This window comes from Mycoplasmopsis agassizii, from assembly GCF_002272945.1.
GTDB classification, from domain to species: Bacteria; Bacillota_I; Bacilli_A; order Mycoplasmatales; family Metamycoplasmataceae; genus Mycoplasmopsis_B; species Mycoplasmopsis_B agassizii.
The window spans coordinates 540,301-597,971 of sequence record NZ_NQMN01000001.1 but is presented as its reverse complement, the minus strand read 5'-3'; the positions used below and the strand labels follow the sequence as shown (position 1 = coordinate 597,971).

43 protein-coding genes and 1 pseudogene (1 of these 44 running past the window's edge) are annotated in these 57,671 nt (G+C 26.4%); 14 read left to right on the top strand and 30 right to left on the bottom strand.

The genetic code is table 4. The features are described from left to right. The 10 genes and pseudogenes from CJF60_RS02430 to ftsY all read right to left on the bottom strand — a co-directional run. Nucleotides 1-1,620: the 5' portion of an ABC transporter ATP-binding protein gene (locus tag CJF60_RS02430; protein ID WP_084232348.1), read on the bottom strand. Its footprint begins 21 nt before the window's first position; only the first 1,620 of its 1,641 coding nucleotides appear in the window; its start codon is at nt 1,618-1,620; its stop codon lies beyond the left edge, outside the window. Next, the gene (locus tag CJF60_RS02425; RefSeq protein ID WP_084232349.1) at nt 1,598-3,166 is read right to left on the bottom strand and encodes an ATP-binding cassette domain-containing protein; all 1,569 of its coding nucleotides are present in this window, start codon (nt 3,164-3,166) and stop codon (nt 1,598-1,600) included. Before CJF60_RS02425 ends, CJF60_RS02430 begins: the two co-directional genes overlap by 23 nt. A 145-nt stretch (nt 3,167-3,311) precedes the next feature. After that, nucleotides 3,312-4,952, bottom strand: a complete 1,641-nt coding sequence (locus CJF60_RS02420) for an ATP-binding cassette domain-containing protein (RefSeq protein WP_084232350.1) — start codon at nt 4,950-4,952, stop codon at nt 3,312-3,314. Continuing rightward, entirely contained in the window at nt 4,930-6,498 is a 1,569-nt protein-coding gene (locus CJF60_RS02415) for an ATP-binding cassette domain-containing protein (RefSeq protein ID WP_084232351.1), read from the bottom strand. Before CJF60_RS02415 ends, CJF60_RS02420 begins: the two co-directional genes overlap by 23 nt. Before the next feature lie 37 nt (nt 6,499-6,535). Further along, nucleotides 6,536-8,545, bottom strand: coding sequence for a class III lanthionine synthetase LanKC N-terminal domain-containing protein (locus tag CJF60_RS02410; RefSeq protein ID WP_084232352.1), 2,010 nt, complete (start codon nt 8,543-8,545; stop codon nt 6,536-6,538). A gap of 428 nt (nt 8,546-8,973) precedes the next feature. Further along, entirely contained in the window at nt 8,974-10,803 is a 1,830-nt protein-coding gene (gene pepF, locus CJF60_RS02405; protein WP_084232353.1) for an oligoendopeptidase F, read from the bottom strand. Nucleotides 10,804-10,958: 155 nt separating this feature from the next. After that, the gene (locus CJF60_RS02400; protein ID WP_095279126.1) at nt 10,959-11,516 is read right to left on the bottom strand and encodes a ribosome-recycling factor; all 558 of its coding nucleotides are present in this window, start codon (nt 11,514-11,516) and stop codon (nt 10,959-10,961) included. Nucleotide 11,517: 1 nt separating this feature from the next. Continuing rightward, nucleotides 11,518-12,240 (bottom strand): UMP kinase, encoded by a 723-nt coding sequence (pyrH, locus tag CJF60_RS02395; RefSeq protein WP_095279134.1) that lies wholly within the window; start codon nt 12,238-12,240, stop codon nt 11,518-11,520. A 99-nt stretch (nt 12,241-12,339) separates the two neighbouring features. Beyond that, nucleotides 12,340-12,597: pseudogene (locus tag CJF60_RS05435) on the bottom strand (sigma factor-like helix-turn-helix DNA-binding protein); the annotation flags it as partial. Nucleotides 12,598-12,702: 105 nt separating this feature from the next. Continuing rightward, nucleotides 12,703-13,845: a signal recognition particle-docking protein FtsY gene (gene ftsY, locus CJF60_RS02385; protein WP_084232355.1), complete on the bottom strand. Its 1,143-nt coding sequence runs from the start codon at nt 13,843-13,845 to the stop codon at nt 12,703-12,705. 236 nt (nt 13,846-14,081) lie between these two features. Here ftsY and CJF60_RS02380 point away from each other — a divergent pair, with 236 nt between their 5' ends. From CJF60_RS02380 to CJF60_RS02320, 13 genes are all read left to right on the top strand, one after another. After that, on the top strand, nt 14,082-15,461 hold the full coding sequence (locus CJF60_RS02380) for a M17 family metallopeptidase (RefSeq protein ID WP_084232356.1): 1,380 nt from the start codon (nt 14,082-14,084) through the stop codon (nt 15,459-15,461). Beyond that, on the top strand, nt 15,461-16,846 hold the full coding sequence (locus tag CJF60_RS02375) for a M17 family metallopeptidase (RefSeq protein ID WP_084232357.1): 1,386 nt from the start codon (nt 15,461-15,463) through the stop codon (nt 16,844-16,846). The genes CJF60_RS02380 and CJF60_RS02375 overlap by 1 nt, the downstream gene beginning before the upstream one ends. Before the next feature lie 169 nt (nt 16,847-17,015). Then, the gene (locus tag CJF60_RS02370; protein ID WP_084232377.1) at nt 17,016-17,312 is read left to right on the top strand and encodes a holo-ACP synthase; all 297 of its coding nucleotides are present in this window, start codon (nt 17,016-17,018) and stop codon (nt 17,310-17,312) included. 1 nt (nt 17,313) lies between these two features. Continuing rightward, nucleotides 17,314-18,066 carry a lysophospholipid acyltransferase family protein gene (locus tag CJF60_RS02365; RefSeq protein ID WP_084232358.1) on the top strand — a complete coding sequence of 251 codons (753 nt, stop codon included), beginning with the start codon at nt 17,314-17,316 and terminating at the stop codon, nt 18,064-18,066. Continuing rightward, nucleotides 18,059-18,817, top strand: a complete 759-nt coding sequence (locus CJF60_RS02360; protein ID WP_084232359.1) for a segregation/condensation protein A — start codon at nt 18,059-18,061, stop codon at nt 18,815-18,817. The genes CJF60_RS02365 and CJF60_RS02360 overlap by 8 nt, the downstream gene beginning before the upstream one ends. Then, a complete protein-coding gene (scpB, locus tag CJF60_RS02355; protein WP_084232360.1) occupies nt 18,801-19,412 on the top strand; it encodes an SMC-Scp complex subunit ScpB in 612 nt (203 codons plus the stop codon). Before CJF60_RS02360 ends, scpB begins: the two co-directional genes overlap by 17 nt. After that, nucleotides 19,412-20,266 (top strand): RluA family pseudouridine synthase, encoded by an 855-nt coding sequence (locus tag CJF60_RS02350; RefSeq protein ID WP_084232361.1) that lies wholly within the window; start codon nt 19,412-19,414, stop codon nt 20,264-20,266. Before scpB ends, CJF60_RS02350 begins: the two co-directional genes overlap by 1 nt. A gap of 10 nt (nt 20,267-20,276) precedes the next feature. After that, nucleotides 20,277-20,588: a hypothetical protein gene (locus CJF60_RS02345; protein ID WP_084232362.1), complete on the top strand. Its 312-nt coding sequence runs from the start codon at nt 20,277-20,279 to the stop codon at nt 20,586-20,588. Next, complete coding sequence (locus CJF60_RS02340) at nt 20,578-21,906, top strand: amidase family protein (protein WP_084232363.1); 1,329 nt, start codon at nt 20,578-20,580, stop codon at nt 21,904-21,906. Before CJF60_RS02345 ends, CJF60_RS02340 begins: the two co-directional genes overlap by 11 nt. After that, entirely contained in the window at nt 21,899-23,323 is a 1,425-nt protein-coding gene (gatB, locus tag CJF60_RS02335; RefSeq protein WP_084232364.1) for an Asp-tRNA(Asn)/Glu-tRNA(Gln) amidotransferase subunit GatB, read from the top strand. The genes CJF60_RS02340 and gatB overlap by 8 nt, the downstream gene beginning before the upstream one ends. Nucleotides 23,324-23,325: 2 nt before the next feature. Then, nucleotides 23,326-24,447 (top strand): YhjD/YihY/BrkB family envelope integrity protein, encoded by a 1,122-nt coding sequence (locus tag CJF60_RS02330; RefSeq protein WP_084232365.1) that lies wholly within the window; start codon nt 23,326-23,328, stop codon nt 24,445-24,447. Between the two features lie 249 nt (nt 24,448-24,696). Further along, nucleotides 24,697-25,821, top strand: coding sequence for a YhjD/YihY/BrkB family envelope integrity protein (locus CJF60_RS02325; protein ID WP_084232366.1), 1,125 nt, complete (start codon nt 24,697-24,699; stop codon nt 25,819-25,821). A gap of 199 nt (nt 25,822-26,020) precedes the next feature. After that, the gene (locus tag CJF60_RS02320) at nt 26,021-32,563 is read left to right on the top strand and encodes an MGA_1079 family surface serine endopeptidase (RefSeq protein WP_084232367.1); all 6,543 of its coding nucleotides are present in this window, start codon (nt 26,021-26,023) and stop codon (nt 32,561-32,563) included. Between the two features lie 50 nt (nt 32,564-32,613). On the opposite strand, the gene CJF60_RS02315 is transcribed toward CJF60_RS02320, so the two are convergent. The 7 genes from CJF60_RS02315 to CJF60_RS02285 all read right to left on the bottom strand — a co-directional run bounded on the left by CJF60_RS02315 (nt 32,614) and on the right by CJF60_RS02285 (nt 39,948). Beyond that, a complete protein-coding gene (locus CJF60_RS02315) occupies nt 32,614-33,843 on the bottom strand; it encodes a YbhB/YbcL family Raf kinase inhibitor-like protein (RefSeq protein WP_084232368.1) in 1,230 nt (409 codons plus the stop codon). 117 nt (nt 33,844-33,960) lie between these two features. Then, nucleotides 33,961-34,641 (bottom strand): hypothetical protein, encoded by a 681-nt coding sequence (locus CJF60_RS02310; protein WP_084232369.1) that lies wholly within the window; start codon nt 34,639-34,641, stop codon nt 33,961-33,963. A gap of 325 nt (nt 34,642-34,966) precedes the next feature. Continuing rightward, on the bottom strand, nt 34,967-36,592 hold the full coding sequence (locus CJF60_RS02305) for a PTS ascorbate transporter subunit IIC (RefSeq protein WP_234805281.1): 1,626 nt from the start codon (nt 36,590-36,592) through the stop codon (nt 34,967-34,969). A 21-nt stretch (nt 36,593-36,613) separates the two neighbouring features. Beyond that, nucleotides 36,614-36,892: a PTS sugar transporter subunit IIB gene (locus tag CJF60_RS02300; RefSeq protein WP_084232370.1), complete on the bottom strand. Its 279-nt coding sequence runs from the start codon at nt 36,890-36,892 to the stop codon at nt 36,614-36,616. A gap of 9 nt (nt 36,893-36,901) precedes the next feature. Then, the gene (locus CJF60_RS02295; protein WP_084232371.1) at nt 36,902-38,863 is read right to left on the bottom strand and encodes a transketolase-like TK C-terminal-containing protein; all 1,962 of its coding nucleotides are present in this window, start codon (nt 38,861-38,863) and stop codon (nt 36,902-36,904) included. 3 nt (nt 38,864-38,866) lie between these two features. Further along, complete coding sequence (locus CJF60_RS02290) at nt 38,867-39,298, bottom strand: PTS sugar transporter subunit IIA (protein ID WP_084232372.1); 432 nt, start codon at nt 39,296-39,298, stop codon at nt 38,867-38,869. After that, nucleotides 39,298-39,948 (bottom strand): beta/alpha barrel domain-containing protein, encoded by a 651-nt coding sequence (locus CJF60_RS02285; protein ID WP_084232373.1) that lies wholly within the window; start codon nt 39,946-39,948, stop codon nt 39,298-39,300. Before CJF60_RS02285 ends, CJF60_RS02290 begins: the two co-directional genes overlap by 1 nt. A gap of 187 nt (nt 39,949-40,135) precedes the next feature. Between CJF60_RS02285 and CJF60_RS02280 the strand changes: the two genes are divergently transcribed. After that, nucleotides 40,136-40,822 (top strand): hypothetical protein, encoded by a 687-nt coding sequence (locus CJF60_RS02280; protein WP_084232666.1) that lies wholly within the window; start codon nt 40,136-40,138, stop codon nt 40,820-40,822. Nucleotides 40,823-40,977: 155 nt separating this feature from the next. Here the strand turns inward: CJF60_RS02280 and CJF60_RS02275 are convergent, their stop codons facing one another. The 13 genes from CJF60_RS02275 to CJF60_RS02215 form a co-directional block, all read right to left on the bottom strand. Beyond that, nucleotides 40,978-43,491, bottom strand: a complete 2,514-nt coding sequence (locus CJF60_RS02275) for a GmrSD restriction endonuclease domain-containing protein (protein WP_084232665.1) — start codon at nt 43,489-43,491, stop codon at nt 40,978-40,980. 78 nt (nt 43,492-43,569) lie between these two features. Continuing rightward, nucleotides 43,570-44,730 (bottom strand): DNA cytosine methyltransferase, encoded by a 1,161-nt coding sequence (locus CJF60_RS02270; protein WP_143823414.1) that lies wholly within the window; start codon nt 44,728-44,730, stop codon nt 43,570-43,572. 91 nt (nt 44,731-44,821) lie between these two features. Then, complete coding sequence (locus CJF60_RS05280; RefSeq protein WP_159444214.1) at nt 44,822-44,965, bottom strand: hypothetical protein; 144 nt, start codon at nt 44,963-44,965, stop codon at nt 44,822-44,824. A 253-nt stretch (nt 44,966-45,218) separates the two neighbouring features. Continuing rightward, nucleotides 45,219-46,514 carry a hypothetical protein gene (locus CJF60_RS02265; protein WP_084232663.1) on the bottom strand — a complete coding sequence of 432 codons (1,296 nt, stop codon included), beginning with the start codon at nt 46,512-46,514 and terminating at the stop codon, nt 45,219-45,221. A gap of 68 nt (nt 46,515-46,582) precedes the next feature. Continuing rightward, nucleotides 46,583-46,996: a CinA family protein gene (locus tag CJF60_RS02260; protein ID WP_084232669.1), complete on the bottom strand. Its 414-nt coding sequence runs from the start codon at nt 46,994-46,996 to the stop codon at nt 46,583-46,585. A gap of 91 nt (nt 46,997-47,087) precedes the next feature. Beyond that, nucleotides 47,088-49,445, bottom strand: coding sequence for a DEAD/DEAH box helicase family protein (locus CJF60_RS02255; RefSeq protein WP_084232661.1), 2,358 nt, complete (start codon nt 49,443-49,445; stop codon nt 47,088-47,090). A gap of 3 nt (nt 49,446-49,448) precedes the next feature. Further along, entirely contained in the window at nt 49,449-50,849 is a 1,401-nt protein-coding gene (locus tag CJF60_RS02250) for a site-specific DNA-methyltransferase (protein ID WP_268875537.1), read from the bottom strand. An 80-nt stretch (nt 50,850-50,929) separates the two neighbouring features. Further along, nucleotides 50,930-51,220 carry a hypothetical protein gene (locus CJF60_RS02240; protein ID WP_095279125.1) on the bottom strand — a complete coding sequence of 97 codons (291 nt, stop codon included), beginning with the start codon at nt 51,218-51,220 and terminating at the stop codon, nt 50,930-50,932. A gap of 67 nt (nt 51,221-51,287) precedes the next feature. Next, nucleotides 51,288-51,902, bottom strand: a complete 615-nt coding sequence (locus CJF60_RS02235) for a DapH/DapD/GlmU-related protein (protein WP_084232659.1) — start codon at nt 51,900-51,902, stop codon at nt 51,288-51,290. A gap of 283 nt (nt 51,903-52,185) precedes the next feature. Continuing rightward, complete coding sequence (locus CJF60_RS02230) at nt 52,186-53,214, bottom strand: hypothetical protein (RefSeq protein ID WP_084232657.1); 1,029 nt, start codon at nt 53,212-53,214, stop codon at nt 52,186-52,188. Nucleotides 53,215-53,297: 83 nt separating this feature from the next. Further along, nucleotides 53,298-54,320 (bottom strand): hypothetical protein, encoded by a 1,023-nt coding sequence (locus CJF60_RS02225; RefSeq protein ID WP_084232655.1) that lies wholly within the window; start codon nt 54,318-54,320, stop codon nt 53,298-53,300. A 105-nt stretch (nt 54,321-54,425) separates the two neighbouring features. Further along, nucleotides 54,426-55,502, bottom strand: a complete 1,077-nt coding sequence (locus tag CJF60_RS02220) for a hypothetical protein (RefSeq protein ID WP_084232653.1) — start codon at nt 55,500-55,502, stop codon at nt 54,426-54,428. Next, the gene (locus CJF60_RS02215; protein ID WP_084232651.1) at nt 55,474-57,525 is read right to left on the bottom strand and encodes a S8 family serine peptidase; all 2,052 of its coding nucleotides are present in this window, start codon (nt 57,523-57,525) and stop codon (nt 55,474-55,476) included. Before CJF60_RS02215 ends, CJF60_RS02220 begins: the two co-directional genes overlap by 29 nt. Between the last annotated feature and the right edge of the window lie 146 nt (nt 57,526-57,671).

Sequence of the window (57,671 nt, the reverse complement as noted above, 5' to 3'; positions counted from 1 at the left end):
ATATTTATCAGCAAACTCATCTGAAACATTGTGACTAATATTAATCATCTTAAGATCTTTATTTTCTAATAAAGATTTTTCTATTTCAATTGCACGTTCTCGGTCAATATTAGCAAATGCTTCATCTAGTAATAATATTTTATTATCCCTATATAAGTTTCTGGCAATATCTATTCTTTGTTTTTGTCCTGTTGAAAGCTCTTCAATATTTTGCTTATCAGCAAGTTCAAAATCAATTTTAGAAATTGATTTTACTCTCAATAATTTAGTCTTATCTAAATTATCATAACTCATGGCAATGTTTTCATCAATTGATAAATCTAGAACTATATTATGTGAATCAATATAATTTAAACTATTGTAAATTGAAGATGTATCTATTTTAGAAATGTCATTATTATTAATTTTAATTTGACCTGAATAATCATTATTAAATTTTAATAATGAATTTAAAATAGTTGATTTACCAATCCCGTTTCTACCTTGAATTAGAATTTTTTTGACCTTATCATTTAAAGCAAAATTTAATTCAGAGTGCTTAGTTGTTTTAACATGTGGTGATTTGAAGTTGTTAAAACTAATACTATTAATTTCAAGTTTTTGAGCTTCATCTTCAAGTGTAATTTGATCAAATTCTTCTTTTCATTTATTAATAATTGCTACTCTAGATTTTAATTGAACTATTGAGTTAGATATAACTAAAACAGCCTGTTTTCCGACATCAAAACTATTTTGAAGTGATGCGATAATAGCAACACTTGGAATTAAAAATAATTCCAAATTACTTGTAGTTCTACCCACATAAATTAATCCTAAGGTAAGACCTATTAAAAGTGAAACATAAATCAAAAATACTAAATCTGAGACTGCATCTGATAATAAAAGAACCGAATCTTTTTTAACTTCAGCATGATATAGTTTTTTATTTGAATCAGTTATTTTCTGCACGACTTTATCAATATAAAAGTTAAGTCTTAAATATGCCAGATTGTCAACAAGTTTAGAGACATTAATAAAAAACTTATCAAATACTTTTGATTGATTCAAAACATATTTTTTAGTTATTTTTGTAAACAGAAAAGGCACTGATGAAATAATTGCTAATCCCAAAACAAATGCTGCTGCAATAATTACACTGCTTGCAGGCAGTAAGCTAAAGCCAATTACTAATGCTAGAATTTGTATAACAGATTCTACTATATCAAAATAAGTAAGATATGTTATTGACAGGGTATTCAAATCTGTATTAAATCAGTTAAAGATTTTTTCACTGCCAATTTTTTTAAAATTGTTGAAGGATAACCTTGAAACATAATTTTGAAAATCACTTTTTATTGATTCCTTAATTCTAATATTCAATTTTCTCATTAGTAAAATTTTTGTTAGTATAGAAACGATATTTATAAAAGCTGAAATTACAGCAACTACTAATCATATTTTTATATTAACTGTAAAATCATTTGGTGAACTGATTATTTCACTTAAAAGCTGATCAATAAAAAGAGAAGTTAAAGCAGTAAAAACTGCAGAAGAAATGGTTACTAGTAAAGTCAAAAATGAAATAAAAAAATTAACTTTTAAATAGTAAATTGCATTTCTATGATAGTTCAATAATTTCATCAAAACCCCTTTCTATTTCATCATCTAAATGGTGAGCAATAACAAAAAGTGTAAGCTCTTTTTGATTGGTTAAAAAATCATTTAATTTAATTTTAACTTTTTTATCCAAATTAGAGAATGCTTCATCAGCAATTAAAATTTTATTATTTTTATACAGTTCTCTAGCAAAAGCAACTTTTTGTTTTTCACCCGAAGATAGTTTTTCCATATTTTTAGTATTTAATAAATCATCACTTATTTCTAAAATATTGCATAAGTTTTTAAGTTTATTTTGATCAAGTTCTTTTTCCAAAATAATATTATTTAAAATATTATCATTGAACAAAAAAGCCTTATTTGTTAAATATGAAATTTTCCTTATGTAGTCATCTTTTGAAATATTTTTTATGTTTTTATTATTTATAAATATATTAGATTCTTCGTTTTCATTAATACCTAAAATAAATTTAATTAATAAACTTTTTCCACTACCACTTGCACCTTTAATCAAATATTTTTTATTTTTTTCAAATGCAAAATTATTTTTTGAAAATACTGGTTTCTCATTATTATTAAAGGTTAAGTTTGTTACATTAATATTTTGAATTTCTTCATGAAACTCAGATGAAATAAGTTCGCTTTCAATCTCGAATTTTTTTAATAGTATTCTACTTGATCTATATGAGATTCCACTTCTTATTAATATAGAAAATGATGCAATTAGTGTTCCAGATAATCCTATAATAGAGATTAAGAAACCTGCTTCTAACTGCCCTGGTATGTAATAAAAAACAAGGACTGATGCAACAAGAGTACTAAATTGAATAATAAAAATTGTAATATTTAAAATTGCAATCATTACCATTAAATTATTTATTGATTTGTAAGATTTCTTTTTATATACTACAAATATTTTAGATAAATATTCTATAAAAAAAGATCGTTTATTCGTAAGTCAAAAAGTTTTGTAACTGTTAAATGATTTACCTGCATCTCTTACATATTCTGATTCACTTTTTTGTTCTAGCAAATAACCTCTCTCTGTATATTTTTTAGATATTCTATTTACTAAGAAACCTAGTATAACAATTATTAGAGATATTCAAAGTAAGTGAATTCAAATTATTGATACTACAACTAGAGTAGAAATAAATAAAGCTGAATAAAATAAAAGATAAATAAACTGGTCAAGGTACGAATTATAAACCTGATCAATATTATTTGTATATAATGAGCTCAGTTCTAATTTTTCCCCTAGTTTCTTCAAAGAAATTTTAGTTATACCTTTTGAAACATCTTCTCTAAGTTGAAATGTACTCTTTCTAAGCAAAATTATTCTAAAATATCTTCTACAAAGAATTGAAACGGTGTTGACAAATAATATAATGAAGAAAAGAATTATGTTTATGGTAGCTATTGCAGGGTCAACTAATTCTGAGTTTGAAAAGATATAGGTTTGAGCAATTTTACCAGCAAAATATAGCACCAGTGGTGATGTTGCTGCATTAATTATTATCGCCATAATCAATAAGAAAAAGATTAACTTGTTTTTTAAAAAGTATTTCATATTTGTTCCTTTTTTTAAAATGATACGTGATAAAAATATTTTCTAATAATTTGTAAATTAAATAATTATGAAAAAATTAAAGTTGTCTTTTAATTTTATAAAAAACTTCTTTTAAAATTATGAAAAGAAGTTTACAAATAATATTTTAAAGTTTTAAAACTAGATCATATTTATCAGCTAACTCATCTGAAATATTATGACTAATATTAATCATTCTTATTTCTTTATTTGCTAATAATGATTCTTCAATTTCGATTGCTCTTTTTTTATCGATATTAGCAAAAGCTTCATCTAGTAATAAAATTTTATTACCTCTATATAAGTTTCTAGCAATATCAATTCTTTGAATTTGTCCAGTCGATAAACTGCTAGCAAGTTGATCCTTTTCTAATTCAAAATCAACCTTAGAAACTGTTTTTACAACAGTTATTTTATTTTGATTTTGACTTTCAAAATCAAGAGCAATATTTTCATCAATTGAAATATCGAAAACAACATTATGAGAATCAATATAGCTTAAACTTTTATAAATCGTTTCAGATGATATTTTTGAAATATCTTGATCATTAATTTTAATTGATCCCGAATAGTCTTCATTAATTTTTAAAATTGAATTTAAAATAGTTGACTTACCAATTCCATTTCTTCCTAAAATTAAAATTTTTCTAACTTGATCATCTAATTTAAAATTAAACTCTGAATATTTATTTGTTTTAACAAATGGTGACTTGAAATTTTCAAAACTAATACTTTTAATTTCAATTTTATTTGCTTCATCTTGAATTTCAAGTTTTGAAAATTCTTCTTTTCATTTATTAATAATTGCAGCACGACTTTTAATTTGAATATATGTATTTGATAGTGTTAAAACTTCGCTTTTACCACTTGTAAATATATTATCAATTGTTGACATTAAGGCAATTCCGGGAATTAAATATACAGGTAAATTACTTGTTGTATTTCCTATATAAATTAATCCTAATACTAATCCCATAAATAAAATTAAATAAATTGAATAAGTAATATCTGCAACTGTATCAGATATTAATTTAACATAATCTTTTTTAATATCTGCTTTAAATAAGTCATGATTTGATGCGCTAACTTTATTAATTACTTTATTTAAGTAAAAATTAATTCTTAAATATTTTAAGTTTTCTAAAAGTTTTGAAACATTAATAAAAAATTTATCATATGTTTTTGATTGATTTGCAACTTCTCTTTTATTCATTTTTGCAAAGAAAAATGGAACAATTGAAATTATAAATAATCCTAAAATAAATGCTCCTGCAATTATCACGTTACTTGAAGGAATAAATACAAATGTTAATATAATTGAAATAATTGCAACAACTGCACTAACAATATCATAAAAACTTGTATATGCTTTTGAAAGATTAACTATGTCAGTATTAAATCAATTGAAGAATGTTTCACTACCTATTTTCTTAAAATCATTTGCGGAAATTCTTGAAATATAATTTTGAAAATCATCTTTAATTGATTTTTGCATTTTGATTCTTAATTTTCTAATCATAACCTGATTAAGAATTGAAAAAATTACGAAGAAAACTCAACCTAAAATTGAAACAACTAATCAAGTAACAACTTTTTGATTTAAATCATTTGGAGATGCTAAAATTTCAGTTAATAATTGTGTCAAAAAGAGAGGGGAAATTGCCCCTAGTGATGCAGAAATTGCTACTATTATAAAAGTAACAAATGAGTATCAGAAATTTACTTTTAAATAATAAAGTGCATTTCTATGATATTGCAATGATTTCATCAAATCCCCTTTCAATTTCTTCTTCTAAATGGTGCGCAATAACAATTAATGTTAAATCTTTTTGCTTTGTTAAGAAATCATTTAATTTAATCTTGACATTTCTATCTAGGTTTGAAAATGCTTCATCAATTACTAAAATTTCTTTATTTTTATATAGTTCTCTAGCTAAAGAAATTTTTTGTTTTTCTCCAGAAGATAATTTTGCTGTATTAGTTGCTTTTAATAGTGTGTCACTGATTTCTAAAATATTACAAATAATTTGTAAACGATTTTTATCGAATTTAGCTTCTACCAAAATATTATTTATGACACTATCATCAAATAAAAATGCGTCGTTTGTTAAATAGGATAACTGCTTTAGAAAATCGTTTTTTGATAGTTGTTTTAAGTTTTGATCATTAACTAAAATATTTGATTCTTCATTTTCATTCATACCTAAAATAAATTTTAATAATAAACTTTTTCCACTACCACTAGCACCCTTAATTAGATATTTCTTTTTTGTTTCAAAAACAAAATTATCGTTCTTGAAAATGTCTCTTTCGCCATTATTAAAAGTTAAATTTGAAACTTTAATGTTTCTAACTTTTGTTTTTAAATCTTCTAATTTAGGTTCTTGTTCAATATCAAAAACTTTAAATAATGCTTTACCTGCTTTTACTGAAAATACACTACCTAATGTCATTGAAAATGCAGAAATTAATGTTCCTGATAAGCCTAAAATTGAAACTAAAAATCCTACTTCAAATTGACCTGGTATAAAATAGAAAATTAAAATTGAAGCAATTAAAGTTGAAAATTGCACAAGTACAACTAAAGCACTAACTATAGAATCTATAGTTAACTGAAAATTAAATGATCTATACGCTCCTTTTTTAAAATTTGCAAAAGATCTTAAAAGATAGGACTTGAAAAAGTTTTGTTTTGAATTGAATCAAAACACTCTATGGCTATTAAATATTTTGTTTGATTCTGAAACATATTTTGATTCACTTTGCTGATAAAGCACTTGAGATTTTTGAGTAATTCCTTGTGTCAAAATTGTTATAAGAAGACCAAGTAAAATAACTATTACAGAAATTCATAATAAATGAATTCATATAATTGACATTAATACTATAGCAACAATAAAAGTTGCACTGTAATGAATTAAGTTTAAAAAATCTCTGAAAAATGTTTCCTTTACTTGCTCAACATTATTTGTATAAATAGCACTTAATGAAGAACTATCTGATAATTTTTTAAGTGATATATTTGAAATTTTTGAAGATATATCTTCTCTTAGATAAAAGATACATCTCTTTATAAGATTGATTCTTAAATAGATTCATATTGCACCAAATAAAACAGCAGATGCTGTCAATGCAAATAAGACAATAATATTTATAATTGCCTCATTTTGATTAACTAACTGACCATTAGCAAAAACATATGTTTGAAAAACTCTTCCTAAAAAGAATAATGCAACTGGTCCTGATGTAACTGTAATAATCATTACTAAAATAGTTGATCAAAAAAGCAATTTGTTTTTAAAAAAATATTTCATATTTTTCCTTTCGTTATGAATTATAAATTTTAATAATTTAAAATTTTAAATAAGAAAATGCTTCATCAAAAATGTATAAAACACCTGGAACACCGATCATGAATTTATTATTTAAAATTGTATTTCTGTAATCTCAAATTTTTAATTTATTAGAATCTTTATCAATTGACATTGATGTCAAAATTAAAAAATCTTTTAAATCATCTGAGATATTTTTTTTAATTATACTGTTAAGTTTTAGTACAACATGCATTGCTCCTGCAGAGCCATGCATAAAATTAATTTTGGGTTGAATAGGATTATTAATTGAATTAAATAAAATTTCAATTAATATGAAAATTCCTTCATTTTTGTCTAGTTTATAAATTTCGAATAAAACAAGATTAAGTAGTGCGGTTCCATCTTGAATATTAGGACTAAAATAGTTTTCGTTTTTCACGTAGAATATACCATTTGAAATCACAAGCATATCATTTAGAAATTGAAGAGATTTCTTCTTGTTTTTTTCAATAAAATATAAATCAATAAATTTATAAAAAGGCATTTTATTAACCAATCACTTTTCAACGTGTTCATGGTTAGCTCAAAATGAGTTTTGATAAATAGGGTGAAAAATTAATTTTAGGTGAATGTCATCAGGAATGTTACTTATTAAAGATTTAGAATTATCTATTTCTTTTACTAATGAATTATGTGTTTCAATAACAAAGGAATTTCAATTACTTGTATCTTTATATTCTTCTTTTAAAAACTTTAAATTTAATTTAGAAAGTTGTAAAGCAACATTGTCTCAATTTGGATTTTCAATAACTGATAATAAAAAACTAACTAATTGGTTTGGTATTTTTCTCTTTTCAGAAACATATTTGAAATAATCTAAATATGCAGTTTGATTGTTTGATTCGACTAACTTATTAGCATTAGTTAATAAACCAATTATCATAACACTTAATTTAATTATGTCTGCTTCATAATCTTTTTTATTTATATGAATTAAAGGTAAATTAAATTCTATGTTGTCAATTTTTAATTCATTTTTAATTTTATAGGATGCATCAAAATCGATAAATCAAAGCTTATTATTTTTGATGTCATAAACAAAATTATCTAGATGAAAATCGTTGTAAATAATTGAATCTTGATGAAGTTTTTTTAATGTTTTAAATAAATTTTTAATTAACTTAATAACATTACTAGTTCTTGTTTTATCAATGCTTTTTAAACCATAATAAAACATTAATTTTTGCGATTCTAAAGTAGAACCATCTATGTATTCTCTAATAATAAAAGTATGATTTTTGTAATAAAAATATTCTTTTATTTTTGATACAAAGTCACTATTTTTTAATAACTCAAGATTACTAATTTCATTCTTAGCAATCATTTTATATGATAAGCCTTTCTTAACTTTAATATAAGGTTTAATACATTTGAGAATAAATTTTTTTCCATCTTTTTCTACAAGAGTCGTAAAACCTGAATTATTTTCACTTATCATTTTTATAAATTTATATTTGTGTTTTTCAAATTTAAAGAGATTATCATCTGAAAAGAAAAAACTTTTTAGTGAATATTTTTCAATATTACTTTTTTGTTTTTCATTCTCAAAATTAAATCTTGAAAATCTGTATTGAACTACATTATTAATGCCCTTTCGCATATCAGTAATAATTAAAGGACCATTATAGTTCATAAAAATTTTGCTAAGATTTTTATAATGTAGTTTCATAGCATTTTGATTAGGAAAATAAATAGTTATAAATTTTCCCTGTTGTTCATGATTATAAATTCTTGTTAAAGTTGTAAATAGATTTTCATAACTTGAAATAAATTTAAAAGTCAATTTATATTTCAAGCAATAAAAGTAAACTTTTTTCAAAATCTCATCAACATTTTTTTCAATTGAAGAAACATGTATTTTTCAACCAAAAATTTTATTTTCTGCATAACTGAAAATTTCTGAAGAGCAATAAAAAGAATCATCACACTTAAATTTGCGATGTAACATGTTTAAAATACTAAAACTTGTTAATCTTTTTACTTTCATGCTTTAGATAATACTAAAAAATATTTTATTTTGAAAAAACTTTTTTAACTGTTATACAAAATTCTAGCAATTCGGATAGTAAATAAAGAGATTTTATGAATAAATTTCTAATAAATCTAGAAATAAATTTATGTACTAGACTTATAAGTTGAAAACTAATGCTGATTTTATCTGCTCTTACTTTGCTAATCAACACAAAACTTTTCTAGTTTGTTTTGCCAAAAGCAACTTATTTATGGTATAAATTAGTTAGCTAACTTCGATGAAGTTGGTTCTAATTCACTGAATTAGACGTCTGCCAAGCCTTAACATTCATTTGTTCATGTAGCTTCTTCAGATGATAATCTCAAAGCACAAGGGAATTTGTGCTTTTTTTATTGTCTGAATTTAAGCAATAAAAAATATGCCGATTGGCATATTAGATTAAATTATTTTGAATAAACTTTTTTACCTAGTTCAATAAATTTTTCAACTTTATCATTTAGGATTTCAAAAGCTTTTTCATAAATTGCTGAATCATATAGATCAACGCCTGCATCTTTTAAGATTTCTGCGGGTCATTTACTTCCACCTTTTGATAAGAAGTTATTAATATAAGTTTGTAAAGCTTGTGCACCTTCATTTTTAAATTTATTGAAGAAGACATTAGCAACTATATAACCAATAGCATATTTATAAACATAGAAGTTATAGTAATAATGTGGCACGATTGCTGAATAAATAGCTTGTTCTTCTGCAGGGAAAGGATCTTCAATATCATTTAGTTTATACTTTTCACCTAGTTTTTTGTAGATGGCTTGAATATCTTCAAAACCTGCTAATGGTGAGCGATTATCTACTAACTTATATAAATCGTATTCAAAGTTACTAAAGTGAACTTGTCTAAAAACTGTTCCTTGAAAATCATTAATTGATTCACTAAGTAAATATAGCTTAGTTTGAATATCATCTGTGTTTTCATATAAGTAATAATCAAGCATTAACTCGTTAAAAATTGAAGCAATTTCAGCTAAGAAAATTGGGTATGAAGCTAGTGAATAAGGTAGGCTTTTATCACTGAAATATGAATGCATTGAGTGACCTAGTTCATGTGCTAGAGTTTTTACTTCACGTAATTTTCCATTGAAGTTCATCATGATATATTTTTTCTCTAGTCCGTATGAACCACCAATTGAATAAGCACCACTTCTTTTATTTTCAACTGGCATATAATCAATTCAGCGTTCTTTAAATGCTTTTTCTAAAACAGAAATATATTCATCGCCAAAAGGTTTCATTGCTTTTAAAATTAGCTCTTGTGCTTCTTCTACTGTGTATTTATTTTCTACTTCAGCAATAGGCAATAATGTGTCTCACATTTTTAAATCTTTATTGTATTTTGACTTAAAAAACTCAGCATATGCTTTTCAGTACTTTTGTAAAATAGGTGTATTTTTTTCAACGCTTTGATAAAGATTTAAAACTAATCTTTCATCAATTTGATCTGAGAATAAATAAGATTCAACACTTGATTTAAAACCTCTAATTAAGCTTTCTGATGAAACTTTTTTGAAGTGTGAAATTAATAACCTTGCAAATGTTTGACGGTGTTTTGCATAACCATGATTGTAATTTAATAATGTAGTTCTACGAATTTCTTCATCTTCATCTTCAAGTAAAGTTGAACGATTTCCTAAAGTAATTTTTATTTTACGTGAACCATCTTTATTTGTAGCAAAACCATAATCAAGTTCTGAATTAGATAAGACACTAAAAATTTCACTTAAATTTGTTTTTCCAAATTCTGTATTATTTAAGTATTCTTCAACCGAATCAGCTAAACGGTATTCTTTATTTTTAATAGTGAATTCTAAAGACTTAGCATAATTTTTTAAACGTTCATCTTTGATTCATTCTTTTAATTGATCAGTTTTATCAAGTAATCTTTTTTCTTCATCTCCTCATTGTTCTTTAAATGAATAAAATGAAATAAAAAATTTTTGTTGCAATTTATTAAATTCAGGATCAACTACATTAACTGATAAATTATTACTTATGTAGTTATAAATTCTTTCTCCTAAGATACTTCATTTATCTCATAATTTGTAATGTTCAACTAAATTATCTAGGGAATTTAAATGAGTATCTCTTTCTTTTAATAAATCTTTTTGAAGTTTTTCTAGTTCTTGAAATAGATCTTCAATTGTTTTATTTTCTAAAATTGTACTCAGATCATATTTATATTTTTCAGGTACATCTTCACGTTTTTTATATTGCATATTTTTCCTCTTCTTTTTAAAAATTTAGTAACTTGATTTTAACTAAATTTTAAATTTAAATAGTATTAATTTTTAATTATTTACAACTTTCAAAAGTAAACTAAAAGTGCCTGTTTCTCGGCATAATCGTCACTTTTAAAAATAATATTTAATGTTTAAACTTTCATTAATTGTGCTTCTTTTTCAGCAGCAATTTGGTTTATTTTAGCAGTCATCTTTTCTGTAAAAAGTTGAACATCATTTTTATAATCTTCAACTACATCTTTACTTAAAACATCTGCAGCTTTTGTGATTTTATTATTTGCATTTTGTCTAATTAAGCGAATTGCAATTTTTGCTTCTTCTGCAAATTTATGAACAGTTTTAGCTAGTTCTTTTTTTCTTTGTGTAGTTAAAGGTTGAAAAGTAATTCTGATTTTATCCCCTTCATTTGAAGGGTTAATATCTAAACCACTTTTATTTAAACCAACCATAATATCTTTGGTAGATGATACATCAAAAGGTTTAATTAAAAGTTGCATTGCTTCAGGAACTGAAATCGCAGCAATAGTTTCAAGTGGTGTTAATTCATCATAGTACATGACTTTAACATTTCTTAATAAAGCAGGATTAGCTGCTCCTGTAGAAATTTTAGAAAGCTGAATTTCAAAATGTTTTATTTTTTCTTCAGCAGCCATTTCGATTTCTAAATTAAGTTCATCAAAATCAAACATCTTATTTTTTATCCTTTACAACTCGTGTTAATTTTATTTCACCCTTAACTGCTTTAATAATTGATTCATCTTCTAGTAAATTAAAAACAACTAGATCTAAATTATTATCTCGGGCCATGCTGATTGCAGTTATGTCCATTACTTTTAAGTTATCACGAATAACTTGATCATAAGTAATGGTGTCATAGTGAATTGCACTTTTATCAATATTAGGGTCTGCACTATAAATTCCATCAACATTATTTTTACCCATTAAAATAGCATCTGCTTTAATCTCACTTGCAAATAATGTTGATGCTGTATCAGTTGTAAAATAAGGCCTACCTGTACCACCTGCAAAAATTACAATTTCATTATTTTCTAAATATTTAATTGACTTTTCATTAATGTAATTTTCAGCCACACGTGAATCAATATTTAAAGAAGATTGTACACGTGCTTTTAATCCTTGCTGTTCAAAACCTGATTGTAATGCCAAGGCATTCATAACTGTTGCTAACATTCCAATATAATCAGCTCGGTTACGTGGGATACCGTTTTTTTCAGCACTTGCTCCCCTTCAGAAGTTGCCTCCACCTATGACAACTGAAACCTGGATGTCTTCATCAACAAGTTGTTTAAGTTGCAAGGCAATTTTTTTGACTAATTTATAGTCAATTTGCAAACTCTGTTCTTTATTGGCTAATGCTTCACCAGATAATTTAATTAATATACGCTTATACATAAAATGCTTTCCTATTTTTGAATCTAGATGATTACTTGATGTTTGATTTTCTTTTTCCTGTTTACTATTAAAAACTGCTTCACTATCTTTAATTGCTGTTTCAATTTCGATTAACCTAGCAATGCCTTTTTTATAAGCATCAGCAACTGCTGCTTTTGAAATATTTAATTCATCAGCAACTTCTGAGTAAGAAAAATCTTCAAATAAAATTAGTGTTAAGATATTCTGCTGTGATTTTGAAAGTAGCTTATGATACTTTTCAAAAAGACTTCTTTGAATATCTTCATCTTGAAAATTACTATCTTTTCTGACTAAAGTAGTTTTAGTTTTTGATAATTTAGAATTTTCTGTTTTCATCAAGTCTCCACTGTTATTTATTTTATACATAATAGGTTTAAAAATTACAAAAAAGCCACTGTTTTAAAATCAAAAATTACAAGCAGGTTTTGCTTGTAAAAATTCTTAAGTTAAATCACTAGTTTCAATCACATCTTTCGCCATGGCATAGATAAATTTATCAAGATCAAACTCTGTTAAATCATCAATTTTTTCACCAACACCAATGAATTTGACATGAATATCAAATTCATCTTTAATTGTTAAAACAATTCCACCTTTAGAGGTTCCATCCATTTTAGTTAAAATGATCCCACTTAATTTCGTTACTTCTTTAAACGCCTTTGCTTGACTAATTCCGTTTTGGCCAGTTGTTGCATCAAGCACTAAAAGAGCTTCATCGATTTCACGTTCAATAAATTTTTCAACTATACGGTTTAGTTTTTCAAGCTCATTCATTAAGTTAACTTTATTTTGTAAACGCCCTGCAGTATCAATAATAACTAAGTCATAATTTTCTTTTTTAGCTTTTTCTAAAGTTTCATAAACTACTGAAGCAGGATCTTGATTTTCTTTTTTAGCAGTTACAATATCTGCGCCAACCCTTTTTGCTCAAATACTTAATTGCTCAGCTGCTGCTGCTCTAAAAGTATCAGCAGCAGCAATTAAAACCTTTTTATTTTGCTTAATAAATTTAGCAGCAATTTTAGCAATTGAAGTTGTTTTACCACTTCCATTAACTCCGACCATCATAAAAACATTTAAACGACCATCTTGAAAATTTAATTCAGTTGATAAATTATCTTGGTTAGCATAAAGTAAAAACATCTTATCAACAATAATTTCAGAAATTAGATTTTTATCACTAATACCTTGTCTTTTGATTGTTTCTTTTATTTCATGAATAATTACATTAGTTAGTTTTAAACTAACATCTGACATAATTAAAATCTCTTCTAAACTTTCAAAATAAGCTTCATCAATTTTAATTGTTGAAGCATTTAGATCTAAAAGTGCTTTAGAAAAATTACTATTTGATTTTGCTAAACCCGTAACAAATTTTTCGACTTTAGTTGCTTTTTCAATTTCAATTAATTTAGTTTGTTCAATTTTAGCTTCAACTTCTTGCAGTTTTTTGATTTCTTTAGTTTCTGCTTCAGTTAATTTTTTAACTTTTTTCTCTTCTAATTTATCTTCTTTTTCGAGTTTTTTTTCATCATCAGTTTTGATGCGAAAAATCTTTTCTTTTAATTTTTTAAAAAATCCCACTGTTACCTCTTTTGGTTAGTTAATTTTATTATTGACAATTTTAATGATTTTAAAATTGTCTTATTTTAGTTTTTAAACTCTTATTAATAAGATAGCATAAAGCAGTTAATTTTGCTTGTTTTAATCCTTAATTTCTGCTAGTGAAAAACCTTCAATTAAATAAATCTAAATTAATGCAAATTTAATATAATTAAAATTATCTTAAAATTATTTAAAACTTTAGAAAGAGAAATTAAATGGAATTATATTCAGATAAATTAAATGCAAATTTAGTTCTAAAAGCTGCTTATAAAAATGACCTAGTGAAAACTAATTTAGTTGAAACAGATGGTTATGTAACAGAATATTTAGATGAAAATATTGCTTATTTATATTTAAGTGACAAAGAAAAAACTACAGCTAAACAAGTTGCTGATTTTGTCCATGCTTATCTACTTAAAAATCGTTATGATTTTCAAGTAGATATCGCAAGTTTTACTCCATATGTAAAAGATGAAAATGCTGAAAAAGAATTATTAAAAGAAATCTTTTTAGCACTTGATCATGATGGAACAGAAATTTATAATGCTAAATCATTATTCAAAAAATCTTATGTAAAGGCTTCAGTTTATTTAAAAAATATTGCTGATTACAAAGATAAATTATTAGTTTGAGCAAAGTTCAAACACTTAAAAAACTTTACAAAAAGATTGCAAAACTTCCCACCAAATATTGCTAACAGTGAATGAATTGCTGATCAAATTGTGGCTGAAGCACAAAAACATGCAAAAGTTGATGTGAAAGTTTTAGGTCGCCAAGAAGCGATCAAAAACAACATGAGTCTTTATTTATCAGTAAATAAAGGGAGCATGTTTGAACCTCGTGTGGTTGTTTTAACTTACTTAGGTAACCCTGAATCAAAAGAAAAAATTGCCATTGTAGGTAAAGGAATTACTTTCGATAGTGGTGGTTACAACTTAAAACCTGATAAGTACATGAACGGGATGAAATTCGACATGTCAGGAGCAGCAATTGCTTGTTCAACAATCATGGCTCTAAGTGAAACTAACGCTAAAGTTAATGCTGTTGCAGTTGCGATGCTAACTGATAATAGAATTAATGGCGATGCTTCATTACCTGATTCAATCGTAACTTCAATGAGTGGAATTACTGTTGAAATTAATAATACAGATGCTGAAGGTCGTTTAGTTTTAGCAGATGGTTTAACTTATGCAATTGAAAAAGAAAAAGCAACTGAAGTAATTGACATTGCAACTTTAACTGGAGCAATTCTTTATACATTTGGTAGAGAATACACAGGTGTATGATCTTCAAATACAGAAAATTATAAATTACTTGCAAAAGCAACCAAAAAAGCACATGAAAAAGTTTGAAGAATGCCACTTCATGATAATTACTTAATTAACATGAAAGGTTCAAAACTTGCAGATTTATATAACACTGATTATTCAGGACTAGGTGGATCTAACTCTGCAGCAATTTTCTTAAGACAATTTGCTAAAAATGTTTCATTTATGCATTTAGATATTGCAGGAACAGCAGATAAAGGTGACTTAGGTACAGCAGCGATGTTGCGACCTTTAGTTTACTACTTAAAAGCAAAAGGAGCTAACTAATGATTTTACAAAGACATTCTAAAGAACGTGATGAAAACGTTTTATTAATTGCTGCTTTTGAAGATGATCATTTACCTGCAAAAGTTGTTAAACGTGAAGGTGTTATTACTGAATTTCTTGCAGCTAATAACGCTTATTTATATGTGGGTAAAAGAGGAGAATTTGATTTTTTCAAACTTGAAAAAACCTTCTCAAAACTATATTCTTCATTAAACCGTAAATACCAAATTGATGTTGCTTCTTTTGTGACTAACGAAGTTAGTTTAACTGATGTTTATCAAGAAGCAGTGTTAACTTATGCTTATTCAAAAGGTAAGTTATGATCAAAACGTAAAGTAGATGAAAAAGCACTTGCAAATGAAAATAAATATGAACCTACTTTATTAATTAAAACAGAAGATAATTTAGATGATGTTTATGCAGAAGCAGTGCGTTTATCTCACGCTAGACACCATGCACGTAACTTCCAAGAAACACCTCCTAACGTTGCAAATAGTGAATATTTAGCAGAGCAATACAAAACTTGAGCACAAAATGCAGGTTACAATTTAGAAGTTAAAGTTCTAGATAAAGCAGAAATTAAAGCACAAGATATGAACCTTTTATTAGCAGTAAATCAAGGTTCAATGTATGAACCACGTGTTGTCGTAGTTGAATACAAAGGTAATCCTGAATCAGAAGAAAAACAAGTAATTGTTGGTAAAGGAATTACTTTCGATAGTGGTGGTTACAACTTAAAACCAAGTGGTTACATTAAGAACATGAAATACGATATGTCAGGTTCAGCAATTGCTTTATTTTCAGTAATTGCTGCTTCAAGATTGAAGTTAAATAAAAACTTTGCAGCAGTGTTACCTTTAACAGATAATCGCCTTGCTAATGATGCCATGTTACCTGATTCAGTAGTTGTTTCTAAGTCAGGAATTTCTGTAGAAATTACTAATACAGATGCTGAAGGACGTTTAATTTTAGCAGATGCAATTACTTATGCAATTGATGAATTAAAAGCAACTGAAATTGTTGATGTAGCAACTTTAACAGGTGCTATTAAAGTTGCTCTAGGTGATACCTATACAGGATTTTTCACTAGTGAAAAATCACTATCAAAAACCTTTGCTAAAGCAGCTAAAGAAATTCGTGAAATGGTTTGAGAATTACCTCTTGATGATGTCTTTTTCAAAGACACTAAAAAATCAAACGTAGCTGATTTAGTTAACTCAGATGCAACCTTTATGGGTGGTTCAATTTCAGCAGCATTATTCGTTCATGAATTTGCTAAAAAAGTAAAACACATTCATATTGATATTGCAGGTACTGGTAAAAAAGGAAATGATTTTACTGGTGTCATGGTTAAAACAATTTACAACTATTTAAAAATTAGTTAAGCCAAAATATTAAATTTATAGACAGTTTTATGACTGTCTATTTTTTAATTTTTAAATCCTTAAAATTAAAAAGATGACTCAAATTTTTCAATAATTTTTTGCTCAAAAAAGGAATTTAAATTCTTATTTAATACATTATTAAATAATTAAAAAAATGTATAATTTTTATATGCTTGGCATTGATTTAACAAATGTAAAACGCTTTGAAAATATTGGTTTAAAATTCGCCCAGCGAATTTTATCTAAGTCAGAATATGAAGCGTTTTTAATCAGTGAAAATCAAGCTTTATTTTTAGCAAGAACTTGAGCAATCAAAGAAGCTATTTATAAAGCAGATAACAATTATTTTTCTTTTAAAGAAATTGAACTTGTTAAAAAAAATAAGCAATGAACATTTCCAGGGTTTGCAATTTCAATTTCACATGAAGATAATTATGTGATCGCAATTGCCTTAAAAAAGGAGTAATATGCCCCCATACTTAAAGTTAATTTTTTATTCACCATGAATTTTAGTTAGCATGATCAAAATTGCGCTAACAGCTCGCAAACACCGACGTTTTCCTGATGCTTTACCTAATCAAAAACGCAACGATTTAATTTTAAAAACGGCAAGCAAAGTTTTAAAAATTTATAATATTAATGTCGTCATCAAAGGCAAGGAAAACCTAGTTAAAGCACCATCTTTGATTATTGCAAATCACGTTAATAATGTTGATGTCTTAGCAATTTTAAAAGCAATGATGAAAGATACTCATGATAAATCAGTTGATCATAATTTAGTTTCTTTTGTTTCAAAAATTGAATTACAAAGAAAATCTTTAATCAGAAATTCAGTTAAATTATTAGACGGACAATTCATCGATCGTGACAAGTATTTAGATGCTTGAAAAAAGGTTAAAGCATTTGGAGAAATGATTAAATCAGAAAGAAAAATTGGAGTCATCTTTCCAGAAGGAACGCGCAGCAAAGATGGACAAATAGGTGAGTTTAAAAAAGGTGCTTTTAGAATCGCAAAAATGAACTTATTACCAATCATCCCAACGACTATAAATTATAGTAATGTTGGGCTTGATGCAAAGAATAAAAAAGCCACAGTTGAAATAATTTTTGCAAAACCAATTCGCAGTGATGCCATCATGACTCTAAGTGATGATGACTTAATGAAAAACACTAGAGCAGTAATTGTTTCAAACTTTATTACAGGAGACAAACATGAGTAACGAATTAGAAAAACCAACTGAATATGTTTTTGATATAGGAAATTATAGTGGTTCGCTTGATCTACTTTTTTCACTTGTTAAAGATAAAAAAGTAGATATTCAAGAAATAAATTTAATTGAATTAGCTGAACAATATTTAGCAATTATTCATAATTTACAAGAGCAACAAATTGACCTTGCAAGTGATTATTTATTAATGGCTGCAACACTTTTACAAATTAAAGCAGCCTTAATTTTAAACCCTAAAGATCTACCTGAAGAAGTCGAAATTGATCGCCAAAAAATTCTTCAAAGATTAGCTGAATATAAAGCCTTTCAAGAAGTGATTGAAGACTTAAAATTAAAAGAAATTAATCGTAAAGCAATCTTTATTAAAAAGCAAGATAACATTCAAGAATTTGAATTAGAAAAAGATGAAACCTTATTAGATGGGCATTCATCTCCAGTGCAAATTGCAATTGTTTTAAGACAGATGTTTGAAAGAAATTTTGCAGTTAAATTAAGACAAGCAAAATTTGAAAATTTCAAATTAACACCATCTGATCAAATAATTTATATTAAGAAATTATTTTTAGAAAAAGGTGAATTAACTTTTGAAGAAATTTTTAATTTACCTTCATTAAGTCATTTTGTAATTACTTTAATGGCTGTTCTAGATTTATCTAGAAGACAAGAAATTGTTCTAAGACAAGATGAACAATTTGGAAAAATCTACATTTCAAAAGGAGAAGCATATGAACAACTACAGTAGAATTATCGAGGCTCTTGCCTATGTACAGGGTGAAGAAGGTGTGTCAGTTGAACAAGTAAAAAAAGTTTTAAACTTTGATTCAACAACTGATGATGAAGATCAATTCAACACAAAAGAAGCCTTAAAATTATTAAGAGATTTTAAAGAACAATATAACGCTTTAAATTTAGGAACAAAAGTTTTTGAATTTAATGAAGTTTTTAAAATCGCTACAGCAGAAAGCATGAAAGATTATATTGGTAAACTTGTGAGTTTTAACAATGCTCAAAAATTATCAAAAGCAGCTTTAGAAACAGTGGGAATTGTGGCTTACAAACAACCAGTTACTCGCTCATTAGTATCTGAAATTAGAGGGGTTTCTTCTGATCAAGTTTTTAATACTTTATTAGTAAAAGGATTAATTGAAGAAGTCGGAATTGCTTCAACTCCAGGTAATCCAATTTTATATGGTGTAACAAATCGTTTTTATGATTATTTTAAAATTAAATCATTACACGATTTACCACGTTTACAAGAATTTGAATTTTTAGATGTTGAGATGGATAATACTCAAGAAAGCAATTTCTCACTATATCAATCTCAAAGAGAAGAATAGTGTTTACGATTAATGCAACCTCAAATGATCAAGGCAGAATTCTTTTTAAAGTTGTTAAAGAATATTTAAATAATGTTCCAATTTCACGAATTGAAAAACTCTTTCGTGAAAAAGATATTAAAGTCAATGGCATTAGAACTAATGATAAAAAACTTTCAGTTTCTGAAGGCGATTTAATTTTAATCTATGGCATTGAAGCAGGTAAAAAAAGACAAGCCTTTATCAAAAACGTTGAAGTTAAATTCAACGTTATTTTTGAAGATGAAAATATTTTAATTGTTAATAAGCCTTATAACGTAGACATGCACGATAGCACCAATTCACTTGATAATCAAGTTTTAAAATATTTAAAATTTGTCAAGATAGATAGTTTTGTGCCTTCATCAATCGGTCGTTTGGACAAAAAAACAACAGGTCTAGTTTGTTATGCCAAAAGTTATAACGCTTTAAGAACTTTAAAACAACAAGAAAATATTAAAAAAGTTTATCTTTATAAATCAAACATTCCTTTCTTAGAAGAAGGTGAAATTAAGACAGTTACATTTCACCATTTTTATAATCCTGAAAGACAGCGAGCTGAATTATTTAATGAAGCAAAAGGTAACACTAAAGAAGCAACTACCATTTTATATGATAAAGCACCACATCATTATGCTGAATTAGTAACAGGTAGAAAACACCAAATTAGAGTTACATTATCAAAACTTGGTTACCCAATTTTTGGTGATGTAAATTATGGTGGTAAAAAAGATAAGCGTGTTTATTTACATTCACACTTAATTAAATTCCATGATTTAAAAGATGAATTAGAATATTTAAATGATTTGGAATTTATAGATTTTCCAAAATGATAACAAGGTAAAAATGAAAAAAGATAGCAGTAAAATTTTACAACATACAGCACATGTTGCTCATTTTAAAACAAATGATAAAACTTTAAAATCCATCATGATTGAATATGATGAGATTTTTAATAATCTAGAAAACATGGCAGATGATATTTCTGATTTTCCAAGAAAGCAAGAATTATTAGCACCTGAAATTAGTTTTGAAGATTTAAGAGAAGATGAAATTGAAACTTCTAATTTATTAAAAAAAGAACAAGTTTTTGAAAATGCATATGACCATGAAAATGGTTTTTTAGTTCTTCCAAAAGGACAAAATGATGAAGAATAATTTAACAGTTTTAGGTGATTTTGATAAGGCATATAAATCATTAAAAGATGATCAAAATAATGTTGTTTCAGCACTTGCAAAAAATGAAAAAAATTTAAAATCAGGCTTACTAGAAAAAGCTGTTTTTACATTAAAGGATAACTATGCAACTGCTGAATATATTACGCAATCAAGTAGTCAAACTTTGAAAGGTTTTAAACCTTTTTATAATGCAGAAATTTATGACCTTTTAATTAATCAAGGTGCTTCTTTAGTTGCTAAAGTTCATGCTGATGAATTTGGTTTAGGTGGTAGTGGATTATTCAGTGGATACGGAATAATTAAACACCCTCAAGATGATAAAAGAATCATTGGTGGTTCTTCATCAGGATCTGTTGCTTCAATGTATTATAATGTTGCTTTTAGCATTGGATCAGATACAGGAGATAGCGTTCGTAATCCTGCAGGTTATAATGGTTTTGTAGGTTTTAAACCAACTTATGGAGCAGTGTCTCGTTATGGTCTTTTTGCTTATGCGTCAAGCATGGATACAGTTGCATATTTTACTCATAATGTAAATGATGCTTTTGTTTTATCTAAAGTTTTATTTAAAAAAGATAATAAAGATATGACCTCAATTAGGGTTGATTTAGATGAGCAAATTAGTTTTCAAAAGCCCCTAAAATTGGGCTTTTTAGGCAATTTAAATTATTTACAAAAAGACATTAAAAATAATTATTTAGAACTATCTGAAAAACTAAAAAAAGAAAATATAGAAGTTGATTTTTTAGATTTAGATGAAGAACTTTTAAATCATATTAAGACAGTTTATGATGTTCTTTCGTATTCTGAAGCAACAAGTAATTTAGCTAACATTAAAGGTTTACAATTTGGAAATAAAACTAAAGGAAAAAATTGAGAAGAAATTGTTACAAATTCTCGTAGTGATTTTTTTGGTGAAATGGTTCAAAGAAGATTAACTTTAGGAAGTCTATTTTTAAGTGTAGATCATATTAATGATGTCTTTTATAATGCTCAAAAAATGAGACAAAAAATTACTGAATATATGAGTTCAAAATTAAAAGATTATGATGCTTTTGTTTACCCTGCTTCAGATGATGTTGCACCATTAATTGAAGGCGAAAATAAGAAGCCAAATTTTATGCAATGAATTCTTACAAATGCTAATTTATCAGGTGTTCCTTCAATTGTAATTCCTTGAATCAAAGTTAATAATTTACCAGTAGGTTTAGCAATTGATACTAAACTAAAAGAAGATCAAAAACTATTAAATATTGCGTTATATTTTGAAGAATTTTTAGGAGCAAAAAGTGAGTAATTTTGAAGTAATAATTGGTGTTGAAATTCATATTGAATTAAACACAAAAACAAAAATGTTTTCACCTGCACCTAATAGATTTAATGATGAGCCAAACACAAATGTTCACCCAATTGATTTAGCTTATCCTGGAACTTTGCCACTTGTAAATAAGCAAGCAATTGTTAAAGCAATTAAATTAGCAAAAGCGTTAAAAATGGAAATTGATCCACTTGTCAGATTTGATAGAAAAAATTATTTCTATCCAGACTTACCAAAGGGTTATCAAATTACACAACAATTTCATCCAATTGCACAAAATGGATCATTATTAATTAATGTTAATGGTCAAGAAAAAAATATTGAAATTGAAAGATTTCATTTAGAAGAAGATACTGCAAAACAGACAATTACTGATACAAAAATTCTGCACGATTTTAATCGCTCAGGTGTACCTTTAATTGAAATTGTAACTAAACCAATTATCAGAAGTGCTGATGAAGCAATTGCTTATATTGATACAATTCGTAAGATTGCACTTGCTTTAGATATTTCTGAAGCAAGAATGGATCGTGGTGGTTTAAGAGCAGATATCAATATTAGTTTAAGACCTTATGGATATCAAGGTTATGGTAACAGAGTAGAAATTAAGAATTTAAATTCTTTAAGTAATGTAAAAAAAGCAATTGATCTAGAAATTCAAAATCAAACTAAAACTTATTTAGAAAATAAGACTGTCGATCAAGTTACAAAACGTTTTGATGAATCAAAACAAGAAGTTATTACTATGAGAGCAAAAAGCGATGCAATTGACTATCGCTATTTTAGAGATCCAAATATTCCAACTATCAAAATTTCTCAGAGCACAATTGATAATATTAAAATCAATGAATTACCTTGAGAAAAACAAGCAAGATATGAACAAGAAAAATTAAATCAAATTCAAATTACTGCACTTGTCAATGATTTAAAATTAGCAACTTATTTTGACAATATAAAATACACAGAAAGAGATAAATTAGCGAATTTATTTTTTTCTGAAGTTGTTTCACTTGCTAACAAAACACAAAAACACGTTGTTGATTTAGGTATCAAAATAACTGTTTTTGAGGACCTTTTAAAAAGGCTAAATAACGAAGAAATATCTGCAAAACACTTTAAAGCAATTGTTCCTTTATTAGTTAATAATACAGATAATCTAGATGAAATTATTAAAAGTAATAATTACTTTTTAATTAAAGATGAGCAAATTCTTGAATCATATTTACTAGAATTAATGCAGGAGAATGAAAAAGTTGTTAATGAATATTTAGAAAAACCAGAGAAAGTCAATAAATTACTTCTCGGTTTATTAATGAAAAAAACATCTACTCAGGCTCATCCAATAATTAGCAATAAAATTCTTGAAAAGTTATTAAGACTAAAATTTGGTAAGTAATTATGAAGTGATGAAAAAAGTGAAGAAAACGTAAACAAATTAATAAAGGATGATCCAACTACGGTACTCCACGTTATGGAGATCCTGATAAAAAGGGATTTTTTTCTTTCTTCAAAAAATCATGAGTTGATCGTAAAGTAATTAATAATATTAACCGTGGATTTAATTTAAAAGAAAGAATTGTCAAATTAATTATTTTAATTTCTCTAAGTATTTTTGTTTCTAAAAGTAAAATAAAAAACAAACAAAAACGTTCAGAGCTAATAGATCGTACTTATTCAAAACTTAGTTCACGTGAGTTTTCATTTGTGCCTTTAGCTACATCATTCTATTTATTACTTTCCTTCGTACCCGTGACTATTGCTGTCACTTTGCTCGTTAATTTAATCGGGGGCTATGGTAATATTTTATTAAATAATATTTATGACAGAGTAATCCCTGGTTTAAGCAATACAATTAGGTCGCTTTTTGGAAATGCAGACATTACTAATCTGTCCATTTCTGTCGTTTTTGAAAAGTCTTCTGCAAGCGCTATTTCGATAATTTTTCTAATGCTAGCATTAACTTGGGTAGCTTCAGCAGGTTATTCAAAATTAATATATTCAATGTCTTATATATATGAGCATGATAATTACGGTAATATCTTAATGAATCGCATCAAGGGAATTTTTATAATCATTGTGATAATTTTGTTACTTACGTTATTCATGGAGGCTTATGTAGTTTTTGTTAGCAAAATAGATGAACTATATGATGGTTCAGCTTATGAGGCAATTTTCTATTTTACTTTCATGCCAATAACTGCGTTGTTTTACTATGTTTTATTATTGTTCTTATTTAAATTTGCACCTAAATTTAAATTGAGATTATCACATATTCAACCAGGTATTTTTGTTGCACTAATCCCTATTTGGATTTTAACTTTAGTATTTCAAGCCATTGTTAGAACCAGCTCGTTCAATTTATTATCATTTATTTCTGTTATATTTTTTGCTAGCACCTTTCTTTTATTTTTCTCTTATTTTTTATATGCAGGCGTGCTTGCAAATGAAGCTTATTATAAAACATTTTATTCACTGAGAACCGTTAGCAAATATACTAACTGAAAAAATTTTTCTATTTAAGTCCTTAGGGACTTTTTTATTTAAATATATTCAAAAGTTGATCTAAAAATTAGTATCGCAGATTTTTCGTTTTCTAATTATCTGATTTTATTTACATTCTTTAATTTCTAAACATTATTTTCATAATATTTATAAAAAAATATACTTATAAATTTTTTATTTATTAAATAATAACTACCGTAAAAGATATTTAATAATAAATAGTTAAAATTATAAAAAGTTGTTAAAATAAAAACTTGGTGATTAATAATGAATTGATTAAAAAAGTGAAGAAAAAGAAAACAAATTAACAGTGGATGATCAAATTATGGCACACCACGTTATGGAGATCTTGACAAAAAAAGTTTATTTTCTTTCTTGAAAAAATCATGAGTTGATCGTAAAGTAATTAATAATATTAACCGTGGTTTTAATGTAAAAGAAAGAATAGTTAAATTAATTATTTTAGTTTCATTAGGTATCTTTGTTTCTAAAACAAAAATCAAAAACAAACAAAAACGTTCAGAACTAATAGATCGTACTTATTCAAAACTTAGTTCACGTGATTTTACGTTTGTTCCTTTAGCAACCTCATTTTATCTATTGCTATCCTTTGTACCTGTTGTTCTCATAGTCACGTTATTTGTAAATTTAATTGAAGGATATGGAGAGATTTTATTAAATAATATTTATGACAGAGTCATCCCTGGTTTAAGTAGAACTATTAATTCTATTTTCCCTGGAGATGTAAGCATTACTCATTTATCTATTTCTGCTATTCTCCAAAATGCTCCAGGTGGTCCTTGAACAATTCTTCTTTTAATTTTATCTTTAATCTGAATTTCATCAAGCGGATATTCAAGACTAATATATTCAATGTCTTATATTTATGAGCATGATAATTACGGTAATATATTGATTAACCGGCTTAAAGGAATGTTCATAATTATTGTCATAATTTTCAAGCTTAATTTATTTTTAAATGGTTATGTAGTTTTCATTAGTCAAATGGACAGGTTATATGATGGACCTGCTTATGAAGCAATTTTTTATTTAACCTTTATGCCGACAACAGCTGTTTTTTATTACTTGATGCTTTTATTCTTATTTAAATTTGCCCCTAAATTTAAACTAAGATTTTCACATATTCAACCAGGTATTTTTGTTGCCTTAATTCCTATCTGAATTTTAACTTTAATATTCCAAGCAATTGTAAGAACAAGTTCTTTTAATGTCTTATCATTTATGGCTGTTATTTTTTTCGCAGGTACTTTTGTTTTATTCTTCTCTTATTTTTTATATGCAGGAGTGCTTGCAAATGAAGCTTATTATAAAACATTTCATTCGCTTAGAACAGTTAGCAAATATACTAATAAAAAGAATTTTTCTTTGTAAGTCCCATATGGGATTTTTTTATTTCTAAAAATGCAAAACCCCCTATTTTTAGGGGTTTTTCAAAAATAAAAAATAAAAAATATTTTGTTTAGGAACGGCAAAAATATGTAAAAATTAGTCTATAAGAGAGATTAGCAATTATTAAAATAATTGACTTACAAAATAAATCAATACAGAGATTTTTAAGGAATAAATAAACATGAAAAAAATTAAAAAAAATATTTTCTTTTTGTCAGCACTGACAGTAACAAGTGCAGCAACTGCAGTAGCAATTAGTTGTACACCAACTGCACAAAATAATTCAAATAAGAGTTATCAAGATTTTCAAAATGATAATAATTTCACAACTTATGTGACTTTGAAAGATGAAACCATGTTACAAGAAATTCCATCAGAAAATTTTAAAACTTCTTTAACTGAAGAACAAATTTCTAAATTAGTTTCATTTAATTTTCCTTCAGATTTTTTAACTGATGTAACCGTTAATTATCGTGTTCAAAATGTCGATGATCAAAACGGAATTGTTGGTTTAATTTTTACAATTACTGATAATAAAGATCCTGAAAAAACTTTTATCAGAAATAAAAACTTTACAAACTTTGTAACAACTAATCAGGAAAAAGCTAAAAGCTGAGAAAGATTAAATGAAGCAGTTAAATATTTAAGATTGACTTCAATTGATCTAAAAGATAAATCTTTAAAACAAAAAACTGTTAATGAAGTTTTTAATATCGGGCAAAGTGATTCACAACTTAAAGAACTTTTAGATCTTAATTTAGATCAAAATATTTTTAAAAATTTTACAACTACATTAAAAACTAGAAGTGTTAGTTTATCAAATAATAGTGCAACTATAGAAGTTACTTTAGAAGATAAATATCGTCAAGTTAGAGTTTATGATTTTCAAATCAGTGGCTTTAAACATGATGAAGAATTTCAAATTAATTCTAAAAGAGTTGCATCATTACAAAACATTAATGCTGTAATTAAAAGATTACAAGATACACAAATTGACTTAAAAGATGAATCTTTAAAGTCAAAATTTTCTCACGAAGTTTTTACTATTAATGACAATCAAACTAAAATTTTAGACTTAATTAATTTTGATTTAAACAGCTTAAATTTAACAAACAATAATTTAAGTGCAACTATTTCTATTTCAAATATTGGAAATGGACTTGCTCAAATTAACTTCGAAATTTTTGACATTTATGGACAAAAACAAAATATTAATAAAACTATTGGTGGCTTTAAAACAAATGAACAACACATTGCTCAAGAAGCTGAAAATAAATTAAATGAAGCATTTAACTGATTAAAGAATTCAAATATTGATTTAAAAAATCAAGCCTTAAAATCACAATTTGCTTCAGAAACTTTTACTACTTCATTAACTAGTGAAGAAATTTTAAATTTACTTAATTTAGATACAAGTAATGAAAAATTAGCTGACTTAACATTAAATGTTGTTGTAAAAGAAATTGGTGATCAAGATGTTACTATTGAATTTACTTTAACAAATTCATTAAGTAGTAGTTTAAAAACTGCTACACAAATCAGCGGCTTTAAATCAGAATCAGCAACTAAACAAAAAGAAAGATTAGATGCTTCAAAAGCAGAAATTGATAAAGTTATTGCTAAATTAAATGATTTAACAATTGATTTAAAAGACCAAACTTTAAAACAAAAACTTGCTTCAGACACATTTAATAGTGCACAAACAACAAGTGTTTTATTACCTTTATTAAATTTAAATCGCTCTGATTTAAATTTAGAAGCAAATAATTTAGCACTTGATATTGAAGTAGTTGAACTAAATGATGGTTCTGTAAAATTAAGTTTATCAGTCAGTGATCAATATAATCAAAGTGCTAAAGTTGAAAAAACAATTAGTGGATTTTTAACAGCACAAGATCTAAGATCACAACAAGAAAATGCTAAATTAAAAAATGCAAATCAATGATTAACATCATTAGCAATTGATCTAAAAGATCAATCTTTAAAAAATCAAAATCCTAATTTAGTTTTTAATCTGCAACAACCAAGTGCAGAAATTTTAGCACTCTTAAATATTGATACAACTAATACAAATTTAACTGATATTACTTTAAGTGCAAAGATTTTAGAAATTAAAACAAAGAGTGTAGTTCTACAACTTGAATTAACTAATTTAATTTCTAATTCTAAAAAACATGATGTTGAAATTACTAATTTTGTTTATGTAACTGATGAAGAAAAACAAGCACAAGTAACTAAAGCACTTGAATGAGTTAAAGAGCAAAAAATTGATCTAAAAGATCAAAATTTAAAAAATGATTTAGCAACTAAAAACTTTAATAATAATTTAACTAGTGATCAAATTAAGAACTTTTTAAATTTAGATTTTGATAATGAAAATCTAAAAAATGTTGTCACTGAATTTTCTTTTACAGAAATTAGTGACAATAAAATTGCTATTAATTTAAAACTAAAATATCATGATAATTTAGATATCACAAGTGATACATATAATTTTGAAATTGATGGATTTAAAAATCCACAAGAAGATGAATTAAAAATAATTGCTAATGATTTAAATAAATATAAGTTAAGTCAAAAAGTTAGTGATACACAATTAACTAAATTAGGTATTAAACTTTATTCAGCAAGTGTTAGTCAAAATAATTGAACAACTTATTTTGACTTAACTGATAAAGAAGAAAATGAAACAGAATTTGTTGATGTTACTTTAGATCCTAATAATATTGATAAAGCAATTTTAACTTTCTATTTATATTCAAAAGATAAATCAGCAAAAGTTTTAATGACTAGAGAATGAATTTCTAAATTACAATTAAGTACCTTATTAACTAGCTATACTGATTCAACTAGCATTGCTGATTTAACTAAATACTTTGATTATGATGCAAAATTAAAAAATAATTTTGCAATTGAACAAGTGTTTACAAAAGACTTTTTTAAAGATCATTTTAAAAGTAAAAGCACAGGCTTTTTCTCATTTCATTTTGGCTCATTTAGTAATTCAAAATTAACTATTGATGTTAAAGCAAAAAACACCAAAGTAAAAAGTTTTACTATTGGTGATTTTAATAAATCAACTTGATTTGAAAAACGTGGAGAAGAAGCTGAAGCTTCAGAAACATTTAAAACTTTTGTAACTAATAATCAAAGAAGTTTTAATAAAAATGCAAAAGGTATTTTCGTTAACTCTGAAGGCTTTACTTTTTTAGAAAAATTCTTATTAACTGAAATTGAAAAACTTGAAAAAAAATATAATCTAGAATTAGTTGATGGATCAGGTGGCATTTCTAGAGATAGAACAATTGATTCAAAAGTAAGAAATGAGTTACTAGATTTATTTAATCAAGGTACAAGAGGAAGAAGTAAATTTAGATTATTAACTTGACAACATAATACTCTAAATCTTTCTTATAAAAATGGGCCAGATGGACCTGATTCTGTCAAACGTATTTCAGAATTATTAAATTCATTAGTTAAAGATAAGCAAGAATCATTTAGTGTTTATTTTGATCCAGATGTAAAAATTGGAGCAGGTTCAAAGAAAACAATTACTTATGTTTTATCGGATGATAAAAGAACATTATTAGCGAATAATAGTAAAACAAATTTAATTGTCAAAACTAATAATGGTATTAGTTTTGATGAACAAGATCAAATTAAGGCATTAATTGATCAAGGCATGAAAATTTTTGAAATCAAAGATTGAACTAATTTACACCATGAACATTTTGCTTCAAAAGTAAATCCAATGGATTTTTTCAAAGAGATTAAAAACGGTAATTTTACAATTAAGGCAACTAAGATTTCTGCTAATGATTTAAGCGGTAAAATGGAAGTTAAAATTGGTGCATATTTAGAAAATGCAACTGATCCTTTATTTAGCAAAAACGCTACTTTAAATTACTTTAAAAAATCACAAGATCCAGTTGATGAAAAAGGAACCTTAAAAGATAGTGATTTTGAAAGTGTTGAAGCATCTTTAACAACTCAAGAAAAAAATCAATTAACTGATATTAAAAAACATGCTGGTCAAATTAACGGAAGTGATTTTGAATTAAATAAAACTGAAGGCTTTTCTTATTTAGAACCTCAATTTATGACTGCTAAAAATTTAAGATACTTTTTAAAATTCACAGGACAAGCAGCAGCATCAACCGATGCAGGTAAAACTTTTGATGATAAATCAGGCACATATAATAACAAAGTTCTTACTGATGCAACAGCTGGTACTGATGGATTCAAAGATGATCCAAATAAGGCAAAAGGGACTGTACCTGCAGGGCAAATTACTACTGACCCTAGTTCTGAAGTACAAATTAATAGTTTAAGAAATAATTATTTTATAACTTATTATGATGTGCAAATGCCTAAGGATAGAAGGGGTAATCCTGATAAAACTAAAATTAGTTTCAAATTAGGATTTACTAAAAAAGATAATCCAAAAGTTAAATGACATTCAAATCAAATTACTTTAAGTAACTTGACAAATTCATTAAGAGATTTAAAATATATTGAACAAGACTTAAATAACATTTCTTTATCAGATTTATCTTTTGATAGTTTAATTCCACTTTCAGGAATGACACCTTCAACTGTAAATGCTCAAACATTAAGTTCTGTAGTTAAAGTTAAATATAATTCGCCAAATGATCATTTTGTTTATGGTAAATATACAAACGACAGTGGTTCGATTAAAGAGTTTTATATTGGTGAAATTGCTAATAAGGATGATGCATCGGGTACTGTCTGAATTAAATTTAAATATACTGATAGCAACAATAAGGTTACAACTGCAGCTAAATGAATTAAGTTATCAGGATTAAAAGCAACTAATGCTAATGCAAGACAAGATAGTGCTCTAGATCAACTTTATAAGGTCAATATTGAAGCAACAGGATTTACTTCAGGAACACGAATAACTGCTGAAAGATTAAAATTAGAAGAAAAAGCTGCACAGCAATCGCTTCGAGAAGCACAATTGAATAAAGATTTAATTGCTAGAAACAGAAGGTTAGAATTATCTAAAAAAGATGCTTTATGAAAAGCAGATAATTCTAAAAAAGAAGTAACTTTTACTTTGTTAAGTAAATACTATTCACCGATTTTTGATAGTGCAATAACAAATGTTGATAATCAGAAAATTATAATTAATTTAGGAACAATTATAAATTCTGGACATGACCAAATTTATAAATATATGACTAATGACAATAGAAGTTTTACTGGTTCTCAACTGCTAAACACTAGACCAATTATTGAACTAGATTATAAAAAATTGAAGCAACAAAAAACAATTGATATAGTTGATTCACTCAGATCTCAAACTGTATATGGGCAAAACGGAAATAGTAGTCGTTGAGAAGCAGGGTTTAATTTGAATGCACAACTTACCGAAGAAGGAATCAATTTTACATTTAAAATTACTAGATTCCAAGAACTCAAATTTGATTATAGAGGTAGCGAAACAAGTAGAGCAAATGTTGACTTCAATAATTTCACACAACTTGATGCTGATTTGAACATTAGTAAAATACCATTAATGAATACATTAAACGTTGGTAAAGAAATCTACTTTGGTAAATACGCCACAACTTTCAACCTAGAATATACAAATAATGTGGAGGTTGAAAACTTCAACACTATTCCAACTAATGACTTTAATTATGACAATGTCACATTCACTGCAGAGAATGTACCTTTAATTCTTTATAACAAACGTTATGAAAATAACGATACTGCTTTTGAATTTGATTTTAACCAAAACGTTACTTGAAAATGAACACAAGGTTACAAAATGAATCTTGAATATGCTCATGAATCATATAACTATGATTCATTTAAAGATATTAAAGCAAGAAGCTTTGGTGGAAATATGGGTTCATGAACTATGCTAGCAAAAGCAAGTGATGATAAAAGCGATGAACTAAAATACTACTTAATTACTAACCATCACGTGGCTTCAGGAAATGCTGATCAAATGAAGCAAAATGGGCTTGGTAATAATGGTTCAGTTTTCATTGTTAGACACTCAGATGATTTTGGAAATAACTGACATAATGGAACCAGTTATTGAGATGGTTTAGATGTAGTTAGCGGCATTCCTTATAAGCAAATTTGAGATGGAACTAGCTTAAAACAAACTTCAATAGATGGCACAAATAAAAACGGTGCAGTTGATATTGCACTAGTTGTTGCTGATATTAAAGTTGCTAAAGAAAAAGCCTATGCAGATGGTAAATACCGTTATTATAAATGACTAAATGATTGAGAAAAACTAGAGCCATTAAAAATTGCTAATCAGGAAGAACCTGTTTCAATGTTCATGCCTTCAATGCTAATTGATTATAGTTTTAGTGGCTTTCCTTATGGTAAACAATCAGCATATGTTTATAACCGTACTTCACAAAACAATACATCAATTGGATTTTCAACTAACGGTTTAACACCAACATTTCATAACGCTGGTAATTCAGGTACAGGTGTTTTTGATAACTCAGGTTATTTTGTTTCAATTATCAATTCAGGTGCTCCGCGTACTTTCTTACAGTCATGAAAATTAATTACTAATAGTTTTAATTATTATGGTGCTGTATCTGGTAATGATTCACTATTTGACTTAAAAAATGATAATAGTATTATGTCACAAGTATTAAGAGCTAACGCTTTAAATCCTGATACAGTTGCTCTTGATTCAGGAATTAATAATAAAGAGAGCAAATAATTTAAAAAATCAACAACCTGCAAAAGTTGTTGATTTTTGTTTTAATTAATTTAATTTGCTTTTTTAACTTTAAAAAAGTAAATTCCTTCACTTAATACTTTACCGTGGAGTTCTCTAGAAAAACTTCCTAATTTAAACCCTTGTTTTAAATTTAGCTTTTCTTGATGAGCATAAAGATAAATTGTATAGGTAGTTTCTTCAGATTCTGAAATCGGTCCATGATAACGATCACCTTCATGATCGACTAAATCTCTATCATCTAAATAAGGAGGATTATAAGCTTTGAATTCAAAATTTCTACTTGCACTAGAATGACCCTGAACTATCTTTTTACTTAATAAACTAGCATTTTCTTCTAGATAATTTTGATCAATATTTGTTACTAATCAGTTGATAAAAGGATTACCATCAGTTATTGATTTTGCTTCATTATTCATTAAAACTAATGAATAATAATTAGCATCTTTTACTTTAGTTCAACTTAGTTCTAAACTGGGTGCATCATCTTTATAAGCATTTTTAGAATCTAAATAATTAGCTTCATCAACACTTTTTGACTTAATAATTATAGGTTCATAACTATATTTTTTTGTTGGTGCAAAAAAATCAAAATAATGATAATTTATCTTATCGTTAGGGTGCTTTAACTTAGCGCTAATGCTATCTCAGGCAATAATTTTACCATGCATTGCTTTGTGTAAATCAGCGTAATAAAAAGGTTTAGGTAGGTCTAATTTTTCACTTAAAGCGTAAACACTAATTTCATAATTATGGCTTGTATCAGGTGCTCCTGGACCAGTATAATTAACGTGTTTTAAAGCTTCTTTTTTTGCTTGTTCTTGATCAGTTATTCTAGTTAATTTAGATGAAGCTAATGAGTTAAATCCTTGTTCTAAACTAGGATTTAACTTAGAAGCATTTAACTCTAATTCGTTAGTTTCTAAGTTAGCAACTAGTCAATGAAGAAAAGGTGTACCAATTACATTAGCAGCTTCTCAATCATTAATTAAGACTACATAAGCTTTTGCATTATCAACTTTATCTCATTTTAGATATGGGCTTTTACCTTCGCTATTAGGATAAAGATCTTGTAAATATTCGGCAATAGATTCAGGTTTTCAATAACCATTTTCAATTGATGAAGAATTAATATTTAAATTAGTTCTTCTGGGTAGTTGTCAGTTGTTTAAAGCTTTTTTAAGAGCACAACCACAAGTGTTATCTTCTTTTTCACTATTTCAATAAACAAGTGATTCAGTTAAGTATTTTTTTAATTTCATTTATTAAACTCCTTTGTTAATTTCTTTGACAAAGTAATTATAAAATAATTAAAAAAAGCATCAACAATATTTTGTTGATGATTTAATTGATTTATTTAGTTAGTTAAAAAACTAGAACTATTTTAAGTTGTTTCTTTCTAAAACACCTTTTACATAGCTCATGTCATTTTCAAGTTTTTCAAGGCGATCGTTAACTGAAATTCTAAAGTTGTTAAAGTCTTTTACGTGAAGGTTAAAATCACTTCTTAATGAACTTAGTTCAATTTTTATAAAATTAATTTCTTTTCAAACTTTTTTAAAACCTTCTTCAGTTTTAACAGTTAGATCATCAACTCGTTTGTTTAGTTTTTCAACATTTTCTGATAAGACAGCTACAGTGTTAGCTAGTTGAGTAACTGTTGTTATTAAACCTGAAACAACATTTGATAAGGTTTCAAAGTTTTTAATTAAACCATTTACCGTTGTTTCTAGATTATCTAATCTTGATTCGACTTTATCTAGTCTTGCTTCAAGATTATCCAATCTTTCTTCGACTTTGTCTAGTCTAGATTCAACCTTATCCAGTCTTGTTGATATTCCATTAACCGCTATTGTTAAATCACCAAGCATTTTCATTATGATTTTGCCATCAGTCATAGTTCCTCCTTTATCTTTTTCAGTCTTTGATTTTATTATAAAGTAGTGTTCGTTATTTTCATCAACTTTTTTAACAATTTCAAAATCTTCATGATTTTTGAAAAAAGTAGTCATGATTTTTTGTGCTTCTTTAATGGTTTTGACAAGGATTATTTCTTCCATATCTGTCCTTTACTAGTTTATTAACTTTGATTATTATTTGAAAAGGGTTATCCCTTCTCTATAGCAATAAAATTTTTGACTAGTTTTGGAAAATATTTTTTCAAATATTTTCCAAAAAGTTTCATATCTTTAAAACTTGTTTAAAGTTGATATTTATAATAAAAATATAAATATTTTATAACTTTTTAGTATCTGATTAATGGTTTTGATTTGCTAGTTAAAACATTACATGAAAAACTTTTTTCTAAAAGTTTTGCTTTCTATTTGATTTTTAAAAATTAAGGCTAAAGAAAATCAGCAAGTAATTTGCTGATTTTTGTTTAATTTATTCAACTGAATCCGAAGGTTCAGTTGGTGTTTCATTGGCTGAAACTAGTTTAGAATTTTTGAAAAAGATTTTTCTGTAAGTTAAATCTTTTTTATCTAAATAAAAGCGTTTGAATAGCCCCTCTAGAGACAATAAAACATAAATTGCAATTGGTATTCCTAAAACTAGACCTCTTGCCATATTGATATTAGAAGCTACTAAAGTTCGATAACCTAATACTCCAGGAACAATTCCAATTAAATAATCACTATCTCCTCAACCTAAAGTTGAAGAAGGACTTCAAGCAGTCATGACAAAGATAATCGGTACAAAAGTGATAATTAAACCATGAATAAAAGGACCTATAATTGCTCCTAAAATTCCACCTTTTGAATTACCAAAAACTCCTGAAGTAGCTCCTAAGAAAAAGTGAGCAACGATTCCTGGGATAATAACTGGGGCAATGATAATTGCTCCGTTATTAACAACTCCTGATCCTGCTGCAAAACCGATTGTAATTCCAATACCTACTAAACCTGCTCCAAACGAGGATAAAAATCCTATCAAAACAGCATTAGGTGCATATGGAAAGACAATCGGACAATCCAATCCTGCTTTAGAATTTTTGATTCACTTATCAGAAATTCCTTTGAAAGCAGGCACTAGTTCACCAATAATCATGCGTACACCAAAAAGCATGATTTCTACTCCTGCTGCAAATGTGAAAGCATCTAAAATGTTTTGCACTAGTCAGTTTTTGGATGCACTTGCACCAAAAAGATTAGTCAAAGTTGCTGCCGTTGCTTCGTTAGTAGCAGCTGTAATAGTTTTTACACCTGTTTGGTACATAATCCCTTGAGGGATGTAGACAATGGCAAAGACAATTAACATTGTAATTGCCATTGAGGCAAAAGTATTTCTAAAAAATGATAATCATTTTGGGAATTTAATTTCTTCAGTTGATTTAACTTTACCTTTTTTAGAGCGGTAGATCATGTCACCGATTAGCCCTGACATTACATAACCAATACTTCCTGTATGTGCCATTGAAATATCTTTAGCACCTGTGATTCTTTGTACATATTTAGAAGTAGCTGCACAAGAAATTACCATGTAGGTAGCCATAATAACTGATGAAGCAACTAAAGCAGTTGCGTAATCTGAAGCAACATTTAAGTCAAAACCACTTAAAACCATGACACCTGCTAACATTAAACTCATGTAGAATAACACGTGACCACTTAAGAAAATATACTTATAACGGCTAGTATATGCTAATAATAAGTTAAAGAGCATCGAAACAACCATGATGATTGATCCTAGTTGAGCAATTGCAGGGGCAATTTCAAATAATTGACCTGCAAAAGCATCATTATTAGGAATGACACCTTGAACTTGGAATAAGTCGACAAATAAAATTTGAAAGTTTGATAAACTTCCTACTAAAACACCAGCACCTCCACCTAGGATTAAAAAGCCAGCGATAGTTTTAAATAGTGTAAGAATAATTTCTGTACCTTTTTTCCTTAATAGTAGTGAACCGATTAAGGCAAAAAGCCCGATTAAAATAGCAGGTGTACCAATGAAATCTTTAAAAAAAGTTAAAAATCACGTACCTGCATCAATTTGTAAAGATTGATTCATTTATTTTTCCTAGTTAATGTTTTAAAGATTTTCTTTCAACTTTTGGATTAACTCTTCAGAATCCATTAAGTTCTTTAAAACTATTTTTTTACCTTTTCCAGGATCAATACTGTCTGAAAGATCCTGCCCACAAATGACAATATCAAAACCTTGACTTGGTGAATAAGAATTTAAGTTTTGATGAGTTACTTGAAATTTAGATTCATCTAAATTTAAGGTTTTAATGGCTTTTTTAGTGTTCATTTCAACTATTAAAGATGAACCTAAACCCATGCCACAAACTGTTACGATTTTTTTCATAACACTCCTTTATTTTGCTAGTTTAAGAAATTCTAAAATTTCTTTAACTAGATCTTTTGCTTGCAGTTTTAATTTATTAATCACGTCATTAGGTGAAGCACTAAAACCAAAGTTATTAACACCTAATACTAAATCAGCATATTTATATCAAGGCTGAGACGAGCAAAATTCAACTGCAACAATCTTTTTATTTCCTAGGATTTGTTTTTGATATTTAATGTCTTGTTGATTAAATAAATTTCATGAAGGAATGGAAACTATGCTGCTAATATAACCTTCATCTTTTAATAAATCTTTTAGTTGATAAGCAATATCAACTTCGCTACCACTAGCTAAAATTGTTAGATCATAATTAGGATCTTTTTCAATTAAATAAGCCCCTTTATAAATTTCTTCTTGACTTCCAAATTCTCTTTGTAAAAAATCTGCTCTCGAAGTAACAATTGTTACAGGTGTAATTTTTGAATTTAAAGCATAGTTAAAACTATGAATTGTTTCAGTTAAATTAGCCGGTCTAAATAAAACGTGATTAGGTATTAATCTTAAACTTCAAAGTTGTTCAACTGCTTGATGAGTTGGTCCATCATAACCCACTGTAACTGTATCATGAGAAAATACTGAAGTAATAGGTGAATGAGAAATCGCTGCTAATCTTAGTGCTGCTTTTGAATAATCACTAAATACTAAAAAAGTTGAATTAATTGTTTTCATATTACTATGTAATGTAATTCCTGAATTAATTGCAGTCATTGCAAATTCTCTAACACCTATATTTAAATTAATTCCTAAACGATTATTGACATCATAAATAGAACCTTTAGTTACTCACATTTTAGTTGAAGAAGCTAGGTCTGCTGAAGAGACAAACATTAATGGATTATGCTCTGCAATAATTTGTAAAACATCACCTGAAACGCCCCGAATTGGGGCTTTTTCGTACTTTAAATTATTAAATCATTCATCTTTAAAATTAATTGTTTTTGATTCTAAAAGACTTAAATTATGTTGCTTTTGTGGGTCTAATTTTTTAAGATTTTCTTGATAGATTTTTAATTTATTTTGTCCTCTAATTTTTAGATCTTCAAAATCATTATAAACATCTTTAGGAACAAAAAAGGATTCATAATTTCAATTTAGATCTTTTTCAAGTTGTCTTAATTCTTCATCATTTAAAACTAATGAATGACTTTTATTTGTACCTTGATATTTAGTTTTAAAACCTATAGTTGTTTTAACTTCAATAATTGAAGGTTTATCTTTTGATTGCTTTGCTAAACTAATTGTTTCAGAAATTAGTTCATAATCTTCACCATCTTTGACAAGAAAATAATTAAATCCAAGTGCTTCAAAATATTCTTTAGTTTTAAAGTTAGTTGAACTTTCTACATTTGAATCTGACTGAATATCATTACTATCATAAATATAAATTAATTTATTTAATTTATATCTACCTGCTAAAGAAAATGCTTCAAATGAAATCCCTTCTTGTAAACAGGCATCACCAAAAATACAATAAATATGATGATCAATTAAATTTTCATTTTTAAAATAAGCATTTAATTTCGTTTCACTTATAGCCATACCTGTAGCAATTGCTACACCTTGTCCAAGAGGTCCTGTTGATGCATCTATACCTTTAAAAATTACATTTTCAGGATGTCCCGCAGTAGTTGAATCTATTTGTCTAAATCTTTTAAGTTGCTCGATATTAGCATCTTCAAAACCTGATAAATGCATTGTTGCATAAAGCAAAGCACTGCCGTGTCCTGCACTTAAGACTAAACGATCACGATTAAAAAAATTAGGTTTTGCTGGTTCAGCAACAAAATGATTTTTAAATAAAGCATACATAATTGGTGCTGCTCCTAATGGCATTCCTGTATGACCACTTTTTGCTTCATTTACCATTTGTGCAGATAAAACTCTAATTGCAGAAATACTTTTATCTGCTAAATTTTTATTTGATTTCATAATTTAAATTTCCTTTAAAAGTTGATGAATTTCATCAACTGTTGTTGCGTTAATTATTTGATTGGTTAAATCTTTGTTTTCGTTAAATACTGTTACAAATTTTTGAAGCATTTCTATATGATCGTTAGGACTTGTTGTGCAAAGAGTAAATAAAAGTTGTACTTGATGCTCATTTTTGTCACTAAAATTAACAATATTTTTGTATAAGACTAACGATAGTCCTACTTTGCTTACGTTACCTTCAGGCAAAGCGTGTGCTAATGCAAGAAGGGGAGAAATTACATAGTAAGGACCATATTTATTTGTTGATTCAATGATTGAATCAGCGTAAGACATTTGACAATATTTTTTCTTTTCTAAAAGCCCAACACCTTCTTTGATTGCCTCAATTCAGTTTAATTTTTGATCAGAGATCTTAATTAGATCTTTTTTCATTAGTTAAACTCCTTTCTTAGATTTTCTAAATTATTTTTAAAATCATCATTTTGAAGCACAATACTTCCTACTACGCAAAAGTCAATTAGTTCATTTAATTTTCTTAAATGTATTTTTCTAACCGAGCCATCAACCATAAGTTTTCCTGAATAGGTTGGATAGTATTTTTTAAAATCTTTTATTTTTTCAAAAACTCTTTCATCAAACACTAAATTAGTTTTACCTAGTTCAGACACTGACATAAAATTAATTAAGTCTATTTGATCAATGTGATTAGCAATTTTTGAAAAGTCATCATCTAGTTCAAATGTTATTCCTACATATAAGTCTTTGTAACTGAGTAAATCAATGTACTTTTGAATATCATTTAAATACTTATAATGAACATGAACATAAGTATTTTTACGTTTCTTAATTTGTTCAATAATTACTGATGGATTAGAACTCATAATGTGATAATCAAAAGTTATATCTTTAGCTTCATAATCTAGATTTATGAGAGATAAATCATTTTCTGAAGTGATTGTGCTATCAGTTAAATCAAGATGAAAATGATTAAAACTTAACAGAATTAACCTATCAATCAATTGCTTTGGATAACCTAAATTTGTCTTGTTTTTTGCTGCAGAAATACTTGGAATAAGAATCACTTTTACTTGCTAATTAAGCCCTAAAATAAGCCAATTAGCCCTCCTAATATAGTCAAATTATAGAGGTTGGGCGTTTTTTTTTTTTTTGTTTACAAATCGCAAAAATGTGAAAAAACACTCACATTTTTAGGTCATTTTAGTAATTTTTAAACTTTTAACTACAAAAAATTTATAATTTTATCCACATATGGGAACAACAATTTTTACAAATAATCCAAGTCCAGGAGATATTGCAGTCTATTTTTTTATGGCTTTATTCGTAGTCATAATTGCTGCTTTAATTCTTTGAACTAAGGTAATTAAAAAGACTAAATTTTCTTATACTTCTTCTAATTTAATTAAAAGATATAAAAGACATAGAATGCTAATTAGACTAACTAAAGAACATGTATTAACTAGTTACTATAGTAGCTTTGTTATCACAGGTAACTATACTTATTTAGCTGCTATTAAAAAAATTGCAATCGGTAAAAATGCAATTTATTTAATTGCTAATCCTTTAGAAAAAAACATTCATGATGTTTTAACTAAAAGTAGCTCATTTATAACAATGTCAAAAAAGGGTGAAAAATTAATTCACCCTGAGTTAGATTTATTTATTAAAGCAGCACAAGAATTTAAAAGTGCTTTTCAAGTAAATGAACAAGTTAAAGTTATTATACCTTTTACAAATGCTAGTATGAATTCTAAAAAACTACGTAATATAGAATTCATAGCTGAGCATAATTTATCTAAATATATTTTAGATATGGAAAAAGATCCAAGTGTAGATGATTATGAAGTAGTTAAACAAATTCATGAACAACTAAAAAGAAGTATTAAGTTTTTAAAAACACACTTATTTATAACTTTTAAAAATAAGTGGGGAATGTAGAAATAATTTTATGATTTTGATTTTAATTTAGCAAGACATTTGAATTATTAGAATTTCTATGCAAAAAAAGGTTTCTGAAAATCAGAAATTTTTATTATTAATATCTTATTATTCTAGTTTTTAAACGTAGAAGACTAATTCAATTAAATAAAATATTATTTTTTCTTTTCTCTAAATTTTCTAAGAGAATAATTTATTTTAACATTATTTCTATCCGTTCATTTATCATATCCATTATTTTTACCACCAAGTATTAAATTTGCTGATTTTGAAACCGATGAAATTGGATAGCTGTCTTTAATGAACAGCCATCTATCACCATTTTCGACTATTAACTTTTCATTTACTAAATTAACAAATTCTTTATATGCTGCACTATTATAATTTGAAATACTGTCTTTAAGAATTATTGATCCTCCTTTAATTATAACTTCTTCATTTTCAGTTAAATATCCATACGCAAAAATTTCTTTACCTTTTTTCAATTGAATAACTCTATCATTATTCTGTGGTAATTCGCTTTTGCTCATGAGAGTTATTAATGGTGCTATTTGTAATTTGCTACTAATATCACTATTTTCTGTAATAGTAGAATTATGTTTAGATAATTCATGGCTAGACTTTTCGTTAGTTATTTGAATATTAGAAGAATTAAAATTAGTGTTTTTATTTAATGAGATATTTTTTAATAAGATATTTTCGAATTTAAATTTTGATATTACTTGAACTCTGTATTTTCATTTTTCACCAAAATATTTTTTGTTTATATATGATGCCAAGGGAGATAACAATCATTTTTTTTCTTCAAATTCAACTTGGTTACCACTTATAACAGTTGCTTTTATTGGCTCGCCTTTATATAATTTGTAAAATTCAATTATGTCACCATTTTTAATTCCATTAGAATAAAAATCAAAGTCAACATTGATTTTACTTTTGTTATCAGTTTCATATTTGTTTTTGGACTCATCAATATAAGGGTAAAATTCTAGAAATTTGTTTATTAATTCTTCACTACGGCTATTAATTAATTTTTCATTTCATGTTCAGCTATTTTCTTTAACCTTTTTAACAAGATCTTTTACCATTTGAATTCTAGAATTGGCTTCTTCAATGATTTCAGCTTTTTCCTTAGCTGATTTATTTTGAAGCTTGCTGTTATCAATTGGATTGATTAAAGTTAAATTACCTAATCTATTAATTAATTTATTGTAACTATCATCATCAATGTTATCAGTTTGCTCTTTTCAATGTCTTCGGTTTTTTGGCATAAAATGCTCAATGTGCAATTTTTGGTTTTTATCAAGTCTATCCTTAGAACTTTCTGATTCAATTTTTAAAAGAAATCATTTGCTGTTTGTAACACCATTATAAAAATCCACATCAATTAAAAAATTTTTAATTGAATCATCACTCGGCATTTCTAGAAAGTCATTTTTATTCTGATTGATTATGAAATATTTTACGATATCTATAATGTCTATTTGCTCATTATTTTTTCTTTTACTATTTCAAATTTCTTCTATATTTTTCAGAATTTTAATAAAGAATCTTGAAATATTTTGAGTTGGATAGCCTCTAAAATTTCTTCGTATTAGATATGTATTTAGTATTTTGATTATTTCATAAAATTCATGTTCTCTTATATTTCCATCGGCTCACATCTTACGAAAAAAGAAAATAAAAGGTGTTGCAGTTCTATTGTTAATGCTTCTAAGATCCTGTATTTTTTCGATATGTTTCTTATTATTGATGTTTTGGAAATCATAATCTAGATATAAGTCATTATAAAAGATTGCAAACTGCATAATTTCTTTCAGAGAATTTCATTTATTTTTCTCAGAACCTCAAAATTTCTTAAGTTCTTTATAAAGACCCTGTTTTCCGAAATATGTTTTTTTCTTGAAAGTGAGATAATATCTAAAAAAAGTTAATATTTCATTTGAGTGACCTGTTGATATCTTTTCAATATATATTCAATAATTATTATATATTTCTTTTTGATCAGAATATTGCTCGTTCATCATGATAAGATTTTTAAACAGGTCAGATTCTGTTAATTTTTCACCACTATAATTTATTGTCTCAAATATTTTTTGAACGTCATTCTTGTCTTGTTCAAGTTTTACGTAAATTATTCAGAATTTCTTTAGTGCGTCTCAAATTTTATCTCAATTTGATCCTTCTTCTTCTATTAATTCATTGATTTTTTTTCTTATGTAAATAAAATTTATTCCAAAAATATTGTTATTTTTTATGTTATAGGTTCTGGTTCTAAATGGTTTGTAATTATCTTCATCAGAAAAAGAAACTCGTAGGCGATCATCATAAATGCTATTGTCATTATCTAAATATACATCTGCAATTTTTGTCTTTCATGAAGAAGGGGAAAGATCATATAAAGCGTGTATGATTAGGAAAAAAGTAATTATTCTTTGTTGACCATCAACAATAGAAATCTCATCTTCATTTTCTAAATAATATATTGTATTTAGATAATACTCTTCTTCATTATTTTTATTATCTAATAGTGTTTTTAATTCTTTTAATAAAGGATCAATTTGGTCTTGAACACTTCAAATATATTTTCTTTGATAATAAGGTATAGTAAATACCTTACCTTTTGCACCACTTACAATATCGAGCATTCTGATTTTTTTTGCTTCCATTGAACTCCTTGTGTGAAATTTATAATTCCAAGTATATTTCTAACGAATATTATATATTAATGAAATGATATTTTTTTGTTAAACTGTTAAATAGTCAACCTTATTATTTACTTTTCCCACTACTTCTCGATAATTCTTACCATATAAAGCAGGAAACGTTAGATCTGATGTATGTTTATATCTAGAATATTTAAACCCTTGGTATTGATTATCTATAACACCATTCATATCATTTAAAATAGTTCTACCAATTGCTTCTCCTAATTTAATAGGAACTGCATTACCGATTTGTTTATACTTTTCCATTAAACTTCCACAAAACTTTCAACTATCAGGAAAACCCTGAATCCTTGCATATTCTTCAATTGATAAAGGTCTTAGTTCACTAGGGTGAACTAAGTCAGTTGCTGGCATTGTAGGAACTGTAACAAGTGTTGGACTAGGCTTATCAAAACTTAATCTTCGATAAAAACCACTTCTACCACCACTCATAAAAAATTTCTTACCCATAGCTTCTTGCTGTTCTTCAATAGTTAAAGATTTTCAATTACCACCTTCAGGAATTTTCTTAAATCATTTTAATCTGCTAGCAGGGATTTTAGAAAATGTCATTTGCTTATCTTGAAGATCGTAGATTACATCTTTTAGGGTTCTTCATAAAGGTAAATTAAATTCACCTTTTTCTGAATGAGTAGGTGTTAAATAAGCAACTTTTTGCTTACCTAATTTTGCAATGATCACAAAACGTTCTCGTTTTTGGGCTGCTCCAAAATTAGCTGCATTATATAATTCAAAAGAAACAGCATAACCTGCTTTTTCTAATCTTTGAATTGCATAATGCAATACACCACCTTTCACAGCTTGATTATTAGTATCATTTAATACTGCTTCAGTTGATTGCAAACCCCTAACATTTTCAATTACTGCATATCTAGGTTTAAGTTCTTCAATAATATCTAAATAGCGAATAAAAACATCACCACGAGCATCTTGAAAACCTTTACGATTTCCTGCAGTTGAAAAAGCTTGACAAGGAGGTCCTCCAAAAATTATGTCAATTTTTTGCTTTTCATCTATATTTGCATATTTTCTGATTTGAGATGTTGAAGCATTTCAAATATCTCCTATTAAACCTATTTGTGAATCATTAGCTACAATTGTAGCTCTAGCATCTTTATTAATTTCACAAGCTAATAAAGGCTTGATACCTGCATTTTGCATACCAATATCAAGACCCATTGCACACTAAAAAAAGATAAAGCAACTATTTCAGGTAATTCTTTACTAGTTCTTATTCTATCTTCAGGATTAATTACATACTCACCATTATTTAAATAATCATCAATTTTATTTTGTCTTGTATATCAACTTCTATTTTAATTTTCAGATTCCATTTTCCTGATTTCATAATTTTTCTAGCATATTGTAATGATATTTTTAATTGCTTGGCAACATCTTTAGCATTTAATTTCATATTAAAATCTCCTTAGGGAAACAATTTTTAGACCACTTTATTTTAGGATTTTTATAATTATTAATCTTATAAAAATGTCACTATAAAATTATAATTTAATCTGATATAAAGAAGTAAAGAAAAAAGTGAAGTTAAAAGAAACTTCACTTGAAAATTTAAGAGATCAAAATTTTTTACTAAAGGAACTAACTCGAAATTTTAAAATATTGAAAATCAAAATTATAATTCTAAATTATTTGCAAATTAGTATTTTTTATTTTTTTTCAATCAATTTTTCTACTGCAGTCATGTAGAAGTCGCAGATGACACCATCAACATCTTGGTTTTGATTAAGTTTCTTTTCTAAAACATTTTGTACGATATTTATGAAATCGTATAAAAAATTGACTTCTGTCCTATATTCATCGCTATTTGAATTGAACCCTGGTGAAATCCTAATAAATAATTTTTCATGATAAATATAATTTTCAAGGATTTGTTTTGGTATATATTTTTTAAAAACCGTTTCAACTGATGGAACAGGTGAATAATCTAAATTACCATTATTTTTTTTATAAGTTTCTCAAAATTTTATTATTGCTTGAGATATTTCTTTTCTAACTAAGTCTCTAGTTTCTTTAGAAAAATTCAATCCACTTTTTGCGTATTGGTAAATTTTTTCTAAACCATATATATCACAGTCGCTTCTTTCTTGCTTTTCATCAATGAATCTTTTTTCCTTATTTAAATTGTCATTAATAGTATTGCAAATTCTTTTAAAATCTATTTCATCTTCTTTGACAACATATTCAGTTGGTGCTATTTTTTTTATTTTAAAACTACTTTTATTTACTTTATTATCAGATAAAAATATGTTGATCTGTTCAAGCACAATTTGTCTAGTATCTTCAACATTTAAGTATATTACTTGTCTATTAAAACTACTAATAGAATTAACTTCTATTTTCTTAAAGATACAATTTGGGTCACTTGACTTATTTGTGTCATTATTGAAATCTGGCTTGCTTTTTTTGTCCTCATCAATTTGTATACAGTAATCCATTTTAGATGCTTCGTTTTTAAAAGCACAACTACTAAACATACCATTTTTTTCTTTTGTAAAAATTCTACCTAATTGAACATTTTTATGAATACCAACACCGAGAGTTTGAATATCATTCATTATTTCACCCGAATGAACAATTATTGTACGTATGTCCCTTAAAATATTAAATTTTTTAGTAAAGACAGGTTTTTCACCTCATTTATTTGATCAATAACATATTGCTTTATACAATCTATAAATATTATTTGCAAAATGATCTGCTTCTAGTGAAGGAATTCCTGAAGCGTTGCCATCACCTAAAAAATTTGTAGGTAAATCATAAAAATATTTTATACATCCATAAATTATATATGCTAAAGATGGTTCAGAATTTGGATCAGAAATTTTTCTGTCTAATACTGCTAATTTATTATTAAATTTATTTAATAAATCTTCTTTAGTCCCTTTAAATTCATTGTCTTTTAATACAATAATTTCAGTTACATTTTCTCAAAAAAATTTCATTTTCTTAACTCCTAAATCAATTTTAAATTACCCTTTGCTCTATGAAATATTTAAAAACAGAATATAAGTTAATTTGTTCAACTATCCAATTTATCTAATACAAAATCTACAGTTTGTTCTCTAATTGAATCTCTTTTGCCATCTAAATCTAATTCATAAACATCTTCATTAAAAGCAATAAATACTTTACCTACTTTTTGATTATCTAATGCTGAAGGCCCAGCATTGCCTGTAATAGAAATTGCTAAATCTACCTTAAATTTTGTTTTTGTAACGGATGCCATTTGTAAAGCAACGTCTTTATTGATTACACCTTTACTAGTATCAATATTAAATAATTCTTTTATTTCATTTTGATAAGTAATTAAACCACCTTTATAATATTTACTAGCTCCAGGTATTTGTGTAATTCTAGCGGCTAAAAGTCCACCTGTCATTGATTCAATTGTTGCTATTGTAAAGTTATATTTAGTTTTGTTCATTACTTTATAATACATTTAATTGACTGATTTAATCAGTTTCAGTTAAATAATTTTAGAACTGAAATTATTTAATTGTTTTCTTATTAGAAAATTAAATTAAGTTTTCTTCTTCAAGACTTAATCCATTTGTATCTATTTCTAATAATTGTTTTAAAATTGATGAAGTATTAGTTACTGTGTTTTGTATTTCTTTAGGTAGATAACCATTATAAAAATTTGCAAAATGTTCGTAATTAATTGGATCATCTAGATTAGTAGTTTTTGCAATGCTAATCATGATATGTGAAAATATTTTGTTATTTTTAGATGATTCATTTTCAAACATTTTCTTATAGTTTTCTTGTAGCAATTTAGTTTTATCTTTATTAATATCGTTTTCAGATTTAACTTCAATGTATCAAATAATATTATTAGGAAATTTGATCATAAAATCAAAATAACTATTTCTAATTTTATAATCGTTATCTAAATATTCGCCTGATATATTTGCACTTGTTAAGTTCTTACCTCAAAAAGTAATATTGTTTTTGCTATTTTCTTTACTGCTATTTATTTTATCAATAGCTTCTAAAACTTCGGAAAATAGGGCTTTTTCGGGTTTTGAATCTAAATGTAATTTATTATTGTTTTTCCCGTTTAATTCGATATTAAAAAAATATTTTGAATCGTGAAAAATTTTTACATTTAGATCATTATTATTTTTTTCACTAATTTCTAAAATCTTATTTGGCTCATATGTTTTATACTCAACATTAAAATTAGGTTCAAATTTTTGATGATGTTTAAAAATATCTTCAATCTCATTTCAAAAATCATTTAGAATAACCCACTGTAAATGTTCTAATTTAAATTTAAGATTTATACTTAAAACATCTGTTATATAAAATTCATCATATGATTCAAAAATAGTTTTACTTATTAAATTAAATTTATCTTTTTTTAAGTTTGCTAATCTTTCTATTTCTCTTAGAACTAGAAAAGGACTTTTTATAGAATTATAAATATGAGATGTTGAACTAGAAAATTTTCTAAATTCATTTTCTAAAAAATATTTACTTGCATTAGCAATTATTCTGCGTTTATTATTTTTTAAAAATGTTTTTACTTTTTCTAAAACAGTTTTTAATTTTAATGATCCAAATTTTTCTAGTGCTTCATAATTAGTAATTTTAATTATAGGTAAAACTTCATTTTTAAATTGATCTTTTACTTCATATTGATAATAATCAAAATCTGATTTATCATTTTCCTTATTAGAATAAATATAATATTTATTTGTTATTTTATTATTTGAAAGATCACCTAAAGGATTACGTTTTATTCTACCTATTGTTTGAATAGTTAATTTTTCTGAAATAACTTCTCTTAATTGAGTTAGCATACAAGCTCTTGGAATATCTCAACCAGTAGCTGCTCCTACTTTGAAAATAATGACATCTATTTCACTATTAGGAATCGATAAATCTGTTAACTTAAAATTAGCTTTTAAGTTAACATTTGAATCAACATTATTTTCACCAAAATATTTGACTCAAGTTAAATTATGATTTTCAATTGTCTTAATAATATTATCAATTGCTTCATGATGTTTTTGATTTTTTAATGGTTTACTTTTTAAATTAGGCTCATTTTCAATCTGAATTAATAGTGCAGGTCTAATTTCTCCAAAATGATCTTTTAATGATTTATATTCTTTTTGAATTTCTTTAAATTTTGAAAGTGATTCAATTAAAAGATTTTGCTGTTCATAATTTTTATTAGGATTAACGACAAACTGTAAATTATTTTTAAGTAAAAATTTTCCATCATTTTGATTTATATCATTTAAATCCGATGGTTTAATTTCTACAAATTTAACATCTGCCGATCTATTAGGTGTTGCTGTCATTTTTAAAATAAAATCAGCATCATGATCCATAATTTCTTCAAACTTTTTTAACTTTTTATTGTATTGAGAATTAGTTTTTGAACCAATATGTGCTTCATCTCTAATATAAATTAATTTATTGCCTTTTGTTTTTACTTCATCAATAAAGTCTTTAAAGATTTCCTGATCTTGAAATAAAGTATTATTTCCAAAAGACGCTTTTCCAAAAATATATAACTTGTTATCAACAAGTTTAATATTATAATTTGCATCCGTATTTTTATTTTTTGAAGGTGAGACAATGTGTTCAATTTCAAATTTTGAATAAGCAAAATTTTTTTTATAAACTTTTAATTTCTTTTCAAATGCAGCAGGTAAATCACCACTAGAAACAGTTGCAATAATAAAAGTAAAATTATATAGTGCATTATATTTTTCTAAAATTTTAGAAACTATGTGACCTGCCATTAATGTTTTACCACTTCCAGTAGGTGCTTTAAAATCTACTCTTACTTTCTCATCTATTTTAAAATAATCAACAATTTTGTTAACTGCTCTTTCTTGAATTCTAGTTAATTCCATTGTTTATTTATTCCCTTCATTTTCATCTTTATAAGGGGATAATGAAGATAATTCATAATAGATATTTGAAATATTTTTCTTTCTCCATTCGGGATTAAGTATTGCAAAATTTTCTTTAGCTTTAATTTTTAAATCTCTTGCTCTATCAAAATCATTAACTGTTAATTTTGAAGTTTTAACTTCAAAAACATTGACAAGATTATTTTCTAAATATTTAGTTTGCTTATCAAATTCTCATTTGATAGTTTCACCATTAGAACCTTTTCCTTTGATAATTCGGTATAGCCTTTCTCGAGTTATTTCTTCACCTATATTATTTTGATTATTAGTAACTAAAATAAATTTACGGTTACCACCATCTTCTTGATTAAGTTCCATTACAGCTTGACCTGTTGTTCCTGAACCTGCAAAAAAATCTAGAACAGTTATATCTTTACGATTTATTAGTTTAATTAAATTTTTAATTAAAGCAACTGGTTTTGGATACGGAAATAGGTTCTCACTTTTTGAGTTTTCAGGAGTAAGAATTTTCTTTAGTGTATCACTCCCTGAGCTTTTAAACTTTAAAACTGAATCCTGAGTAACATCATTAAATTTATTTAAATATCTTTTAAAATTAGGAGAAGTTGTTTCATCTACTCCGAAAATTAAATTACCTTTTTTAATATGTTCTTGCATTGTTTCTTCTGTAAATCTTCAACCATTTTCAGGAAATCTTACAGGTTTTTTTGTTACAGGATGAAGCACATCAAAAGTTTTGATTTGGTAACTATTTTCTCTTTTTGGGCTACCAACATCGCCTTTACTAAAAACAACAAATTTATTAGTTTCATAATCAATTTCAAGGTTATTAAAATTTAAAACTCCTGAAAAAAGATTTTTGTTAGACCTCAAATGTTCCTTAAATTCTTTAGTTGCATTTTTTAAAGATGATTCATAATTAACATTATTATTTAAATATTTATGATTTAGTTTTTCTAGAAAATCATTCATTTCTTCATAACCTATTTTGTTCATTTTAAAATATTTAAGATGCTGAATAACATCTTTATTTTTTGCATAGCATAAAATATATTCATGAATATTTGAAGTTGTTTTTGATAAGCCTTTATGCTCACCTTTATATCAAATAAAATTTTCAACAAAATTATCTTCACCAAAAATTTCATCCATTAAAACTTTTAAATAAGCTTGTTCATTATCATCGATTGAAATAAAAATTAGCCCTTCTTGAGAAAGAAGTTGCTTAGCTAATTTTAGTCTTTCGTTCATCATATTTAATCAGCCATCTCTTGAAAATTTATCTCTGTAGATAAATTTACTTGGCTTTGATTCAGAATCATCTTTATAATCATTACCATCTTTTTTAGATGATTCTGTGTTGTAAGGAGGGTCAATATAAATTAAGTCAATTAATCCTTCACCACTACTATCTACATGCGTGATTAAAAGATTTTTGAGTGCATCATAGTTTTCACCGATGATTAAACTGTGTGTGTGTGTGTGTGTGAAATAATACTATTTTCCAAATTTATTGATAAATTTGGATTGTGTTCAATAATTGAAATTGCATCATGGTTAATTTCAGGTGCTGCATCAAAAACAAAACCTGTTCTTACTCTTTGAATAATTAACTGATAAATTTTATCAAGTGATTTTTCACTAGCGTTATCAATTATTTCTTTAGCAATTGCTTTTTGCTCATTATTAAAAGCTGATTTTGCAATCTCATCTATCTTATTTTTATAGATTTGTTTTTGCTCTTTAACTGTCATTTAAATTACCTCTTACATTGATTTAACTTATTTTAAGTATATTAAAAAAACTGCTTAAAAAGCAGTTTTATCCAAGATTTTCTTCTTCATTTTCAAGATAATAATCTTCCTGATTAGGTTCAATAACTCTAACTACACTTGCAGGTATACCTGCAACAACTGTGTAATCAGCAACATCTTTTGTAACAACTGAACCTTCTTCAACAATTGATCACTTACCTAAAGTAACACCTGCTGAAATTACTGAATTAGCACCAATTTTAACATGTTCTTTTAAAACAATTGGTGCATATTTAAGTTTGCTATGATCTTTAGAATAAGCGCCATGACTTAAGGTTGTTAAAACAACGTTATTACCAATATAAGAACCCCTACCTATAGTGATGCCACCTTGATCTTGAAAGCGACAGTTAGCATCAATAAAGACATTTTTATGAATTGTAATATTTTTACCAAAGTCGGTATAAAAGGGTGCAAAGATTCTAAAGTTTTCATCAATTTCTTTACCTATTAATTGACTCATTAAAGATTGTAATTCTTGAGGTGTATGATAATTATTATTGATTTCATTAGTTAAGATATATGCATCTCTACGTAGTTTTCTTAAATAAGATTGTATTCTAGGATCAAGAGGTTGATCCGTTTTAAAACTATTAATTACTTCTTCGACTGTTACTCTCATAATTTTCCTTTTTGTTTTTAAATTAATTTAATAAATTTAGTTTTTAAATATTGATTAATAAAAACTATTTTTAGATATTGAAAATGATTTTTCAATATCTATGATTATATTCCTAACTTGTATTAATTAAATTATAAATAAAAAGCAAATAAAATTTTCAATTCTAAAAATTTAGAAGTTTTTGCTTATCTATTTTTTAAAAACATCTAAATTTAAGCTAATGAAAAACTGCTTAAAAAAGCAGTTTTTTGTAATTGAGATTTTGCTATAAATAAATTAGTAATTACTTATCAGATCAATTATCACGAACAATTTTTCATTCGTTAAAATCAAAGTTACTAATTTCATTTTTAGCTACAGGCAGTAGAAAAGAAGTGATCGTTTCTGGAGTCTTAAAAACGTATGGTTTTTCAACTCATGATACAGTTCTTCCTGGTCTTTCAGGAACTGTAATTGATCCAAATTTTAAAGTAATAGTTTTTAAATTTATATCGATCTTATAATCCTCAATTTGAATACCTTTATCAACCTTATGATAAACTAATCATTCTTCATTAGGACCGTCTGGCAAATCAACAAAATCTGTTAGATCTTTAATGAATAAGTAATTATTATTTTCTAAATCTAATTTTTGTTTAATTACATCATAGTTAAAATAATAATTTCAAGGCTTCATTTTCTCAATATCATTATCTTTTATTTCAGGATCAATTTTATCTTTAACGAATTTAGAAAATTTTTCTTTTTCTTCATCAGTAACGCGAAGTTGAGTTTTTAAACTATTTTCATCAGTTACTAAACTAACTGATTTAAATTGTGTTTCACTATTTTTTTGATCATCTTTTTTTAAAGAGTTTTCTAAAACTGTACTTTTAGAAATTCCCTTTTTAAGATTATCTAGAGAATCAATTTTGAAAAACACTTCATGATTGTCAGTTTCGGGATTGATTTTTTCTTGCAATCAAAATTTTTCTTTTTCATCAGAAGGTGCTCCTTTTTCAATATCTATACCAAGTCGTGAATATGTTCACCTCTTGATATTTTTGCTTTTAAATTCAGACCATCAATAATCAGAAAAAGTAAAGTATTCATAACCAACATATTTAAGTTGAACAACTGATTTTTGATTTTCTAGAATCTTTACACTGATGTCAGTTCCTTTACCTGTTTCAGCAAAGCGTCTGTCTTCTTCGGTGAAATTAATTCCTGAAGAAGAACATGCTATTGTTAAAGAAACAAAAATGGGAGTAGTAATTAAAGTTGAAAACAAAAATAATTTTTTAGGTTTGGTTCTTTTGTTAAATTTTTTCATGGTGATTTCTAATCTGTAGTTCTCTCCTTTCTATTTTTTGCATTAAATAATCAAATTTTACCAGAGACAATTTTTTTTAATCATTAAGATCATGTGTCACGCACAATTTTTCACTCGTTAAAATCAAAATCTTCTATTCAGTTTTTGCTAACTGGTAATAAAAATGAAGTAATTGTTTTTGGAGTTTCAAAGGTACTTGGATCAACAGCAGTTGTTACATATCTTTCCTTTTCAGGTACTTTAAATCATGAAAATTTTAAAACAATTGTTTTAGTCTCCTGGTCAATTCTATAATCATCAATTTGAATTCCCTTATTAACTTTATGATAAATAAAATCAGCTTCACTTGGACTTTTTTGTGGATAGATAAATTCAGTTAAGTCTTTGATAAATAAATAATCATAATTTTTTAAATCTAATTTCTTATTAATTAGATCGTAATTAAAATATGAATTTCATGGTTTCATTTTTTCAATCTCTTCATCTTTTAAATTTGAATCAATTTTTTCTTTAACGAATTTAGAAAATTTTTCATTTTCTTCATCAGTTACACGAAGCTGTGTTTTTAAACTTGTTTCATCAGTTACTAAGCTAACCGATTTAAATTGATTTTCACTATTTTCTTGATCATCTTTTTTTACAGAGTTTTCTAAAACTGTATTTTTAGCAATTTCTTTTTTAAGATTATCTAGAGAATCAATTTTGAAAAAGACTTCATGATTATCAGTTTCGGGATTAGTTTCTTCATTTTTTCAAAATGCTTCTTTTTCTTCAAGTGAAGGACCTTTTTCAATATCAATACCAGGTGAGTAATATGATTCTACTTTAATAGTTTTACTTCTACTTTCTGATCATCAATAATCAGAAAAAGTAAAATATTCATAACCTGCATATTTAAGTTGAACAATTGATTTTCTATCTTTTAAAACTTTGACGCTGATGTCAGTTCCTTTGCCTGTTTCTGCAAAACGTTTATCTTCTTCAGTTAAAGTAACATCTGAAGAAGTACATGCGATTGCTAAAGAAGCAAAAATAGGTGCAACAATTAGACCTGAAAAAGCAATTAATTTTTTAAGTTTAAATTTATGAATGTTTAATTTTGACATTTATTACTCACTTTCTTGATTTTTTTCAACTAACATAAAATGCATTGAATTAAATATTTATTCAATGTTTTAATATTCTTAAAAATTTATAAAATATATTTAGTTCTAATTAGGGTATTTTGAAAAATCATTTTTAGAAATACTATCTGTTTTATCAGTAACAATTTTTCATTCACTCATATCAAAATCTGATAATTCAGATTTTGAAACTGGTAATAAAAAGGAAGTAATTGTTTCGGGATTAACAAATCTATTCGGTCGTTCCTTATCATCTTTTATTAATCCTTCTATTGTAGGAATATACTTATAAGAGAACTTTAATGTAATAATTTTATTTTCTTTGTCGATTTGATAATCATCAATTTGAATTCCTTTATTTACTTTGTGATAAGTTAATTCTGATTCTGTTGAAGCACCTTCAAGTTTGATCATTTTTGTAAGGTCTTTTACAAATAGATAATTATTATTTTCTAAATCTAATTTTTGATTAATTAAGTTGTAATTAAAATGAGAGTTTCAAGGTTTTAACTTTTCAATCTCTTCGTCTTTTAATTTTGAATCAACTTTTTCTTTAATAAATTTAGAAAATTTTTGCTTCTCTTCATCAGTTAAACGAAGTTGTGTTTTTAGACTTGCTTCATCAGTTATTAAACTAACTGATTTAAATTGCTTATCGCTTGTATTTTGATTTTCCTGCTTTATAGAGTTTTCTAAAACTGTATTTTTAGAAATTTCTTTTTTAAGATTATCAATAGAATCTAGTTTAAAAAATACTTCACTATTTTCTAAATTAGGATTAGTTTTATCTTTTTCTCAAAAACTTTTTCTATCTGCGTCAGAAATACTTTTTTCAGCGTCGATCCCATAACTACCCATATGTGAAACATATCTAATATCTCTACTTGTATATTCTGATCATCAATAATCAGAAAATGTGAAGTATTCATAACCTACATGTTTAAGTTGAACTGCTACCTTTTTATTCCCTAGAGTTTTTAAACTAATATCAGTTCCTTTTCCTGTTTCTGCAAAACGTTTATCTTCATCAGTTAAAGTTTCACCATATGATGCACAAGCAATTGCTAGACTGGTAAATGCTGGAATTGCTAGCAATCCTGAAAATAGAAGTACTTTTTTTAAAGTAAATTTTTTTCTAAATTTCTGAATATGTAAGTGCAACATTTATATCTCTCCTTCTTGATTTTCCTTCTGATTCATCATAAAACACATCAAATGAATAAGTACCTGAAGTTTTTGCTTCAAATTCAATGGTTTCGGTATTCATAATTTGCTCACTTCAAGATGTTTCTTTATGAATTAAAACTGAATTGATGCTTTTTCCATCTGGAGTTGTAACCTGCAATTTTAAATTAAGTGGACCTGCGTAATATGGTATTGAATAACTGAATACTCCCATATCTGTGAGATCATAATTTTCGTTAAATTTAAAAAGATCTTGGCCTTTTCATGTTATGTTAACTCTGTATTTTTTACCTGCCTCAAAGTAATTATAGGTTTTAGATTTTTTACTATTTGTGTTATCAGCATATACTCTTAAATATTTTAAATTAAGTAATGATTCTTTCACCTTGTTATAATTCGCTCTACCAAAACCTACTCTTCTATCGTAAACATCGTGCAAACCACCTCCATCTTGTGAATTAAAAGACTGATTTGATTTATCTACTCTTGATCCAGAAATCAAAGCACTTTTTAAAATTAGATAATCAGAACCTTGTTTAAAGACGCCTGGATAATTTGTCTTTAAAAGAGTGGCAATACCTGTAATAGTTGGTGCAGCAAAACTAGTTCCTCTCATAGGATCTTTTTCATTATAACCAGTTGGTCTAAATGAATCGGGTACAGAAGTAGTAACATAACTATGGTCTTTTGAAGATTCAGTATAATCGTACGGTTTGATATTTTCTGTTGAATCTAGTCCACCAACGATAATTGAATTATGAGATAATTTATAATTGTCAAGATATCTATATTCATGTGTTCATTCATCACTACCTCTTTTTTTATCATAAAATGAATTACCTGCTGAAAGAATAAATATGAAATCTTCGTTTTCATTTAGAAAATTGTCCAATCATTCTGAACGACTATTATATTCATCATTAATAGATCTATCTTCACTTCAACTATTATTAGCAATGTAAACACCACGGTATAAGAATCAGTTAAGCGTGCTATTCAATCATCCATTTCAACGACCTGTTATGTCAGAAAAAAGCATAACATTTGGATTAATTCCTTGCCTTCCCATAATCACTTCAGCAACAACATCAGCATGGCCAAGCTTTTCAAATGGCAAGCGACTTTTACTTCTTGTAGTAATTTTGCTTGAGTCAAAAAATGCTGGTAATTCTTTATTAACGTATGAAGAAAATTTTGCATCTTTTGGAGAGGCTTCAATAATTCCAACCTTCATTTCAGCTTTTCCGTTATTAATATTGTTATAAGCTTGTTTACGTTCTTGATTTAAAGTTTGATAATCTAATCCAATAAGTTGATATTTCTTTTTATTATCTTCATTATATTCATCCCAAAAAGTTTTTGGAACATAATAATTATCTGGTAACCTCGGATCAAGTAGTTCTTCTAATGAAAGATTTCTTAGAGCGATATTAAATTCTTCAGAACTTCTACCTGTTTCATGAACATTAACTTGTAAAAGATCGTTAAAATCAAATTCTAATTCTGACATTTTTAAAACTAATTTTTTAAAGTCATTTAGATCTTTATAGGCGATTGAAAATGTTAAAGTGTACTGCCCGTAAAGTGTTTCAAACTCATTTTCTAAAATTTTTTCAATTTGCTCTAGATATATATTTAGTTTGGTTTTATCTGTTCCTGATTTAAAAACAATATCTACTCTATTAGCACCTTGATCTAAAAATCTTTGAAAATCTTTCTTGCTTGAAAGTGCGACTACAAATTCAGGTTTTTTATAGTTAAAAGATGTTTGACTAACAATATCTTTTATTGAATCACTTTTTAAAAGTTCTTCAACATATTTTCTTCTTAGTGATTTTTTATCTTTTGATAATAAGGTGTCTTCTTTTTGTGTTTTTAAATCATCAACAACATTTTGCTGTGAATTTGATGAATATGATACACTTACTAGTGCCCCAACAGCAGTTAAAGAAGCAGTTGATAAGCCTAGTAATGATCATAAATTTCTTTTATATTTTTTCATATAAAATCCTTTTTATATATTTGTTTAATTAAAACTTAGTGATTACTGCTTAAATTATTTAAAAAATTGTTTTGCTATTTTAAGTAGCACGAGCTATCTTAAATAAGTTAAATGATGCAGTATGTTGCTTTACCTTTTAACTACAA